Source organism: Agromyces selenitireducens (assembly GCF_052748465.2).
In genome coordinates, this window is record NZ_CM188259.1 from 3,051,730 (window position 1) to 3,108,073 (window position 56,344).

Annotated in this window: 53 protein-coding genes and 1 pseudogene (2 of these 54 running past the window's edge); 27 read left to right on the forward strand and 27 right to left on the reverse strand. The window is 72.4% G+C overall.

Features of this window, described 5'->3' with window-relative positions; translation table 11 throughout:
* The 3 genes in view from modA to ACULK4_RS14370 are tightly spaced (at most 14 nt apart) and all read left to right on the forward strand, a layout consistent with a single transcriptional unit that may run on beyond the window.
* Window positions 1-645: the 3' portion of a molybdate ABC transporter substrate-binding protein gene (gene modA, locus ACULK4_RS14360; protein ID WP_445966248.1), read on the forward strand. 192 nt of this gene lie to the left of the window's left edge; 645 of the gene's 837 nt are visible here — the last part of the coding sequence; the start codon falls outside the window, past its left edge; its stop codon occupies window positions 643-645.
* A 1-nt stretch (window position 646) separates the two neighbouring features.
* Window positions 647-1,321: a molybdate ABC transporter permease subunit gene (gene modB, locus ACULK4_RS14365; protein ID WP_445966249.1), complete on the forward strand. Its 675-nt coding sequence runs from the start codon at window positions 647-649 to the stop codon at window positions 1,319-1,321.
* Between the two features lie 14 nt (window positions 1,322-1,335).
* On the forward strand, window positions 1,336-2,499 hold the full coding sequence (locus ACULK4_RS14370; RefSeq protein ID WP_445966250.1) for an ABC transporter ATP-binding protein: 1,164 nt from the start codon (window positions 1,336-1,338) through the stop codon (window positions 2,497-2,499).
* On the opposite strand, the gene ACULK4_RS14375 is transcribed toward ACULK4_RS14370, so the two are convergent.
* Window positions 2,433-3,392: an AraC family transcriptional regulator gene (locus ACULK4_RS14375; RefSeq protein WP_445966251.1), complete on the reverse strand. Its 960-nt coding sequence runs from the start codon at window positions 3,390-3,392 to the stop codon at window positions 2,433-2,435. The genes ACULK4_RS14370 and ACULK4_RS14375 overlap by 67 nt on opposite strands.
* Window positions 3,393-3,661: 269 nt before the next feature.
* On the opposite strand from ACULK4_RS14375, the gene ACULK4_RS14380 reads away from it, so the two are divergent.
* A complete protein-coding gene (locus ACULK4_RS14380; RefSeq protein ID WP_445966252.1) occupies window positions 3,662-4,651 on the forward strand; it encodes a LacI family DNA-binding transcriptional regulator in 990 nt (329 codons plus the stop codon).
* Between the two features lie 60 nt (window positions 4,652-4,711).
* On the opposite strand, the gene ACULK4_RS14385 is transcribed toward ACULK4_RS14380, so the two are convergent.
* Window positions 4,712-5,755 carry a zinc-dependent alcohol dehydrogenase family protein gene (locus ACULK4_RS14385; protein WP_445966253.1) on the reverse strand — a complete coding sequence of 348 codons (1,044 nt, stop codon included), beginning with the start codon at window positions 5,753-5,755 and terminating at the stop codon, window positions 4,712-4,714.
* 205 nt (window positions 5,756-5,960) lie between these two features.
* Between ACULK4_RS14385 and ACULK4_RS14390 the strand changes: the two genes are divergently transcribed.
* The 3 genes from ACULK4_RS14390 (at window position 5,961) to ACULK4_RS14400 (ending at window position 9,209) form a co-directional block, all read left to right on the forward strand.
* The gene (locus ACULK4_RS14390) at window positions 5,961-7,400 is read left to right on the forward strand and encodes an MFS transporter (RefSeq protein ID WP_445966254.1); all 1,440 of its coding nucleotides are present in this window, start codon (window positions 5,961-5,963) and stop codon (window positions 7,398-7,400) included.
* Between the two features lie 120 nt (window positions 7,401-7,520).
* A complete protein-coding gene (locus tag ACULK4_RS14395; RefSeq protein ID WP_445966255.1) occupies window positions 7,521-8,501 on the forward strand; it encodes a DMT family transporter in 981 nt (326 codons plus the stop codon).
* 9 nt (window positions 8,502-8,510) lie between these two features.
* Window positions 8,511-9,209 carry an alpha/beta fold hydrolase gene (locus ACULK4_RS14400; protein WP_445966256.1) on the forward strand — a complete coding sequence of 233 codons (699 nt, stop codon included), beginning with the start codon at window positions 8,511-8,513 and terminating at the stop codon, window positions 9,207-9,209.
* 20 nt (window positions 9,210-9,229) lie between these two features.
* On the opposite strand, the gene ACULK4_RS14405 is transcribed toward ACULK4_RS14400, so the two are convergent.
* The 3 genes and pseudogenes from ACULK4_RS14405 to pip form a co-directional block, all read right to left on the reverse strand.
* The gene (locus ACULK4_RS14405) at window positions 9,230-9,979 is read right to left on the reverse strand and encodes an alpha/beta hydrolase (protein ID WP_445966257.1); all 750 of its coding nucleotides are present in this window, start codon (window positions 9,977-9,979) and stop codon (window positions 9,230-9,232) included.
* Window positions 9,979-10,860: a KPN_02809 family neutral zinc metallopeptidase gene (gene ypfJ, locus ACULK4_RS14410; RefSeq protein ID WP_445966258.1), complete on the reverse strand. Its 882-nt coding sequence runs from the start codon at window positions 10,858-10,860 to the stop codon at window positions 9,979-9,981. Before ypfJ ends, ACULK4_RS14405 begins: the two co-directional genes overlap by 1 nt.
* Window positions 10,861-11,307: 447 nt before the next feature.
* A pseudogene (gene pip, locus ACULK4_RS14415) lies at window positions 11,308-12,255 on the reverse strand (prolyl aminopeptidase); the annotation flags it as partial.
* Window positions 12,256-12,379: 124 nt separating this feature from the next.
* On the opposite strand from pip, the gene ACULK4_RS14420 reads away from it, so the two are divergent.
* From ACULK4_RS14420 to ACULK4_RS14430, 3 genes are read left to right on the forward strand one after another with little or no spacing between them, the layout of a single operon-like run.
* On the forward strand, window positions 12,380-12,874 hold the full coding sequence (locus ACULK4_RS14420; protein ID WP_445966259.1) for a DUF427 domain-containing protein: 495 nt from the start codon (window positions 12,380-12,382) through the stop codon (window positions 12,872-12,874).
* 47 nt (window positions 12,875-12,921) lie between these two features.
* Entirely contained in the window at window positions 12,922-13,935 is a 1,014-nt protein-coding gene (locus ACULK4_RS14425) for a malate dehydrogenase (protein WP_445966260.1), read from the forward strand.
* Window positions 13,936-13,974: 39 nt separating this feature from the next.
* Complete coding sequence (locus ACULK4_RS14430; protein ID WP_445966261.1) at window positions 13,975-14,172, forward strand: HPP family protein; 198 nt, start codon at window positions 13,975-13,977, stop codon at window positions 14,170-14,172.
* A gap of 56 nt (window positions 14,173-14,228) precedes the next feature.
* Here the strand turns inward: ACULK4_RS14430 and ACULK4_RS14435 are convergent, their stop codons facing one another.
* The 4 genes from ACULK4_RS14435 to recQ form a co-directional block, all read right to left on the reverse strand.
* On the reverse strand, window positions 14,229-16,349 hold the full coding sequence (locus ACULK4_RS14435) for an acyl-CoA dehydrogenase family protein (protein ID WP_445966262.1): 2,121 nt from the start codon (window positions 16,347-16,349) through the stop codon (window positions 14,229-14,231).
* A 191-nt stretch (window positions 16,350-16,540) separates the two neighbouring features.
* Window positions 16,541-16,969: a hypothetical protein gene (locus ACULK4_RS14440; protein ID WP_445966263.1), complete on the reverse strand. Its 429-nt coding sequence runs from the start codon at window positions 16,967-16,969 to the stop codon at window positions 16,541-16,543.
* A gap of 92 nt (window positions 16,970-17,061) precedes the next feature.
* The gene (locus ACULK4_RS14445) at window positions 17,062-17,466 is read right to left on the reverse strand and encodes a hypothetical protein (protein ID WP_445966264.1); all 405 of its coding nucleotides are present in this window, start codon (window positions 17,464-17,466) and stop codon (window positions 17,062-17,064) included.
* Window positions 17,467-17,614: 148 nt separating this feature from the next.
* Complete coding sequence (gene recQ, locus ACULK4_RS14450) at window positions 17,615-19,660, reverse strand: DNA helicase RecQ (protein ID WP_445966265.1); 2,046 nt, start codon at window positions 19,658-19,660, stop codon at window positions 17,615-17,617.
* A gap of 157 nt (window positions 19,661-19,817) precedes the next feature.
* Here recQ and ACULK4_RS14455 point away from each other — a divergent pair, with 157 nt between their 5' ends.
* Window positions 19,818-20,519 carry an SDR family NAD(P)-dependent oxidoreductase gene (locus tag ACULK4_RS14455; protein ID WP_445966266.1) on the forward strand — a complete coding sequence of 234 codons (702 nt, stop codon included), beginning with the start codon at window positions 19,818-19,820 and terminating at the stop codon, window positions 20,517-20,519.
* A 33-nt stretch (window positions 20,520-20,552) separates the two neighbouring features.
* Here ACULK4_RS14455 and ACULK4_RS14460 read toward each other — a convergent pair whose 3' ends face one another.
* From ACULK4_RS14460 to ACULK4_RS14475, 4 genes are all read right to left on the reverse strand, one after another.
* Window positions 20,553-21,242 carry a copper resistance CopC family protein gene (locus tag ACULK4_RS14460; RefSeq protein ID WP_445966267.1) on the reverse strand — a complete coding sequence of 230 codons (690 nt, stop codon included), beginning with the start codon at window positions 21,240-21,242 and terminating at the stop codon, window positions 20,553-20,555.
* A gap of 2 nt (window positions 21,243-21,244) precedes the next feature.
* Window positions 21,245-21,952 carry a YcnI family copper-binding membrane protein gene (locus tag ACULK4_RS14465; RefSeq protein ID WP_445966268.1) on the reverse strand — a complete coding sequence of 236 codons (708 nt, stop codon included), beginning with the start codon at window positions 21,950-21,952 and terminating at the stop codon, window positions 21,245-21,247.
* Window positions 21,953-22,048: 96 nt separating this feature from the next.
* Window positions 22,049-22,678, reverse strand: coding sequence for a hypothetical protein (locus tag ACULK4_RS14470; RefSeq protein WP_445966269.1), 630 nt, complete (start codon window positions 22,676-22,678; stop codon window positions 22,049-22,051).
* Window positions 22,679-22,753: 75 nt separating this feature from the next.
* Window positions 22,754-24,757: a bifunctional metallophosphatase/5'-nucleotidase gene (locus ACULK4_RS14475; protein ID WP_445966270.1), complete on the reverse strand. Its 2,004-nt coding sequence runs from the start codon at window positions 24,755-24,757 to the stop codon at window positions 22,754-22,756.
* A 241-nt stretch (window positions 24,758-24,998) separates the two neighbouring features.
* Between ACULK4_RS14475 and ACULK4_RS14480 the strand changes: the two genes are divergently transcribed.
* The gene (locus ACULK4_RS14480; RefSeq protein WP_445966271.1) at window positions 24,999-25,961 is read left to right on the forward strand and encodes an EamA family transporter; all 963 of its coding nucleotides are present in this window, start codon (window positions 24,999-25,001) and stop codon (window positions 25,959-25,961) included.
* A 49-nt stretch (window positions 25,962-26,010) separates the two neighbouring features.
* Here ACULK4_RS14480 and ACULK4_RS14485 read toward each other — a convergent pair whose 3' ends face one another.
* The 4 genes from ACULK4_RS14485 to ACULK4_RS14500 all read right to left on the reverse strand — a co-directional run bounded on the left by ACULK4_RS14485 (window position 26,011) and on the right by ACULK4_RS14500 (window position 31,640).
* On the reverse strand, window positions 26,011-28,668 hold the full coding sequence (locus ACULK4_RS14485) for a DEAD/DEAH box helicase (RefSeq protein ID WP_445966272.1): 2,658 nt from the start codon (window positions 28,666-28,668) through the stop codon (window positions 26,011-26,013).
* Between the two features lie 255 nt (window positions 28,669-28,923).
* Complete coding sequence (locus ACULK4_RS14490; protein WP_445966273.1) at window positions 28,924-29,673, reverse strand: DUF1353 domain-containing protein; 750 nt, start codon at window positions 29,671-29,673, stop codon at window positions 28,924-28,926.
* Window positions 29,674-29,716: 43 nt separating this feature from the next.
* Complete coding sequence (locus tag ACULK4_RS14495) at window positions 29,717-30,637, reverse strand: AEC family transporter (protein WP_445966274.1); 921 nt, start codon at window positions 30,635-30,637, stop codon at window positions 29,717-29,719.
* Between the two features lie 13 nt (window positions 30,638-30,650).
* The gene (locus ACULK4_RS14500) at window positions 30,651-31,640 is read right to left on the reverse strand and encodes an aldo/keto reductase (protein WP_445966275.1); all 990 of its coding nucleotides are present in this window, start codon (window positions 31,638-31,640) and stop codon (window positions 30,651-30,653) included.
* Window positions 31,641-31,702: 62 nt separating this feature from the next.
* On the opposite strand from ACULK4_RS14500, the gene ACULK4_RS14505 reads away from it, so the two are divergent.
* The gene (locus tag ACULK4_RS14505; protein ID WP_445966276.1) at window positions 31,703-33,676 is read left to right on the forward strand and encodes a BCCT family transporter; all 1,974 of its coding nucleotides are present in this window, start codon (window positions 31,703-31,705) and stop codon (window positions 33,674-33,676) included.
* Between the two features lie 37 nt (window positions 33,677-33,713).
* On the opposite strand, the gene ACULK4_RS14510 is transcribed toward ACULK4_RS14505, so the two are convergent.
* Genes ACULK4_RS14510 through ACULK4_RS14530 form a run of 5 tightly spaced genes read right to left on the reverse strand, consistent with a single transcriptional unit; the run spans window position 33,714 to window position 36,465 of the window.
* Window positions 33,714-34,571: a PhzF family phenazine biosynthesis protein gene (locus tag ACULK4_RS14510; protein ID WP_445966277.1), complete on the reverse strand. Its 858-nt coding sequence runs from the start codon at window positions 34,569-34,571 to the stop codon at window positions 33,714-33,716.
* A gap of 50 nt (window positions 34,572-34,621) precedes the next feature.
* Window positions 34,622-35,158 (reverse strand): metallophosphoesterase family protein, encoded by a 537-nt coding sequence (locus ACULK4_RS14515; RefSeq protein WP_445966278.1) that lies wholly within the window; start codon window positions 35,156-35,158, stop codon window positions 34,622-34,624.
* 50 nt (window positions 35,159-35,208) lie between these two features.
* Entirely contained in the window at window positions 35,209-35,664 is a 456-nt protein-coding gene (locus ACULK4_RS14520) for a VOC family protein (protein WP_445966279.1), read from the reverse strand.
* A gap of 1 nt (window position 35,665) precedes the next feature.
* Window positions 35,666-36,157 carry an SRPBCC family protein gene (locus ACULK4_RS14525; protein WP_445966280.1) on the reverse strand — a complete coding sequence of 164 codons (492 nt, stop codon included), beginning with the start codon at window positions 36,155-36,157 and terminating at the stop codon, window positions 35,666-35,668.
* Window positions 36,154-36,465 (reverse strand): ArsR/SmtB family transcription factor, encoded by a 312-nt coding sequence (locus ACULK4_RS14530; RefSeq protein WP_445966281.1) that lies wholly within the window; start codon window positions 36,463-36,465, stop codon window positions 36,154-36,156. Before ACULK4_RS14530 ends, ACULK4_RS14525 begins: the two co-directional genes overlap by 4 nt.
* A gap of 224 nt (window positions 36,466-36,689) precedes the next feature.
* On the opposite strand from ACULK4_RS14530, the gene ACULK4_RS14535 reads away from it, so the two are divergent.
* Window positions 36,690-37,166 carry a VOC family protein gene (locus tag ACULK4_RS14535; RefSeq protein WP_445966282.1) on the forward strand — a complete coding sequence of 159 codons (477 nt, stop codon included), beginning with the start codon at window positions 36,690-36,692 and terminating at the stop codon, window positions 37,164-37,166.
* Between the two features lie 132 nt (window positions 37,167-37,298).
* Entirely contained in the window at window positions 37,299-37,622 is a 324-nt protein-coding gene (locus tag ACULK4_RS14540) for a DUF7882 family protein (RefSeq protein WP_445966283.1), read from the forward strand.
* An 84-nt stretch (window positions 37,623-37,706) separates the two neighbouring features.
* Here the strand turns inward: ACULK4_RS14540 and ACULK4_RS14545 are convergent, their stop codons facing one another.
* Both ACULK4_RS14545 and cspE read right to left on the reverse strand, forming a co-directional pair.
* Window positions 37,707-38,075, reverse strand: a complete 369-nt coding sequence (locus tag ACULK4_RS14545; protein WP_445966284.1) for a TFIIB-type zinc ribbon-containing protein — start codon at window positions 38,073-38,075, stop codon at window positions 37,707-37,709.
* 169 nt (window positions 38,076-38,244) lie between these two features.
* A complete protein-coding gene (gene cspE / locus ACULK4_RS14550) occupies window positions 38,245-38,448 on the reverse strand; it encodes a transcription antiterminator/RNA stability regulator CspE (protein ID WP_067944966.1) in 204 nt (67 codons plus the stop codon).
* Between the two features lie 323 nt (window positions 38,449-38,771).
* On the opposite strand from cspE, the gene ACULK4_RS14555 reads away from it, so the two are divergent.
* The gene (locus ACULK4_RS14555) at window positions 38,772-39,590 is read left to right on the forward strand and encodes a sulfite exporter TauE/SafE family protein (protein WP_445966285.1); all 819 of its coding nucleotides are present in this window, start codon (window positions 38,772-38,774) and stop codon (window positions 39,588-39,590) included.
* Entirely contained in the window at window positions 39,587-39,913 is a 327-nt protein-coding gene (locus ACULK4_RS14560) for a DUF2510 domain-containing protein (RefSeq protein ID WP_445966286.1), read from the forward strand. The genes ACULK4_RS14555 and ACULK4_RS14560 overlap by 4 nt, the downstream gene beginning before the upstream one ends.
* Window positions 39,914-39,934: 21 nt before the next feature.
* On the opposite strand, the gene ACULK4_RS14565 is transcribed toward ACULK4_RS14560, so the two are convergent.
* The 3 genes from ACULK4_RS14565 to ACULK4_RS14575 are packed head-to-tail and all read right to left on the reverse strand — an operon-like array spanning window position 39,935 to window position 43,212.
* Window positions 39,935-41,338: a hypothetical protein gene (locus tag ACULK4_RS14565; protein ID WP_445966287.1), complete on the reverse strand. Its 1,404-nt coding sequence runs from the start codon at window positions 41,336-41,338 to the stop codon at window positions 39,935-39,937.
* A 7-nt stretch (window positions 41,339-41,345) separates the two neighbouring features.
* Window positions 41,346-42,155 carry a TIGR03943 family putative permease subunit gene (locus ACULK4_RS14570; protein ID WP_445966288.1) on the reverse strand — a complete coding sequence of 270 codons (810 nt, stop codon included), beginning with the start codon at window positions 42,153-42,155 and terminating at the stop codon, window positions 41,346-41,348.
* A gap of 4 nt (window positions 42,156-42,159) precedes the next feature.
* Entirely contained in the window at window positions 42,160-43,212 is a 1,053-nt protein-coding gene (locus tag ACULK4_RS14575) for a permease (protein WP_445966289.1), read from the reverse strand.
* 77 nt (window positions 43,213-43,289) lie between these two features.
* On the opposite strand from ACULK4_RS14575, the gene ACULK4_RS14580 reads away from it, so the two are divergent.
* From ACULK4_RS14580 to ACULK4_RS14625, 10 genes are all read left to right on the forward strand, one after another.
* Window positions 43,290-43,820: a GNAT family N-acetyltransferase gene (locus ACULK4_RS14580; protein WP_445966290.1), complete on the forward strand. Its 531-nt coding sequence runs from the start codon at window positions 43,290-43,292 to the stop codon at window positions 43,818-43,820.
* 249 nt (window positions 43,821-44,069) lie between these two features.
* Window positions 44,070-45,092 carry a TerC family protein gene (locus ACULK4_RS14585; protein ID WP_445966291.1) on the forward strand — a complete coding sequence of 341 codons (1,023 nt, stop codon included), beginning with the start codon at window positions 44,070-44,072 and terminating at the stop codon, window positions 45,090-45,092.
* 72 nt (window positions 45,093-45,164) lie between these two features.
* Entirely contained in the window at window positions 45,165-45,950 is a 786-nt protein-coding gene (locus ACULK4_RS14590; protein ID WP_445966292.1) for a lysophospholipid acyltransferase family protein, read from the forward strand.
* Window positions 45,951-45,966: 16 nt separating this feature from the next.
* On the forward strand, window positions 45,967-46,788 hold the full coding sequence (locus ACULK4_RS14595) for a DUF429 domain-containing protein (RefSeq protein ID WP_445966293.1): 822 nt from the start codon (window positions 45,967-45,969) through the stop codon (window positions 46,786-46,788).
* Window positions 46,789-46,915: 127 nt separating this feature from the next.
* Window positions 46,916-47,089, forward strand: coding sequence for a CsbD family protein (locus ACULK4_RS14600; protein WP_445966294.1), 174 nt, complete (start codon window positions 46,916-46,918; stop codon window positions 47,087-47,089).
* A 160-nt stretch (window positions 47,090-47,249) separates the two neighbouring features.
* Entirely contained in the window at window positions 47,250-48,983 is a 1,734-nt protein-coding gene (locus ACULK4_RS14605) for an ABC transporter ATP-binding protein (protein ID WP_445966313.1), read from the forward strand.
* Window positions 48,980-51,076 (forward strand): ABC transporter ATP-binding protein, encoded by a 2,097-nt coding sequence (locus ACULK4_RS14610; protein ID WP_445966295.1) that lies wholly within the window; start codon window positions 48,980-48,982, stop codon window positions 51,074-51,076. Before ACULK4_RS14605 ends, ACULK4_RS14610 begins: the two co-directional genes overlap by 4 nt.
* A gap of 134 nt (window positions 51,077-51,210) precedes the next feature.
* Window positions 51,211-54,354, forward strand: coding sequence for a M14 family metallopeptidase (locus ACULK4_RS14615; protein ID WP_445966296.1), 3,144 nt, complete (start codon window positions 51,211-51,213; stop codon window positions 54,352-54,354).
* An 82-nt stretch (window positions 54,355-54,436) separates the two neighbouring features.
* Window positions 54,437-55,789, forward strand: coding sequence for an MFS transporter (locus ACULK4_RS14620; RefSeq protein WP_445966297.1), 1,353 nt, complete (start codon window positions 54,437-54,439; stop codon window positions 55,787-55,789).
* A 110-nt stretch (window positions 55,790-55,899) separates the two neighbouring features.
* Window positions 55,900-56,344, forward strand: the 5' end (the start) of a protein-coding gene (locus ACULK4_RS14625) for a maltokinase N-terminal cap-like domain-containing protein (protein ID WP_445966298.1). It continues 950 nt past the right edge of the window; the window shows 445 of its 1,395 coding nt (coding positions 1-445); it begins with the start codon at window positions 55,900-55,902; its stop codon lies beyond the right edge, outside the window.

Genomic DNA, 56,344 nt, shown 5'->3' on the forward strand with positions numbered 1-56,344 from the left:
GTGACGACCAGCTACGGCTCCTCTGGGACGTTCCTCACGCAGATCGCCAACGGAGCGCCGTTCGACCTGTTCCTCTCCGCCGACCTCGAGTATCCGCGGCGGCTGGTCGACGCGGGCCTCGCCGCCGAGCGGGACCTGTTCCCGTACGCCGTGGGCCGCCTGGTGCTCTGGGCGGGCGACGACTCCGCGTTCGACCCGGCCGGCGGACTCGTCGCGCTCGCCTCCCCCGCGGTGCGGCACGTCGCCATCGCGAATCCGGAGCACGCGCCGTACGGCGTCGCCGCCGTCGAGGCGCTCCGCAGCGCGGGCGTCCACGACGCCGTCCGGTCCAGGCTCGTGTTCGGCGAGAACGTCGCCCAGGCGGCCGAGTTCGTGCAGTCGGGCAACGCCGATGCCGGCCTCGTCGCGCTCTCTCTCGTCCGTTCCGATCCGCTGCGCGACGTCGGGAGCTGGGTCGAGCTCCCGCTCGACGCGTACCCGCGCCTCGACCAGGGCGGCGTCATCCTCGGGTCCGCCCGTGATCCCGAGGCGGCGCGGACGGTCCGCGACGCGATGCTCGGCCCGGACGGCACGCGGATCCTCGCCCGGTACGGCTTCTCCCTCCCCGATGGCGAGCCGGACGATGACGGGTCGGACGAGGGCTGAGATGGACTGGGAGGCCGTCGGCGTCAGCGCACGACTCGCGTTCGCGACCACCGCGATCCTGATGGTGATCGCGGTGCCGCTGGCGGCGTGGCTCGCGTTCACCCGGCGGCGCTGGGCGGTCGTGGTCGAGGCGGTCGTGGCGCTCCCGCTCGTCCTGCCGCCGACCGTGCTCGGCTACTACGTCCTCGTCGCGCTCGGCACAGGGTCGGCGTTCGGCCGCTGGTGGCTGGAGACGACCGGCACGACGCTGGCGTTCTCGTTCGGCGGGCTGCTCGTGGCATCCGTGCTCTACAGCCTGCCCTTCGCCGTGCAGCCGATGCTCGCCGCGTTCGCCGGCATCGATCGCCGCCTGCTCGAGGCGTCGGCGGTGCTCGGCCGCCATCGCGTCGACACGCTGCTCCGCGTCGTGCTGCCGCTCTCGCGCGCGGGCCTGGCGACGGCCGCGGTGCTGACGTTCGCCCACACCGTGGGCGAGTTCGGCGTCGTGCTCATGGTCGGCGGCAACATCCCCGGTGAGACGCGCACGGTGTCGGTCGCGGTGTACGACGCCGTGCAGGCATTCGACTACGAGACCGCGGGCCTCACGAGCCTCGTGCTGCTCGGCTTCTCGCTCGTGGTGCTCACCCTGACCTACGCGATCCAGCGCCACGGCTCCGGGCTCCTGGTGCGGCGATGAACGCGGGTGGGCGGATGCCGCGCGAGGGCGGCGTCCTCCACGCGGATCTCCTCCTCCGGCGCGTCCGCTTCGCGTTCGAGCTCGGCCCGGACGACGCGGGCGTGACCGTCCTGTTCGGACCGTCGGGCGCGGGCAAGACCACGGTCGTCCGCGCGCTCGCCGGCCTCGAGCGCATCGAGTCCGGGGAGATCCGTGCGGGCGGCGAGCTCTGGGACGACGGCGGCCGCGGCTTCCTCCCCGCACGACGGCGCCGGGTCGGCTACCTCTTCCAGGACCAGGCGCTCTTCCCGCACCTCGACGTCGCGGCCAACGTCGCGTACGGGCTGCGCGGGATGCCGCGGGCCGAGCGGGCGCGGCGCGTCGCCGAGGCCCTCGGGGCCTGCGCGGTCGCGGGGTACGAGCGTCGCGCGGTGCGGGAGCTCTCCGGGGGCGAGGCGCAGCGCGTGGCCCTCGCCCGCGCCCTCGCGCCCAGGCCGCGGCTGCTGCTGCTCGACGAGCCGTTCACCGGCCTCGACGACCCGACGCGGCTGCGGCTCCGTTCGGAACTGCACGGGCTCGTGCGGGGGACGGGCGTTCCGGCGATCGTCGTCACCCACGACCGCGACGAGGCGATCGCGCTCGGCGACCGGCTGGTCGTGCTCATCGACGGCCGCATCCACCAGGTCGGCGATCCCGCCGACGTGTTCGACCGGCCGGCCGACACTCGCGTCGCCGAGGCGGTCGGGATGGACGCGATCGCCGCGGGCCGGCTGGCCGAGCGCGAACCGGGAGTCGTGCAGGTCGGGGCGACCCGGCTGACCTCCGCCGCCCCGGCGACAGGACTGCCCCGGGACGTTGCCGTCTGCCTTCGCGCGGGCGACCTCGGCCTCGTCGAGTCGGGCGTGCGCCCCGCGGATCCCGACACCAACATCGTCCCGGCGCGCGTCGTCGCCGTCGAGGAGGGAGCCGAGCTGCTCCGTGTCCGGCTCGATGCGAGCTTCCCGCTCGTCTGCGTCCTCACCCGCCACGACGCCTCGCACCTGCCGCTCGCACCGGGCAGCGCACTCGACGCGGTCATCCCGGCTGCGGCCGTGCACCTCACCCCGCTCGCCGAGGCCGGCATGGCCGGTGGTCAGGCGATCGAGCGCCGACGACGATTCCGGGTCGCCGACGGCAGCTCGCCGAACGCGCGCGCGTAGGCTTCGGCGAACCGCGGCAGGTGGACGAACCCCCAGCGGCGCGCGATCGCGGCGATCGAGTCCCCGGGCTCGGCGAACCGGAGCTCGTCGCGCACCGCCTCGAGCCGGACGGCGCGCAGGTGCGCGGACGGCGACCGGCCGGTCTCCGCGACGAACGCGGCGTGAAGGCCGCGCGGCGAGATGTGGACGGCCTCCGCGACGTGCTGCACCGTGATCGGCGTGGCCGCATTGGCGTGCAGGTACTCGAGCGCCGCGCGGACGACGGAGGACCGCGCACCGACGGCGACGTGCCGGCCGTCGGGCCGCTCCCACGCGGGGTGGAAGACGTTGAGGTAGGTGATGGCGAGCCGGTGGAACGCGGCCTCGGCGACGAGTGGCTCGTCGAACGCCTCGGGTGCGACGGCGATCGCCTTCGTCACCCGGCCGACGACGTCGTCCCAGTGGTCCCCGAGCGCCCTGGTACGTGCCGCGAGCTCGACCGGTTCGAGGAGGCGGCCGGATTCCTCCGAGGCCAGGCGGGCCACCTCCTGTAACCGGATCCGGTCGAGCATCACCGTGCGCGCGGCGAACGCGTCCCAGGTCGCCGTCACGCCCTCGGTCACGTTGACGTACGGCCGCGAGGTGTCGATCGCCCTGCCTCCGTGGCGAACCTCGAGCCCGCGCCCTCGTGCGTTGACCACGAGCACGTCGTCGGCGCCCGCGTCCACCGCGGTCGGCGCGGCGAAGGAGTAGTTGAAGAGGGAGAAGCCCGCCGCCGACTCCGAACGGATCCGCATGCGGAAGGCGTCCGGGTCGACGCGCCCGAACTGCAGGCGGGGTACGAGCGGGGTGAAGGCCTCTCGCGCCGCCTCGGGATCGGCGGTCGCGAACGAGGACCGGTCGAGTCCGGGCACGTGCTGTTCCTATCGTCGGCGCGCCCTCCGCGCCGAATCCGGAAATCATACGTGTCGGAGGCTGAATATCCGCCTTCGGCACGATTCCCGGCCGACACGTGTCCCGCGCCGCCGACCGGCGTACCTTGGATGTTGCGGCCGGGTCCGCGCCGGACGGGGGAACACCGGCGCCGACCCGCCCCGCACTCCTCGCTCCGCCGCGCGGTCCCGCACGCGCGCTGCCGGTCCCGCGATGCGAATAGGGTGCAGACGAGGGGTCTGGAGGTCGCGTGACCAAGGTGACGAGTGCCGATGTGGCGCGTGCGAGCGGGGTGTCGCGCACGACGGTGAGCTACGTGCTGAACTCGACGCCGGGTGCCTCCGTGTCGGATGCCACCCGGCGACGCGTGCTCGACGCCGCCGCACGGCTCGGCTACGCACCCTCGGCGGCGGCGCGCACCCTGCGGCGCGGGCGGAGCGATCTCGTGCTGTGCGTGCTCCCCGACTGGCCGGTCGGCCCCGCGGTCGAGGCGATGATCGACCGTCTCGCCGACGAGCTCGCCGAACGCGGCATGTCGGTGCTCGTCCACCACGTCCGCGGCGAGCGCCCGCTCACCGACCTGCTCCGGGCGGTCACGCCGCACACGGTCGTCGGGCTGGCGCCGTTCGATCCGGCCGACGTCCGCGCGATGCGCCAGGCCGGCATCGGCGTCGTGAGCACGTTCGACGAGGTCGCCGATGCGGGTGAGCCGACGGATGCCGCGGCGGACGACCCGCAGCGACGGATCGGCCTCGTGCAGGCCGAACGGCTCGCGGCGCGCGGCTGCCGCCGGCTCGGGTACGCGGCGACCCCCGACCCGCGCGTGGCCGCGTTCGTGGAGGGCCGGCTCGCCGGCGTGCGCGAGGCGTGCGCCGCGCTCGGCCTGGCCGCGCCGCTCGTCGTCGACGTCGGCCTCGACGGCTCCTCGGGTGCCGACGCGGTGCGCACGTGGCGGTCGGCGGGCGTCGACGGGGTCGCCGCGTACAACGACGAGGTCGCGCTCGCGGTCCTCGCGGGCACCCGTGCGGCGAGCGTGACGGTGCCCGACGCGCTCGCGGTCGTCGGGGTCGACGACATCCCGGTCGCCTCGCTCGCCTCGCCGCCGCTCACGACGGTCTGGCAGTCGCTCGACCGGCAGGCCGCCTACCTCGCGGAGTGCGTGACCGCCTCGCTCGACGGACTGCCGCAGCCGCCGAGGCCCCGGCAGGAGGTCGAGCTGGTCCCGCGCGCGTCGGCGTAGGCTCCGCGCCGCGGCATCCGTCTGCCGCGCCCCCTCGGCGCGTGCGCCGAGCGGATGCCGCTAGAGCTCGACCACGGTCATGCCCGAGCCCGCGCCGCCTGCCCGGCCCATCGCGGCGAGCGCATCGGGCACCTCGTCGAGCGTGATCGTGCGACCGACGAGCTCGATCGGCCGGAAGGCCTCCGAGGCGACGGCGCCGAGCATGTCGGGGTACTCGTGCGCGGCCATGCCGTGGCTGCCGAGGATCTCGAGCTCGCCCGCGATCACCGCGTCCATGGGCATGGCGGCGGTCGCGTCGTCGGCGAGCATGAGGCCGATCTGCACGTGCCGCCCGCGCTTCCTGAGGCTTCGGACCGAGGCGAAGGAGGTCTCCGGACTGCCGAACGCGTCGACCGACAGGTCCACTCCCCCGCCGCTGGCCTCGCGGATGCGCTCGGCCGCGCCCTCGCCGCCCCGGATCGGGATCGCGCCGAGGTCGGCCGCGGCGGCGAGGGCCGCCTCGGAGACGTCGACGCCGTAGACCCTCACGCCCGCGGCGACGGCGATCATGATCGCCGACAGGCCGACGCCGCCGCATCCGTGCACGGCGACCTGCTCGCCCGGGTGCAGCCGGCCGCGGGCGATGATCGCGCGGTAGGCGGTCGCGAAACGGCAGCCGAGGGAGGCGGCCTCGACGAACCCGAGCGAGTCGGGCAGCCGGATGAGGTTGAGCTCGGCCTCGTCGACGACGACGTACTCCGCGAACGAGCCCCAGTGCGTGAAGCCGGGCTGCTGCTGGTCGTCGCACACCTGCTCGTTGCCCGAACGGCACTCGTCGCATCGGCCGCACGCGCAGATGAAGGGCGCCGTCACCCGGTCGCCCACGCGCCATCCGCTCGCCTCGTCGATCTCGGCGCCGAGCTCGGCGATCTCGCCGGCGAACTCGTGGCCGGGCACGTGCGGGAGCGCGACGGCGTCGTCGTGGCCCATCCAGCCGTGCCAGTCGCTCCGGCACAGGCCCGTCGCGCGCACGCGGACGACGGCGCCGCGGGGCGGGCAGGCGGGCGGTTCGACGTCGACGAGCTCGGGCTCCTCGCCGAAGCCGCGGTACATGACGGCGCGCACAGGTCCTCCTCGGGGTGGTGGCCGGCCGCCGACCCGATGGCACACCGTGCGCCGGGTCGCGCGCCCCCTCGGCGATGACGTGACGGATGCCGCGGCGAGGCGACCTCCGGAATCCTATCGGGCCGTGCGGGAATAGGCCGCGGTTGGGTATGGTTCTGACTTCTACATACCCCTAGGGGGTATTGGTATCTGAATGGAGGACCCCGTGTCGAATCCCACGCGCCCCGCGCCCCGCCGGTGGCTCGGGCTGGCGCTCATCGCCACCGCGCAGTTCATCGTGATCATGGACACGTCGATCATCGGCGTGGCCCTGCCCGACATCCAGGCCGAGCTGGGCTTCACGCCCGAGTCGCTCTCCTGGGTGTTCAACGCCTACGTCATCGCCTTCGGCGGCCTGCTCCTGCTCGGCGGCCGGCTCTCCGACGTCTTCGGCGCCCGTCGCATGTTCGCCACCGGCTGGGCGACGCTCCTCGTGGGCTCGATCATGGCCGGCGCCGCCGACGGCGTCGCGATGGAGATCGCCGGACGCGTCGTCCAGGGGGCCGGCTCCGCGCTCATCGCGCCCGCCGCGCTCACCCTGCTGATGACCCTCTTCGGCGGCACCGCCGAACTGCCCAAGGCCTTCGCGGTCTACGGCGCCGCGGCCCCCATCGGCGGCACCGCCGGCGTGTTCCTCGGCGGCGTCCTCACCGAGTACGCCAGCTGGCCGTGGGTGTTCTACGTGACCGTTCCGATCGCCGCGCTCGTGCTCGTGCTCACCCCGTTCGCGCTGCCGCGCGTCGCCGGCGGCCGCGGACACGTGGACCTCGGAGGGGCAGCCACCGCCACCCTGGGACTCGCCGCCGTCGTCTACGGCGTCGTGCGCGCGCCCGAGGCCGGCTGGGGTTCGCCCGAGGTACTCGTCGCGCTCGGTGCCGGTGCGGTGCTCCTCATCGCGTTCTTCGCGATCCAGGCCCGCCGCCGCACGCCGCTGCTGCGCCTCGGGATCCTGCGCGAGCCGCAGCTCGGCGCCGCGAACCTCGCGCAGCTGCTGCTCGGTGCGGCGTGGGTTCCCATGTGGTTCTTCCTGAACCTCTACCTCCAGCAGGTGCTCGGCGCAGGAGCGTTCGCTGCCGGAGCCGCACTGCTGCCCATGACCGTGCTCATCGTGGTCGGCATGATCTTCCTGGCACCACGGCTCCAGGCGCGCTTCGGCACCCGGGCCATGGTCGTCACGGGCTTCGCGCTCCTCGCGGCCGGGCTCGGCTGGCTCGCGCTCATCCGCCCCGACGGCACCTACGCCGTCGATGTCCTCGGCGCGTCGCTCGTGGCCGCGCTCGGCATGGCGCTCGCGTTCGTGCCCTCGCTCGGCACCGCGATCGGCGCCGCGCCGATGGCCGAGACGGGCGTGGCATCCGGCCTGGTGAACACCAGCTACCAGATCGGGTCGGCGGTCGGGCTCGCTGCGCTCACCGCGGTGTCGGCGGCCGTGACCGCCGGCGCGACCGACGTCGTGTCGCTCACGGACGGCTACAGCGCCGCGTTCGTCGGCGCGGGCATCATCGCCGTCGCCGGCCTCCTCGCGGCGGCGGGCATGCTCGCCGGACGCCGCGCGGCCGGCGCGAGCGCGCCGGCGACCGCCGACACGGACGCGGTCGCCGTCTAGGCCCTGCGCCGCCCAGCCGGGCGGGGTCCGGCGCACCACCTCACCTGCGCCGGGCCCCGCCCTTCGTCATGCCCCGCAACGCCCGGGATCGAGACCACGTGATTGTGCAACAATGCCCCCATGCGCTCCGTCCTCCTGGTGCTCGCTGCGGCCGTGTGCTTCGGCACGACGGGCACGGCGCAGGCGCTCGGCCCCGAGGCCGACCCGCTCTCGCTGGGAGCGGCGCGCATCTTCATCGGCGGAGGCGCGCTCGCCGCGATCGCCCTCGCCGTGCACGTCGCCGGACGCCGGGACGACGCGACCGGGACATCCGTCGCCCCGACGTCCGGCGGCAATCCGCCCTCGCGCGTCCGGCGCCGGGCCGTCGTCCCGTTCGGCGCCTGGGTCACGGTCGCCGTCGGCGCGCTCGGCGTGCTCGCCTACCAGCCGGCGTTCTTCGCCGGCACCGCAGCCAACGGCGTCGCGGTCGGCACGGTCGTCGCGCTCGGCTCCGCGCCCGTGCTCACGGGCGCGCTCGACTGGGCGCTCCGGCGCCGCTTCCCCGGACGCGTGTGGATCGCCGCGACCGTGCTCGCGACCGCGGGTGTGGCGATCCTCGCCGCCGCCACGGGCACGGGTCCGTCCGCCGTGGACCCGCTCGGCGTCGCGGCATCCGTCGGCGCCGGGGCGTCGTACGCCGTCTACACGCTCGCGGGCAAGGCGCTGCTCGACCGCGGCTGGAGCCCATCCGGGAGCATGGGGGCCCTGTTCGGCGTCGCCGCCGTGATCAGCCTGCCCGTGCTGCTCTCATCGGACGCCGCGTGGGTCACGACGCCCGAGGGGCTCGCGATGGCGCTCTGGCTGGGCCTCGTCACCACGACCGCCGCGTACCTGCTCTTCGGTGCCGGGCTGAAGCGCCTGACGCCCGCCACGGTCTCGACGCTGACCCTCGCCGAGCCGCTGACCGCGACGCTGCTCGGGGTGCTGCTGCTGCAGGAGCAGCTGCCCGGCACGGCCGCCGCCGGCCTGCTCGTGCTCGCGTCGGGCATCGTGCTCCTCGCGATCGCCAGCAGTCGACGGATGCCACGGCGCGTGCCCGCCGATGTCGGCGGCAGCGCCTAGCCTCGCGTCATGGACGTCATCCTCATCCCCGGCTTCTGGCTCGACGCGAGCTCGTGGAACGAGGTGACCCCCGCGCTCGAGGCCGCCGGCCATCGCGTGCATCCCGTGACGCTTCCGGGGCTCGAGTCGGCCGAGGCGCCGCGGGCCGGCATCGGCCTCGCCGATCACATCGAGGCCGTCGTGCGACTCGTCGACGGGCTCGACGGCCCAGTCGCGCTCGTCGGGCATTCGGGAGGCGGCGCCGTCGCGCAGGGTGTCGCCGACCGGCGGCCCGACCGCATCGCGCGGGTCGTCTACGTCGATGCGGCGCCCATCGGCGAGGGCGACTGCATCAACGACGAACTTCACGCGAGCGGGCACGACATCCCGTTCCCCGACTGGTCCGTCTTCGAAGAGGCCGACCTCGCCGACCTCGACGACGGGCTGCGCCGGCGATTCCGCGAGCGGGCGGTGCCCCACCCGGCCGCGGCGGCGAGCGACCCCATGCGGCTCGGCGACGAGCGCCGGCTCGACGTGCCGACGACGATCGTGTGCTGCGAGTTCTCGAGCGAGACGGTCGCGGAGTGGATCGCGGCGGGCGTGCCGTTCGTGCGCGAGGTCGCCGCGCACCGCGATGTCGACTACGTCGACCTCCCGACCGGGCACTGGCCGCAGTTCACGCGGCCGGCCGAGCTCGGCCGGGTCCTCGTCGACGCCCTCCCGCGCTGACCCGCGGTCCGCCGGCAGCGTCAGGCGGAGGACTCGAGTCCGCCGAGGAACTGCGCCACCGCGTCGGCGAGCGAGGCGCGCGCCTCCTGGCGATCGATGGTGGCCGCACCGTCGCCGGGCTGCGGGCCGTAGTCTCCGAATGCCGCGTGGTTCGCGCCCTCGATGACGACCGTGACTGCGTCGTCCGGCAGGTTGCCCGACCGCGAGGCGACGTCCTCGGGCGTGCTGAGCCCGTCGTTCTCCGCGACGATCGACAACACGGCCAGGTCGGAGTCGGAGAGGTCGTCGACGCAGTAACTGCCGAACAGGATCAGCCCCACGACCTGCGGCTCGGCATCGGCCCCTGCGAGCTGGCAGGCGCGGACCCCGCCGAGCGAGTGGCCACCGACGAACCAGCGGTCGACGTCCGGCGCATCGGCGGTGAAGTCGGAGAGCGGCCGCGTGTCGAAGAACGCGAGGTTGAGCGTGGGCTCGGTGATCACGACCGTCATTCCCGTGGCCTCGGCGATGCCGGCCATCTTGTACAGGTAGGCCGAGGGCTGCACCTTCGCGCCCGGGATGAAGACCAGGCCGGAGTCGGTCGCACCGGTCGTCGGCTCGATCACGAAGGATCTCCCGGTGCCCGTGATCTCGACCCCGTTCGACCGCCACGCGTCGAGCGACGCCTCGCGATCGCCCTCGAACACGAGGCTCGCGTACACGAGGAAGCCGACGACGACGAGCACCAGGACGCCGATCACCGCGAGCACCGCGGTCCCGGCGCGTCGCATCAGAGCTGGTCCCCGCTGACGTCGAACGTGTTGCAGGCTCCGACGCCCTGCTCGAAGCCGGCCGCGAACCAGCGCACCCGCTGCTCGCTCGTGCCGTGCGAGAAGGTGTGCGGCGTCACCTGACCCTGCGTGGCCTCCTGGATGCGGTCGTCGCCGACCGCGGCCGCGGCACCGATCGCCTGTTCGTACTCGTCCGGCGAGATGGGCTGCAGGAACGGCTGACCCTCCGGGTCCTCGGTGGTCGACGCCGCGGCCGTCCACGCGCCCGCGAAGCAGTCCGCCTGCAGCTCGACTCGCACCGCGTTGGAGGTCGGACCGGTCTGGCCGTCGCGCGTCGCGTCGAGCACTCCGGCGATGTTCTGCACGTGGTGGCCCCACTCGTGCGCGACCACGTACATCTCGGCCAGCGGGCCGCCCTCGGCACCGAACCGCTGCTCGAGCTGGTCGTAGAAGCTCGTGTCGATGTAGATGGTCTGGTCCGGCGGACAGTAGAACGGTCCCGTCGCCGATGAGGCGTTGCCGCAGCCGGTCGCGACGGCCTGGTCGAACAGCACGAAGTCCTGCGGCGGCGTGTAGTCCAGCCCGATGGTCGGGCCGGCGTCCTGCCAGTAGTCCTCGAGCGACGCCGACGCGCCCTTCATCCGGCAGTCGATGCGCTCGTTCGCGTCCGCACCGGTCTGGCACTCCTCGAGCGCCGAGTCGCTCGGGGCGGGACCCGGGGCGCCGCCGCCACCGAGGACGCCCGAGAGGTCGACTCCCAGGAACTGGGCGACGAGGAAGAGCGCCAGTGCGCCGAGTCCTCCGCCGACCGCGATACCGGTGTTCCGCCCGCGTTTCGAGGCCTTGCCTCCGCTGATGTCGGAGTCCGGGTTGAACGTCATGCGACGACGTTACTCCGCGGCGCTGCGAGCAGCATCCGGCTTCCGGTCGACCGCCGGATCGGCTATGACGTCGCCGTTGCCGCTGTCGTCGTCCTCGCCGGCATCCTGTTCGTCGTCACCGTCGCCGTCGTCCTCGTCCTCGTCGTCGTCCTCGCCGGCATCCTGTTCGTCGTCACCGTCGCCGTCGTCCTCGTCCTCGTCGTCGTCCTCGTCTTTGTCGTCGTCGTCGTCATCATCGTCATCGTCATCGTCATCGTCATCGTCGTCATCGTCATCGGAGACGTCGGCGTCATCCTCGCCCTCGAGGTCGACCCGCTCCTCCTCCTCGAGGTCCTCGTCGTCGTCCTCTTCCGAGACGTCCGAGGTTCCCGACGCCTCCGGGTCCTCCGAGTCCTCCTCGGGGAAGCCTCGGAAGCCCTCCCCTGCGCCGTCGCGATCCTCCTCGACGAACCGGTCGGTCGCCGCGATGAGTGCGTCGAGGATGCCGGGCTCGTCGAAGGCATGGCCGGCGTCGTCGATGATGCGCAGCTCCGCCTCCGGCCACGCGCGGTGGAGGTCCCACGCCGTCATCATCGGGGTGCACATGTCGTACCGGCCCTGGACGATGACCGCAGGGATCGCACGGAGCCGCACGACGTCGCGGATGAGCTGCCCCTCGTCCCACCATCCGCCGTGCCGGAAGTAGTGGTTCTCGATCCGCGCGAACGCGGTGGCGTACTCGGGCGAGGTGAAGCGCGCGATCGTCTCGGCCTGCGGGAGCAGCGTGATCGTCGAGGATTCCCACCGCGACCAGGCGATCGCGGCGCGCTGGTGCACCGCCGGGTCGGGGTCGGAGAGCAGTCGCCCGTACGCCTCCATCAGGTGGGCCCGGTCGGCGAGCGGCACCGGCGCGAGGAAGTCCTCCCACAGGTCGGGGAAGATCGCCGAGGCGCCGCCCTCGTAGAACCAGTCGAGCTCCTGCCGTCGCAGTGTGAAGATGCCGCGCAGCACGAGTTCGGTGACGCGTTCGGGGTGCGTCTGGGCGTACGCGAGGGCGAGTGCGCTGCCCCACGAGCCGCCGAAGACCTGCCAGCGGTCGATGCCGAGGTGCGCCCGCAGGCGCTCCATGTCGGCGATGAGATGCCAGGTCGTGTTCGCCGACAGGTCCGCGCCGGGCTCCGACGCGTGCGGGATCGAGAAGCCGCATCCGCGCTGGTCGAACAGCACGATCCGGTACTTCGCCGGATCGAACAGCCGGCGGTGCGTCGGCGTGGTGCCGCCGCCGGGACCGCCGTGCAGGAACACCACCGGCTTGCCCTCGCGGTTGCCCGACACCTCCCAGTAGATGTGCTGGCCGTCGCCCACGTCGAGCATGCCCGTCTCGAGCGGCTCGATCTCCGGATACAGGTCCCTCATGCGTCCCCCCTGCCGCTCACGCTATCGACCGGCGGTTGCCGCGTCCGGTCGGCGCGCCGCGACGGATGCCGCGGCGGCATCCGTCATGGGCGCCCTCCCAGTATCGCGGCATACGGTGACGCCCATGAGACCGGTTCCGGAACCCGTGCGCCCCGGGCAGGAGTCCGTGTGGGACTACCCGCGCCCACCGCGAGTCGAGACCGTCGACGCACGCGTCACCATCGACCTCGGCGGCGAGCGCATCGTCGACACCCGCGACGTCGTGCGCGTGCTCGAGACGAGCCATCCGCCGGTGTACTACCTGCCGATCGCCGCGTTCGCCGAGGGCGCGCTGACGCCCGCGGCAGGTTCGTCGTTCTGCGAGTTCAAGGGCGCAGCGCGCTACCTGAGCGTGCACGGCGGCGGGCGGACGGCTGATCGCGCCGCGTGGAACTACCCGACCCCGTCGCCTGGGTTCGAGGTGCTGCGCGACCGCGTCGCCGTCTACGCCGGCCCGATGGACGCCTGCACCGTCGACGGCGAGCGCGTGACCCCGCAGCCCGGCTCGTTCTACGGCGGGTGGGTCACCTCGAACCTCACGGGCCCGTTCAAGGGCGTTCCCGGAAGCATGGGCTGGTGAGGCGCCGAGCGGATGCCGCGGCCCTGACCCCGGCGTAGGCTCCCCGTATGAGCCGCACACCGGTCACGATCACGCTCACCGGCGCGGGCGGGCAGATCGGGTACGCGCTGCTGTTCCGCATCGCATCGGGCGCGATGCTCGGACCCGACACCCCCGTCCGCCTCCGCCTGCTCGAGATCCCGCACGGGCTCCGCGCGGCCGAGGGCGCCGCGCTCGAGTTGCAGGACTCGGCGTTCCCGCTCCTCGCGAACGTCGAGGTGACCGACGATCCCGCGGTCGCATTCGACGGTGCGAACGTCGCGCTGCTCGTGGGCGCTCGCCCGCGGACCGCCGGCATGGAGCGCGGCGACCTCCTGCAGTCCAACGGCGGAATCTTCGGACCGCAGGGCCGGGCGATCAACGAGCACGCCGACGACGACGTGCGCGTCGTCGTGGTCGGCAACCCGGCGAACACGAACGCCCTCATCGCCGCGGCCAACGCGCCCGATGTGCCGAGAGACCGCTTCACGGCGCTCATGCGCCTCGACCACAACCGTGCGCTCGGTCAGCTGTCGGCGGCCGTCGACGCCCCGGTGGGCGGCATCCGCGGCGTCACGATCTGGGGGAACCACTCGGCGACCCAGTTCCCGGATGTCGCGCACGCGACCGCCGACGGCGACCCGGTACCCGCGCTGCTCGCCGCACGGATGGGCGGCGACGCGGCCGCGCGCACCTGGCTCGTGGACGAGTTCATCCCACGCGTGGCCCGGCGCGGCGCGGAGATCATCGAGGTGCGCGGCTCGTCGTCGGTCGCGTCGGCTGCCTCGGCGACGATCGACCACGTACGCGACTGGGTCCTCGGCACCGGCGAGCGGGGATGGACGAGCGCCGCCGTCTGGTCCAACGGCGAGTACGGCGTCGCCGAGGGCGTGATCTCGTCGTTCCCCGTCACCTCGGACGGCGGCGCATGGGAGGTCGTGGAGGGGCTCGACGTCGATGCGTTCGCGCGCGAGCGCATCGACGCGTCGGTCGCCGAACTCGTCGACGAGCGCGAGGCGGTCCGTTCGCTCGGCCTCGTCTGACCACGACGGGTGTCGCCGCGCGACGCCTACGCTGGTCGCATGGCCGAACGTGAACCCATGTCCCCCGCCCGACGACGCCAGCTCATCGTCGGGATCGTCGTGGGCCTGCTCGTCGGCCTGGGCGTCAGCGTCTGGACGGGCTTCTGGCTCTGGCTCGCCACGGGTGCCGCGGTCGGCCTCGCGGCCGGGGCGATCATGAAGCCGCCGGGCGAGGACGACGCCCCGCCGCGCCGCTGACCTGTCGCACGACGACGGGCCGGGCGCACTCGCGCCCGGCCCGTCTGCGGCATCCGCTACTTCTTGACCGTCTTCTCGGGAACCGGCAGGGTGCCCGCCTCGCGCTGGGCTGCGTAGTACGCGCGCGCCTCCTCCTGACGCTCCTGCTCGGCGCCCGACGCGATCGCAGCACGCAGGTGCGCCTGCTCGTAGCCGAACGCGTCGACCAGGTCGAGCGCGTACGGACGCAGGCGCTCGATCAGCCGGTCGATGTACGCGGTGACCGCCTGGGCGCGCTGCGACGACAGCCGGCCGTTGATGAGGTACCACGCGAGGTGCTGCTCGACGAGGCCGAGGCCGAACAGGTCGCGGACCCACGTGAGCACCTGGCGCGTGCCCTCGTCGTCGGTGCGGTGCAGGGCGCGCGTGAACGCCTCCCACTGCAGCAGCTCCGCGTGGGCGCGGGCGGCCTCGATGAGCTCGTTCTGGTTGCGGTTGAACGCCGCGGCCGCCTCGGCCTTCGACAGCTTGCGGGCGTCGCGCAGGCGACCGGCGATCTCGGCGATCATCGCCTCGACGCGGTCGGTGAGCAGCTCGCGCTGGGTCTCCTCGTCGCGCAGGTCGACCACGGAGCGCGCCGTCGACCCGAAGTCGGCGACGGTCTGCGCCAGGCGGCGGAGGCCCACGCCGTGCATGGCGCGATCGGCCGCCTGCGCCGCGACGTAGCGGGCCATGACGCCGACCCCGGCCTTGCGGAACTGCGCGGAGTAGTCGGTCAGCAGGCGCTTGGCCACGAGCTGGAGCAGCACGTTGTTGTCGCCCTCGAAGGTGACGTAGATGTCGAGGTCCTGGCGGAGCCCCACGAGGCGGTTCTCGGCGAGGAAGCCCGCGCCACCGCACGCCTCGCGCGCCTCCTGCAGCGTCTCGAGCGCGTGCCACGTCGACAGCGGCTTCAGGGCCGCGGCCATGGTCTCGAGGTCCTGCCGGTCGTCGTCGGTGTCCTCGCGGCCCGAGAACACCGCGTCGAACTTCACGAGGAACTCGTCGTGCGCGAAGATCTGCGCGTAGGTCGTCGCGAGCTTCGGGAGCAGGCGGCGCTGGTGGCGCTGGTAGTCGAGCAGCACCTCCTCGTCGGTGTCGCTGCCCGCGTTGAACTGGCGGCGCTGGGTGCCGTAGGTGATGGCGATGTCGAGGGCCATGGCGGATGCCGCGGTCGCGGCCCCGTCGAGCGAGACACGGCCCTGCACGAGCGTGCCGAGCATCGTGAAGAAGCGCCGGCCGGGGCTCGCGATGGGGCTCGAGTACGAGCCGTCGGCCGCGACGTCGCCGTAGCGGTTCAGGAGGTTCTCGCGCGGGACCCGGACGTTCGTGAAGTGCAGCCGGCCGTTGTCGATGCCGTTGAGGCCGCCCTTGAGACCGTCGTCCTCGCCGCCGATCCCGGGGAGGAAGTCGCCGTTGCCGTCGCGGAGCGGCACGTAGAACGCGTGCACGCCGTGGTTGACGCCCTTCGTGACGAGCTGGGCGAACACGACGGCGGCGATGCCGTGAAGGGCGGCGTTGCCGAGGTAGTCCTTCCATGCGCCGCGGAACGGCGTGTGGAGCACGAACTCCTCGGTCTCGGGGTCGTACGTCGCGGTCGTGCCGATGGAGGCCACGTCGGAGCCGTGCCCGGTCTCGGTCATCGCGAACGCGCCGGGAACCTCGAGCGACATGATGCCGGGCAGGTACTTCTCGTGGTGCGGCCTCGTGCCGAGGTGCAGGACCGCGGCGCCGAACAGGCCCCACTGCACGCCGGACTTGATCTGCAGGCTCGGGTCGGCGAGCACGAGCTCCTCGAACGCGGCGATGTTTCCGCCATGGTCGTCCGCGCCGCCGAGCTCCTTCGGGAACGCCTTCTGGATGGCACCGGACTCGACGAGCAGCTTGAGCTGACCGAGCACGCGCTCGCGGTGCTCGGCCATGGACTGGCCCTCGATGCGCTGGTACTCGGGCTGCGCTGCGCGAGCGCGCGCCTCGAGGCGGACGTCGGCCCATGTGCCCAGCAGCTGCCGGCCGAGGGCCGCGACGTCGACCACCGGCGCTGCCTGCGCGTCGATCGTGGTGTTGGCGGGCGTGGCCTCGGACGCGCGCTCCGGGGATGCCGGGCGCTCGACCTTCGGGGCGGGGGTGGTGTCGGATCGTGATGCCGTGTCGACCATCGTCGGTTCGTCCTTCGTACGTGGGTTCTGGGCCTCATCCCACGGTATGGCGGGCGCCACGAGTGCCGAAGAAGTGCGTGAGGGCCCTACAAAGCGCGTGCTGGGGCACCCGACCGTGGACTGTGGAACTATACAAAGACTCGTCGTCGAGCCCTTGGAGGATCCACAAGATGGACGCGGGACTGCGCCGGTCAGTCCGGCTGCGTCGTCGCGAGCCCGCGGAAGAACCGTGTCGCCTCCGACGACCACAGCATGAGGACGATCGCGAGCGCGATGAGTGCGCCGACGATCTCGTTCACCGCAGCCGCCGGATTGATGAATGCGGCGGAGACGGACGCCGCGATCGAGACGATCTCCACCGCCGTGACGATGGTGCGCGCGACGGGATTGCCTCGCATGAGTCCGAAGGCCAGCGCGGCCGCGATCACCGCGAGGAGGATCGAGACGGTGCCCATGACGGCGAAGGTCGTCGTGGTGGCGGGATCATCCCCGCCCGCGAGCGCCAGGACGATGAAGAACACGCCGGCGGCCAGGTCGAGCGCGGCGTTCACCCAGACGAGTGCCGCAACCACGGTGACCGACGCCGGACGGCGTACTCCGACGGGTTCCTCGTTCGACACGCTGCCTCCTCGATCGCCCCGGTGCGGCCAAGGTAGCACCCGGCATGCGCCCGGACGCGGCGGCGCGCTCGGGGCGCTCGGCGAGCGCTCCGTCAGTCCCGGAAGAAGGCGCTGGCCTTGGGCGTCCAGAGGAGGATCACGACGACGGCGGAGACGGCGAGGCCGAGCCACTCGCCGACGGGGATCCCGAGGTAGGCGACGGCCATGAACAGCGAGCCGATGATCGACAGCACCTGCAGCACCGTCACGATGAGGCGCGCGATGCCGCTGCCCTTCAGCAGTCCTCCGGCGAGCACGGCCGTGATGAGGCCGACCACGATCGAACCGACGGCTGCGGCGATCAGTCCGCCGGAGCCGCCGAAACCGGCCACGACCTCCTCGTTCGGCAGGAGGAAGAACAGGAGCACGCCGGTGACCAGGTCGATCAACCCGGCGATGAACGCGAGGACCCCGATGATCGTGATCGTCACCGGCCGGCTCCCCTGGACTGTCGACATGGCGGCTCCCCTCGGTCCGGACGGATTCACCCGCCTGTGGGGACGCTAGCAAGGCGTCCGGCGCCCCGGGGGCCGAAGGTCCCATCGGTCATGCCGCTCGTGCGGGCACCACGAATGGCGAGTTCGTGCCCGCGGCGATCCGGGCGGGTCAGCCGGCGTGCTCGCCGACGACGCGGACGAGGGCGTCGCCGTAGGCCTCGAGCTTCTTCGCACCGATGCCGGGGATGCCGTCGAGCTCGCCGACCCCGGACGGCTTCGCGACCGCGACGGCGCGGAGCGTGGCGTCGCCGAACACGATGTAGGCCGGCACGCCCTGCTCGCGCGCCTCGCCGGCGCGCCAGGCACGGAGCGCTTCGAACAGCTCCGCGTCGGCGGGCTCGAGGTCGGCGGCCGCCGGCGCGGCCGCGCGCCCCGACCGCGAGGCACGGGCGGCCCGCTCGGGCTCGACGCGGAACGCGACCGACCGGTCGCCCGCGAGGACGGCCGCCGAGGCATCCGTCAGCGTCAGCACGCCGTACTCGCCCACCGTCTGCAGGAGGCCCTGGGCGAGGAGCTGCCGGACCACGCCGCGCCACCGCTGCTCCGACACGTCGTCGCCGATCGCCCACGTCGTGAGGCGGTCGTGGCCGTACTGCTCGACGCGCGCCGTGCGCTTGCCGCGCAGGATGTCGATGAGATGCCCGGCGCCGAAGCGCTGGTTGCGCTCGCGCTGCAGGCGCACGATCGTCGACATCAGCTTCTGGGACGCCACCGTGCCGTCCCACGACTCCGGGGGCTCGAGGCACGTGTCGCAGTTGCCGCACGGTGCGCTGGCCTCACCGAAGTAGCCGAGCAGGTTCTGCCGGCGGCACTGCACGGTCTCGCACAGCGCGAGCATCGCGTCGAGGTGGGCCGACAGCCGTCGCCGGTGCGCGAGGTCGCCGGGGCTCTCGTCGATCATGCGACGCTGCTGCACGACGTCTTGCAGGCCGTAGGCGAGCCACGCCGTCGCCGGGAGGCCGTCGCGACCGGCCCGACCGGTCTCCTGGTAGTAGCCCTCGACGGACTTCGGCAGGTCGACATGCGCCACGAATCGCACGTCGGGCTTGTCGATGCCCATGCCGAACGCGATCGTCGCGACCACCACCACGCCGTCCTCCCGCAGGAAGCGCTCCTGCGTGCGGCGCCGCAGCGCCGCGTCGAGACCGGCGTGGTACGGCATCGCGTCGATCCCGTTCGCCGCGAGGAAGGATGCGAATTTCTCGGTGCTCGCGCGCGACAGCGCGTAGACGATGCCGGACACCGGGTGCCCGTCGGCGTCGCGCCCCTCGGTGCGCACGAAGTCGAGCAGCTGCCGGCGCACGTCGAGCTTCGGCGCGATGCGGTACTGGATGTTCGGCCGGTCGAAGCTCGACACGAAGTGACGCGCATCGCCCAGCGAGAGCCGATCGGTGATCTCGCGGTGCGTGGCCTCGGTGGCGGTCGCCGTGAGCGCGATGCGCGGGACGTCGGGCCAGCGCTCCGCGAGCTCGGCGAGCGCGAGGTAGTCGGGCCGGAAGTCGTGGCCCCACTGCGCCACGCAGTGCGCCTCGTCGATTGCGAACAGGGCGATCGTGCCACGCTCGAGGAACCGCTTGGTCTGCTCGGAACCGAGCCGCTCGGGTGCGACGTAGAGCAGGTCGAGCTCGCCGCCCAGGTAGGCGCGCTCGACCTCAGCCCGCTCGCCGGGCGTCTGCGACGAGTTGAGGTAGCCGGCCCGCACACCGTTCCGGACGAGCGCGTCGACCTGGTCGTGCATGAGCGCGATGAGCGGCGACACGACCACGCCGGTGCCCTCGCGCAGCAGCGAGGGGACCTGGTAGCAGAGGCTCTTGCCGCCGCCGGTCGGCATGAGCACGACCGCGTCGCCGCCCGCCGCGACGTGATCGATGATCGCGGCCTGCTCGCCGCGGAACGCGTCGTAGCCGTACACCGTGCGCAGCGCCTCGAGCGGGGAGCCGAAGCGTGCAGGGGTGGCGGCGGGCGGGGCGGACGCCCGCGGCGTCCGCTCGCCCGGACCCGGCGCGGTCGCCGGCGACGAACCGGCCCACGGCGCCCCCTCGGACGGCGGCGGCGGCGCCCACTCGTCGTCGGGCGGAACGAGCTCGTCGGGGTTCCACGCCTCATCGCCCCACGCGGGGGCGAACGCCGGCTCGGGCTCGTCGTTCCAGGTCACCCGTCGACCCTACCCGGCGCTGATGACAGCCCCTCCGGGCCCCCGACAGTGCCCGTGGGCGCCCGGGGAACGCCCGATGTGGAGGAACGGTGGGCGAGCGGTGCGAGAGTGCTGTGAACGCCCGCGCCGCGCCATCCGCTCGACCTACGCTCGCTGCATGACGCAGATCGACGGCAGCCGCGCACTCGTCATCGGCGCGACCGGCGTGCTCGGCACGCTCGTCGCAGAACGGCTCTCGTCGGGCGGCGCCCGGCTCGCGCTCACGGGGCGCGATGCCGCCCGACTCGCCGAGCGGGCCGGGCACGGCGCCGGCATCGCGGTCGACCTCACCGACGAGAACGCACCCGAGACGATCGTCCGTCGCGCGACCGAGCAGCTCGGAGGCATCGACGTGATCGTGCTCGCCGCCGGCGTGGTCGGCTTCGACTCCGTGGCGGCGACCGCCGAGCAGGACCTCGAGACCCTGTTCACGGTGAACGCGCTCGCGCCCATGCGCATCGTGTCGTCGGCCGTTCCCGCGCTGCGCGCATCGGCGGAGGCCGGACGGGAGCCGGTCGTCCTCGCGCTCACGGGGGTCGTCGCGGAGTTCCCGACCGCGGGGCTCGCCAGCTACTCGGCGTCGAAGGCGGCGCTCGCGGCGTACCTCGCCGCCGCGGGTCGCGAACTGCGACGCAGCGGCATCCGCCTGCTCGACGCTCGGCCCGGCCACACCGAGACCGGGCTCGCGGGCCGGCCGCTGTTCGGGACCGCACCGAAGTTCCCTGCCGGCCACGACCCGGCGGCGGTCGCCGACCGGCTCGTGCGCGCGATCGCCGAGGGCGAGGCCGCCCTGCCGCCGGACGCGTTCTCGGGGACGTGATCCCCCGGTCGCGCATCCGGCGCGGCCGTAGCCTCAGCGATGGCCGCGTTGGTCGAGATCGGATGCCGCGTCGGCGTCGGGCTCCGCTTCCGTGACGACGGCGCCCCCGGGACGGGGTCGTCGACGCGTGAGGACGAACGCCGCGACTCCGGCGCCGATCACCACGACGGCCGCGATCGCGATCCACGCGACATCCGCACTGGCACCGGATGCCGCGGCATCCGTACGCTCGTCGACACCGCCGACCGCGTCATCGGGTCCGGCTGCGGCGTCACCGGAGCCCGTGGCGCACACCGCGTCGGCCGAGCCCTCCGCGAGGGCCGCGCCATCGCCCGGCTCCCACAGGAACGTGTGGTCGCCCGTGATCGGGTGCCCGTCCGCCGAGACGACCCGGTACGCCACCGTGTACTCGCCGGCCGGGCCCAGTTCGGCGGCGACGCTCGCGATCGCGCCGTCGACGGTCGGGCACGCCGTCGCATAGTGCCGGCCGTCGGGGCCGACGACATCCATCGCCGTCGCACCCTCGATGTCGAGCAGCACGTCGTTGGTCTCGATCCAGACCTCGACCGGCGGCTCGGCGATCGTCGACTCCGCCGCCGGCCCTTCGTCGATCACCGTGTTGTGCGCGAAGGCGGGCGCGGCGGGGCCTGCCACCGGGAGGGCGGCCAGCGAGATCGCGAACGCCGCTCCTGCGACCGCGCGGCGCATCGTGGCGGGCGCCACCGTCAGGCCTTCCGGCCGCGACGAGCGGCGAGCGCGATGACGACGCCGACGACGCCGATCGCGAGGCCGGCGATGCCCACCACCCGGGCGAGCACGTCGACCGAGGCATCCGCGGATGAAGTCGTCTCGACGCCTGCGGTGTCGGCGGCGTCGTCGCCGTGCGCGTCGGACGCGGCCGCGCCGACCTCGATCGCGGGAGCCGGGTACTCGGGTTCGGCACCGTCCGCGGCCGACTCGCTCCAGTCGTTCTCGCCCTCGACGCAGGTCTGCAGGACCGGGAACTCGAGACGCTCGCCCTCCGTCTCCTCGGGGAGAAGCACCTGGACCTGGAACGAGTCGCGGTACCCGTCCTCGATGGGCGTGCCCGGCGTGTAGATGACCTGGCCCACGCGCTCGGTGACAGTCGCGCCGTGCGCCCCCTCGGCGGGCTCGTCCAGCTCGACCATGACCTTCTCGACCGTCCACCCCTCCTTCAGCGTGGGTGTGACCGACAGGACCGGCTCGGGGATGCCGACCGTGAAAGAGGTTGTGGGCGAGCCGTCGCAGCCGTGGCCCGAGGCGAACTCGAGCACGGCGTACGAGCCTGCGGCAGCCTCGCCGGGAGTCACGACGACGTGCGCGTGCGCGGCTACGGGACCGGCGAGCGCGAGCAGGGCGCCGGCGCCGAGGGCGGTCGCGGCGACGGTGGCGGAACGGGTGATGGAACGCATGGTCTTCTCTCGTGATGGTGCGTGCGCACGGCCGTGCTCGGCTGCAGGTGATTCGGTGCGCGCGCGGATGCGGATGCGGGGTCGTCGCGTGGCCGCTCAGGCGGCGAGGGACGATGCCGGCGGCCCGCGATGCCGCAGCGACGAGAGGAGGACGAGCGCGAGGTCCGGGGGCCCGTGCCGACGTGCGGCCGGGACGACGTGGCGCACGGCCGTCGCCACGGGCGACGCTCCGATCGCGCCCGCGAGCAGACGCAGGCCGCGCACCGCCGTGCCGAACGCGACCGCGACGGCTGCGGCGGCGTTGCCGACGACGGCCAGCATGGCGACCGTGAGCGCCGCCGCGGCGACATGGGCGACCGGCATCGTCACTGCGTGGCCGTGGTCGATGACGGCGGCCAGTCCGATCGCGTCGATCCGGATCGGCGCGGTCGTGCCGTGGGAGGCGTGCCCGGCGACGGATGCCGCGGGGCCGGGGCTCGGCGTTCCGAGCGCGTAGAGCAGGTGCAGGGCGGCCTGCGCGAAGAGGGCCGCGGCCGAGGCGCGCACGAGCGACATCCGTTCACCGGACAGCGCCATGGCGAGCGGCACGGAGAACGCCAGCGAGAGGGCGATCGCCAGCACGCCCGGCGGCGTGCCGCCGCCGACGGAGTGGGCGAGGGACGCCACGAGCGTCGCGAAGACGGCGATCGCCGCTCCGCGGATCGCACGCGCGCCCCGGGAAGTCACGTCCTCCAGCCTAGCCGCGGCGGGCACCGGAGAGGCCCCGGGCAGGGTGCCCGGGGCCTCTCGTGGTGGTTCGGCTCAGCCGACGTTCAGCGTGAACGAGCTGGTCGTGCCGGTGGAGGGCACGAACACGTCGAACGTGGTCGCACCGCTCGCCCCGGCGGGGACCGTGAACGTGACGCTCGCCTGGCCGACTTCGTCGGTCGTCGGCGTGTACGACGTGTCGATCGGCGCGCTGCCGAGCACGGTGGCGTCACCCGCGAGCGTGACCTGCGCCACGTCGGCATCGGTCTCGTCGCGCGTGAAGTCGAGCGACGACAGGTTCACCGTCACCTGGGCGCCCGCCGCGACGGACGTGCCGCCGGGCAGGTGCACGCCGACCGCGCGCTGCATCAGGTCGGGGGTCGCCGTGCCGAACGTGTCGAACCAGTCGACCATCGACTCGAGGTCGATCTTGCCGCTGTCGGACTTGTTCGCGCCGTCGTCCAGGGTGAAGAAGTTGTCTCCACCCGAGGCGAGGAACGAGTTGACGCCGACCGAGTACGTCGCCGCGGGGTCGATGAGCTCGCCGTTCAGGCGCATCTCCGTGATGTGCGATCCCGCAGCCGCCGTCGGGTCGTACGTGTAGGTGAACTCGGAGTTGACGCCGAGCTTGAGGAACGGACGCGAGGCCGAGGCGGGCTGCCACTGCTCCTCGAGCACCGACTTGATCTGGGCACCCGTGAGGTCCATCGACACCAGCGTGTTCGCGAACGGCTGCACGGCCGCGGCTTCGGCGTAGGTCACCACGCCCGAGGCCAGGTCGGCACGCAGACCGCCCGGGTTCATGAACGTGATGTCCACCTCACGCGTGCCGTCCACGTTGAGCGCCCAGAGCTGCACGTCGGCGACGAAGTTGCCGAGCGTGGACTCGCCGCCGCGGTTCTCGGGGAACGACGTGCTCGTCGCCGGGTCGGCGCGCACCGCGCGACCGAAGTTCGCGGCCGCATCTCCCAGCTCGACGCTGCCGAGCTCGGCGGCGACCTCCACGGCGTCCTCGACGATCACCGAGGTCTTCTGGTCGTCCTTGTAGGCGTATCCGACGACGTCGCCCTCCGCGTCGCGCACGGCGAGGTCGTAGATCGTGTTGTGCATCGACACGATCTCGTCGCCGCGGGTGTCGTACCGGATCACCATGTTGCTGAAGCGCTCGCCGTACTGGCCGCTCGAGATGACCGGCCGACCGTCGATCACGTGGTTGTACGCGAGGTGCGTGTGGCCCGAGACGATCGCATCGATGTTCTCGTTGGCGCCGTTCACGATCTCGCCGAACGGAGTGGTCGGGTCGATCGCGGACTCGATCGCGGTCGTCGCGGCGCCCTCGTGCACGAGCATGATGACGATGTCGGCCTCGCCGTTCGCGGCGTCACCGTCGCTGAGCTGGTCCGCGACCCGGTTCGCCGCGTCGACGGGAGCGCCGACGTCGATCTGCTCGATGCCCGCGGGGCTGACGAGCGACGGCAGCTCCTCGGTCACCGCGCCGACGAAGCCGATGCTGACGTCCTTGAACTCCTGCACCCAGTACTCCGGGAGCGCGGGGTCGTCGGTGCCTGCATCGTAGACGTTCGCACCGAGGTACTCCCATTCGGCGAGCGGCATGACCCGGTCGGTGAGGTCGGCGAAGCCCTTGTCGAACTCGTGGTTGCCGACCGCGCTGACGTCGAGGCCCGCCTCGTTGAGCGCCTCGATGGTCGGAACATCCTGCTGGATGAAGGACGTGAAGGTGGACGCGCCGATCATGTCGCCGGCCGCCGCGAAGACGGTGTCGGCGCTGCCGCGACGGATCTCGTCCACGGCCCGTGCGAGGGCGGCGATACCGCCGGCGGCGCCGGACTGCTCGAGGCGCCCGTGGAAGTCGTTGACCGTGACGAGGTTGATCTCGGCGATCTTCTCCTTGCCCACCGGCGGTGCGGCCTGGGCGGATGCGACGCCGCCGAGGGTGAGCGCGGCGGCAGTCGCCGTCGCGAGCGCGCCGGCGGCCAAGCGGCCGCGGGAGCGGGTCGTGGCGCGGGTGTCGCCCGCGCCGGGGGAACGATGCTGCATTGCGTGATCTCCTCTGCAAGACGGAAGCCGAGGGGAAGCAGTGCGCTCCCCGGCGTCGCAGGCGTCCGTCCTGAGGAACTCGGGTCGGACACTGATCGGCAGCCTAGGGTTCGGTTCGAGTCCGGGGAAGGGTCTTGACCCACTCGTCATCCACGGTTCAACGAATCGGCCGATTTTGCTCATATGAGCAGCCCCGTTCGCTCAGATGCGCAGCGCGGGCGGGCACGCCTAGGCTGGGCCGGTGCTCACCGCGGTCCTCTCCCTCAGCGGCGCGATCGTCTACGGCGCCGCGGATTTCCTCGGTGGCCTCGCCGCGCGCCGCCTCGGCGCGGTGCTCGCGACCGCGATCGCTGCGGTCTCGGGCCTCGTCGTCCTCGGCGCCGCACTGCCGTTCCTCGGCGGGGAGTGGTCGCCCGAGGCCGTCACGTGGGGCGCCCTGTCCGGCGTGACCGGGGCGTTGGCGATCTCGCTGCTCTACGCCAGCCTCGCGATCGGCCCGATGAGCATCCTCTCCCCGCTCACCGCACTGGTGTCGGCGATCACGCCGATGGCGTGGGGCACGATCGTCGGCGGCGAGCGCTTCGGCCCTGTGGCCGCGTGGGCGCTGGGCCTCGCGCTCATCGCGGTCGTACTGGTCGGGTTCGTGCCCGAGCGCGGCGCGGTGCGGCCGAGCACTCGCGGCCTGGCGTTCGCCACCGGCTCGGGACTCGCGATCGGCGCCTTCTACATCATCATCTCGCAGACCCCCGACGACTCCGGGGTCGTGCCGCTCGTACTGAACCGCGTGGTCAACGCGGGTCTCATGTTCGCCGTGTTCGGGGTCCTCGTGCTGCTGGCGCGGCGTTCGTCCCGCGCCCCGGCACTCGCCGCCGTGCGCGAGACCACCCCGAGAACGGATGCCGCCGCCCTGGCCGCCACCGCCGCGGCCGCGACGCCCCCGAGCCCCGCTTCGACCCCGCGCGACCGGCTGGTAGCGGGATTCGCGATCGCGATCGGGTGCGGACTCCTCGACGCGATCGCCAACGTGCTCATCCTGCTGGGCATCCGCGCCGGCGACCTCGCCGTGGCCGCCGTGCTCGCGGCGATGTACCCCGCCGGCACCATCCTGCTCGCGGCGATCGTGCTGAGGGAGCGCATCGCGCCCGTCCAGTGGGCCGGGCTCGCCCTCGCGCTCGTCTCGGCGGGCATGCTCGCGCTCGCGTAGGGCGGTCTCGAGACGCCGGGTCGGCTCCTCGACCCGCACGGCGCACACGTCAGAGCCGCACGACCTCGGCGATCCGGACGACCGCGAAGCCCTCGTCCGCCGACGCGACGAGGTCGACCTCGCCGCGGATGCGCCAGTCGTGGTCGCCGGCCGGGTCGTCGATGGTCTGCTCGACGCGCCAGACCCCGGCTGCGGCATCCGTCTCGTCGATCGCCACGAGCCGCGGCGACCGGGCCGGACCGCCCGCGAGGATCTCGTCGTGGTCGGCGTAGTACGCGTCGAGCACAGCGGGCCAGTCGACGTCGGGATCGAGTTCGGAGAGCTCCTCGTCGCGCTGCAGCGCCGCGAGCTGCACGCGACGGAACAGCTCGTTGCGCACGAGCACCGTGAACGCGCGGCGGTTCGTGACGACCGACGGCGGTGCGGGCGGCACGACGGGCGCCTCGTCCTCGGGCAGGTGCGAGCTCGGGTCGATGAGCTCGGACCATTCGTCGACGAGGCTCGAGTCGACCTGCCGTACGAGTTCGCCGAGCCACTCGATGAGGTCGAGCAGCTCCTCGTCCTTGGCCTCGTCGGGCACCGTCTGCCGGATCGCGCGGAACGCGTCGGACAGGTAGCGCAGCACGAGCCCCTCGCTGCGCTGCAGCTGGTAGAACGACACGTACTCGCCGAACGACATCGACCGCTCGAACATGTCGCGCACGACCGACTTCGGGCTGAGCTCGAAGTCGCGCACCCACGGCTGGCTCGACGCGAACGTCTCGAACGCATGCGCGAGCAGCTCGTCGAGCGGCTTCGGCCAGGTGACCTCCTCGAGCAGCGCCATCCGCTCGTCGTACTCGATGCCGTCGCGCTTCATCGCCGCGACCGCCTCGCCGCGTGCCTTGTACTGCTGCTGCGACAGGATCGGCCGCGGGTCGTCGAGCGTCGACTCGATGATCGAGACGACGTCGAGCGAGTAGTGCCCGGTCCCCTGTTCGCTCGTCGCGGGGTCGAGCAGCTCGATCGCGGCGAGCGCGAACGGCGACAGCGGTTGGTTGAGCGCGAAGTTCGGCTGCAGGTCGACCGTGAGCCGCAGCTCGACCCCGAGCGCTCCGCCGTCGACCGGCGACGAGTGATGCAGCTCGCGTCGGGTGATGCCGCTGCCGCGGTATCCCTCGGCGGCACCGGTATCACTCGGCGAAGTGCGGGACGGGGCGGCGGCGGGGACGAGCTCGACGACGCCCGCGTCGCGCAGCGTGCGGAGGATGCCGAGGGCGCGACGCGCGAGCTCGTACTGCCGGGTGCGCGGCTCGTGGTTGTCGAAGACCAGCGAACGGATGCCGCCGGCCACGTCGCCGCCGCGGCCGATCACGTTGATCAGCATGGCCGCGGTCAGCTTCAGCTGGGGCTGCAGCGGCTCCGGCTCGGCCGCGACGAGCCGCTCGAAGGAGCCCTCGCCCCACGTCACGAACCCGGCGGGCGCCTTCTTGCGCACGACCTTCTTGAGCTTCTTCGGGTCGTCGCCGGCCTTGCGGATCGCGGTCTCGTTCTCGATCTCGTGGTCGGGCGCGAGCACGACGACCGTGCCGGCCGTGTCGTATCCGGCGCGGCCCGCGCGGCCCGCGATCTGGTGGAACTCGCGCGCGCTCAGCTGCCGCATCCGTTGCCCGTCGTACTTCGACAGCGCCGTGATGAGCACCGACCGGATGGGCACGTTGATGCCGACGCCGAGCGTGTCGGTGCCGCAGATGACCCGCAGCAGGCCGCGCTGCGCGAGCGTCTCGACGAGGCGCCGGTAGCGGGGCAGCATGCCCGCGTGGTGCACGCCGATGCCGGCCCGGACGAGCCGCGACAGGGTCTTGCCGAACCCGGTCGTGAAGCGGAATCCGCCGATGGCCTCGGCGATCTCGTCACGCCCCTCGCGCGAGACGACGCGGATCGACGACAGCGCCTGCGCCCGTTCCATCGCGGCGGCCTGCGAGAAGTGGACGATGTAGACCGGCGCCTGCCGCGTCTCGAGGAGCTCCTCGACGGTCTCCTGGACCGCCGTCTTCGCGTACGAGAAGTGCAGCGGCACGGGGCGTTCGATGCCCGTGACCCGCGCCGTCTCCCTGCCCGTGCGGCGCGCGAGGTCGTCGGCGATCGCCGTGACGTCGCCGAGCGTGGCCGACATGAGCACGAACTGCGCGTGCGGCAGCGTGATCAGGGGGACCTGCCACGCCCACCCGCGGTCGGGGTCGCCGTAGTAGTGGAACTCGTCCATCACGACCTGATCGACCGCGGCATCCGCCCCCTGCCGGAGTGCGAGGTTCGCGAGGATCTCGGCCGTGCAGCAGATGATCGGGGCATCGGCGTTGACCGAGCTGTCGCCCGTGACCATGCCCACGTTCTGCGCCCCGAAGATGTCGACGAGCTGGAAGAACTTCTCGCTCACGAGCGCCTTGATGGGCGCCGTGTAGTACGTGCGCCCCCACGGACGGCCCGCGTCGCGGTCGGCGGCGGTGCGGGCGACGGATGCCGCGTGCGCGGCGACCGCGACGAGGGACTTGCCCGTGCCGGTCGGCGTCGACAGGATCACGTTCGCCCCCGAGACGAGCTCGATGACCGCCTCGTCCTGCGCCGGATACAGCGCGAACCCGCGGCCGTCGGCCCACTCGACGAACGCGTCGTACATCGCGTCGGCGTCGTACGGGCGCGGGGCGGCGTCGAGCAGGGTGGCGGTCATCCGTCCGAGTCTGCCCCATGCAGTCCTGCGCGGCGAACGGGCGCCCGGAGCCGGGCGGCGGGTGCCTCCCCCAAGGCGCCCGCCGCTCACGGCCGGGAAGGGGGGAGCCGGCCGGCGCTGCCGGTTCGGGTCGGCGTCGCGCTGGCCGGCTCTCCGGTCGGGCCCACGGTGACAGTTCCCCCTGCAGTCCGTGGTGCGCGACCGAGATCCACGGTACGGATGGTCCGGTCCGGTTGCCTCAGGGACAACCCTGAATCATCGGCGTTCCTCGGAGGGACGCGCCACGGTGGGCCGGACCACCGACCCCGGGTCGCCTCCGGCGAACACCTCCACGATCGCCTCGACGATGCGGAACGGGACCAGCGAGACGAAGTGCACGAGCAGCAGCGGTCCGAACGCCGCGAGCGGATAGGTGAGCGTCACGATGAGCGGCGCGAGCCCGCGCCACGGCAGCGCGGCCGCAGCCGGCACGATCGCGAGCGCCAGCCACCACGGCCCCGCGATCACCGCCAGCACCACGGATGCCGCGACGACGAGCACGCCGAGCCCGACCTGGCCGAGCAGCAGCCACCCGGTCGCACCGGCGTACACGCGCTCGCGGTCGGCCGAGACCCAGGCCCACATCAGCCACGCGCGCATGCGCGGAACGCCCTGCTCGAGCAGCGCGCGCCGGAAGACGAGGTCGTCGTCGCGCCGCTGCAGGAGCGCGCGCCGCCGATCGCCGAGCGCCTCGGCGGCACGCGACTGCGCGTCGTGCAGCACCGCGGGCGCCGACTGCCGGCCGTAGCTCGCGATGAATCCCCACAGCGGGCTCGGCACCGACGCGAGGTCGGTCACGCCGGCCGGGGGCGGTCCCTCCCCGGCGGCAGGCGCGCGGTACCGTCGGCCGCTGGCCGGATCGACGTACACGATCGCGTCGCGCACCTCGAACCGGTATCCGTCGGCGGGACGCTGGGCGAGCAGCAGTTCGTCGAGCGGGGCGCCGTCGTCGCGCAGGAAGGGCATGCGGCCTCCTTCGGGTCACGGCCCATCCTGCCGTGCGCCGCTCTCAGCCGAGCAGCAGCGACACGACGAACAGCACCGGGACCGACCCGACCGTGGTGAGGAACACGGTGTCGCGCGCCATGATCTCGGCCGTCTCGTAGCGCTGCGCGAAGACGAACACGTTCTGCGCGGTGGGGAGCGCCGCGAGCACGGTGACGGCGTAGAGCTCACGCCCCTCCAGCCCGAAGGCGAACGCTCCGACCGACCAGGCGACGGCGGGCATCGCGAACAGCTTGAGTGCCGACGCGAACACGACCTCACGAAGGCCCGTGCCCGGCTCGAACATGCGCTGCCCGTGCAGCGACAGCCCGTACGCGATGAGCATGAGCGGCACGGCGGCCTGGCCGATGAGCTGCACCGGATCCATGACGATCGCCGGCAGCTCGATGCCGGACACCGACACGAGCACGCCGAGGAGCGAGCCCACGATGATCGGGTTCGTGACGGTCGACCAGAGGATGCCGCGCACGGAGGTGCGCCCCTCGACGGTTGCGCCCAGCACGGCGAGCGCGATCGGGGCGAACAGCAGCAGCTGCAGCAGCACGACCGGCGCCGAGTACGCCGCGTCGCCCAGCAGGTAGAGCGCGATGGGGATGCCGATGTTGTTGCCGTTCACGTACCCGGCCCCGAGCGCGCCGATCGTCGTGCGGGCGACCCCTCGGCGCAGCACCGCGAGCGAGACGACCGAGAACACGACCATCATCGCGACGGCGGCGATCGCCGAGACGGGCAGCAGCGAGGAGAACAGCCGTCGCACGTCGGCGGTCGCGAGCACGGAGAACAGCAGGAACGGGGCGAGGACGCTGAAGTTCAGGCGCGCGAGGATGGGCCGCGCCTCGGGCCCCAGGACGCCGGTCCGTGCCGCGACCCAGCCGACCGCGACGGCGAGCGCGATGACCGCGAATCCGGTGAGGATGTCGATCACGGCCGGCCGGCCGTCACCAGCGGTGGTGCACCGACGCGCGGATCTCCCGGTCGTACAGGGCGCGCACGGCCTCGTCGAAGGCGTCCGGGAGCTCGAGGGAGCCGGCGGCGGCGTTCGCGCGCGCCTGCTCGGGGTTGCGCGCGCCTGGGATCACGGTCGAGACGCCCGACTGTCGCGCGACCCACGCGAGCGCGACCTGCGCGGGCGTGGCATCCGGCGCCGCCTCGCGGGCGAGCCTCGCGAACTCGGTCGCGGCGCGCACGCCGGTCGCGTAGTCGACCCCGGAGAACGTCTCGCCGACGTCGAACGACTCGCCGTGCCGGTTGTAGCTCCGGTGGTCGTTCGCGGCGAACTCGGTGTCGAGCGTGTACCTGCCGGACAGCAGCCCGCTCGCGAGCGGCACGCGCGCGATGATCCCCACGCCGTACTGCTCGGCGACGGGCAGCACCTCGTCGACCGGCTTCAGGCGGAACGCGTTGAGGATGATCTGCACGGTCGCGACGTTGGGCCTGGCGATCGCGGCGAGCGCCTCGTCGACCTTCTCGACGCTCACGCCGTACGCCGCGACGGCACCCTCGGCCACGAGGGTGTCGAGCGCGTCGTAGACCGCGTCGTCGACGTACACCGAGGTGGGCGGGCAGTGCAGCTGCACGAGGTCGAGCGTGTCGACGCCCAGGTTGCGCCGCGACCGGTCGGTCCAGGCGCGGAAGTTCGGAAGCACGTAGTTGTCGTGCTCCTGCGGCATCCGTCGGCCCATCTTGGTCGCCACCGTGACGCCCGAGCCCGGGTTCGCGGCCAGCCACCGGCCGATGAGCGACTCGGACCGGCCGTCGCCGTACACGTCGGCAGTGTCGAACACGGTGACGCCCGCCTGGTGCGACGCATCGAGCACGGCGAGCGCGTCGGCCTCGTCGACCTCGCCCCAGTCGGCGCCGAGCTGCCAGGTGCCGAGTCCGATGGCCGAGACGGTGCGGCCCGTGCGGCCGAGGGTTCGGGTCTGCATGGATGTCTCCTCCTCGACGGATTCCTCGTCCGAGCCTAGTGCGGCGCGTATCGTGGGACGGCATGGACGGGGACTCCACGACCATGCCCGCAGGCGAGACGGCGCGACGCCGGTTCCGATTGCCGAAGACGAGCATCGAGCGATGGGTGTTCTGGCCCGCGGCCGTCCTCGTCATCTCGTTCAGCGGGTTCGCACTGCTCGCCCCGCGCGCCGCGGAAGCCGCGTTCGGCGCCGTGCAGGCCTCGATCGTGAACGCCTTCAACTGGTACTACGTGCTCATCGCCGCGTTCTTCGTCGCGTTCAGCCTGTTCGTCGGCTTCAGCCGGTTCGGCGACATCCGGCTCGGCGCCGACGACGACCGCCCGGAGTTCTCGCTCGGCGCCTGGTTCTCGCTGCTCTTCGCTGCGGGCATGGGCATCGGCCTCGTCTTCTACGGCGCGAGCGAACCGCTCAGCCACTTCGTCTCCCCGCGGCCGGGTGTGTCGGGCACGCCCGAGCAGCTCGCGCAGGCCGCGCTCAGCCAGACGTACCTGCACTGGGGCGTGCACGCCTGGTCGATCTACGTGGTCGTCGGGCTGGCGCTGGCGTACGCCATCCACCGGCGCAAGCGGCCGATCTCGATCCGCTGGACGCTCGAGCCCCTCCTCGGACGCCGCGTCCGCGGGGCCTGGGGCAACGTGATCGACGTGGTCGCGCTCGCCGGGACGCTGTTCGGCGTCGCCACGTCGCTCGGCCTCGGCGTGCTGCAGATCGGCGCCGGGCTCGAGTCGATCGGCCTCGTGGAGCCCACCGCCGCCTCGCAGGTGCTCATCATCGCCGTGATCACCGTGTTCGTGCTCGCGTCGGTGCTCTCGGGCGTGACGCGGGGCATGAAGTGGCTGTCGTCGACGAACCTGGTGCTCGCCGGCCTGCTCGTGCTCTACCTGCTCGTGTTCGGGCGGACCGAGTTCCTGCTCCGCGAGTTCGTCCAGTCGATCGGCACGTACATCCAGACCTTCGTCGGCCTCTCGTTCAACGTGAGCGCGTTCCAGGGTGCCGCCGGCGAGACCTGGCAGGCGTCGTGGACGTCGTTCTACTGGGGCTGGTGGATCTCCTGGGCGCCCTTCGTCGGCATCTTCATCGCGCGGATCTCGCGCGGACGCACCGTCCGGCAGTTCGTCGCGGGCGTGATCCTCGTGCCGACGCTGATCGGGATCCTCTGGTTCAGCGTGCTCGGCGGGTCGGCGCTCTTCCTCGAGCTGACGCAGCCCGGCAGCCTCGTCGGTGCGGGGGGCGAGGTCGACGTCGAGGGCACGCTGTTCGCGCTGCTCGACTTCTTCCCCGGGTCGGCCGTGCTCACCGTGGGCGTCCTCCTGCTCATCACGATCTTCTTCGTGACCTCGTCGGACTCGGGCGCGCTCGTCATGGGCATGATCGCCACGGGCGGCCAGATCAACCCGCGCAAGTGGGTGCGCACGTTCTTCACGCTCATCACCGCGCTGCTCGCGATCTCGCTCCTGCTCGCCGGCGGGCTCCGGGCGCTCCAGACCGCGGCGATCATCATCGCGCTGCCGTTCAGCGTCGTCATGCTCATGATCTGCTGGTCGACGATCATCGCCTTCAGCCGTGAGCGTCGCGCGTACGAGCTCGCCAGGCGCGCGCAGTTCGTCGACCAGATCGGCGAGTACTACGGACTCGAGGTCGAGGCGCCGCTCGAGCAGGGTGCGGTCGCCCGCGGGCCCCGATGGGTGCGGCAGCTCGGCCTCGCCTTCCGCCCCAGGCCGACGCCCGAAGCGCCGCCCGCAGCGCCGCCCGCGATCGAGCCGACGGATGCCGCCCAGCCGGTGCCGCTCCGGCCGGTGCTCACGCACATCGACGGCGAGCTGCCCCTGCGGCATCCGTCGCGACGCGCGAAGGACACGTTGAACGCCGAAGCGGGCGGCGTGCCGACCGACGACGTCGACGACATCGTGGAGCACGACCCGCGCGCCCGGGGCGACGTCGCCGAGGTCCCGGACCGCACGACGGACGACGACGGGCGCGATCCGCTGCACTGAGGGCCGTTGGGGACGCCGAAGCGCCGGAGCCGGACCGTCAGCCGATCGGCACGGCGGCGCCGCTCACGACGATGCCGCCCGTCTCGGGGATGTCGACGACGAGCTCGCTCGGCCGGCCGACGTGACGGCCCTGGACGATGACGACGCGGGCCGGCGGCGTCACCGCCCCGAGCGCTCGCAGGTAGCCGCCCACGGCGGCGGCCGCGGCGCCCGTCGCCGGATCCTCCGAGATCGCGCCGACCGGGAAGATGTTGCGCGCCTCGAAGCGCAGCCCGCCGTCGGCGTCGGGCTGCCGGTGCAGCACCGTGATCGTCGCGGGCCACTCCCGCGCGTCCATGAGCGCGCGGGCGGCGGCGGGGTCGAAGGTGAACGCGTCGAACGCCGCACGGTCGGCGACGACGACGACCGGGTGGCGGTTGCCCGCGAACGAGATGCGGGGCGGATGGCGCTCGTCGAGCACCGACGCGTAGAGGCCCAGGAGCGCGAGGATCTCATCGAGCACCGACTCGGGCATCGGCTCGACGAACGGCTCGACGCTCGTGAACGCCGCTCGGAGCTCTCCGTCGACCTCCGCGGTCTCGATGCCGACCTCGCCGACCGGCGTCGCGAAGCGCACCCGGCCGGGCCCCTCGCGCTCGGCGATCGCGATCGCGGTGGCGACGGTCGCGTGCCCGCAGAACGGCACCTCGGCGACCGGCGAGAAGTAGCGGATGCCGCGGGCGTCGCCCTCCGCTCCGGTGACGAACGCGGTCTCGGCGTAGCCGACCTCGCCGGCGATGCGGAGCATGTCGGCCTCGTCGAGCCCGGCCGCATCGAGGACGATGCCGGCGGGGTTGCCGCCGGCCGGGTCGGACGTGAATGCGGCGTAGCGGAGGATCCGGGGTGCGGGGGCCATGGAACCATCGTCGCCCGTCGGCCCCGGGCGCGTCGCGGGCCAGTCCCGGATCAGTGGCCTTCGTCGTGCCGCGACGGCTCCCGCCACGACGGGTCGACGGGCACGAGCCGCACCTCCTCGAGCCGACGTCCGCGTGCGGTGGCGGTCATGAAGGTCGCCACGGGCTGACGGCGCCGGTCGGTCGGCGAACCGGGGTTCAGCAGGCGCAGGCCGCTCGGCGCGGTGGTGTCCCACGGGATGTGGCTGTGCCCGAACACGAGCACGTCGACGTCGGGGAAGGCGGCCGCCATGCGCGCCTCGCGTCCGGACGCGGCGCCCGTCTCGTGCACGACGGCGATCCGCACGCCGGCGACCTCGACGCGGGCGACCTCGGGCAATCGCCCGCGGAGCGCAGCCCCGTCGTTGTTGCCGTGCACGCCGACCAGCCGTCGGGCGCGGGCCTCGAGCGCGTCGAGCGTCGCGACGTCGACCCAGTCGCCGGCGTGGATGACGAGGTCGGCGGCGTCCACGGCGGCCCACGCCTCGGGCGGGAGGTCGCGTGCCCGGGCGGGCACGTGCGTGTCGGCGAGGAGGACGAGCGAGGTCACCCGTCCATCCTCGCCGCGCACGCGGCATCCGTCATCTGGGCTCCCGTACCTCAGCCGGCCGCGTCCTGGGCGTCGAGCTCGGCGCCGAAGCGCTGCCGCGCCTCGACGGGGATCAGCGGTCGCTCGCCGCGCGCCCGGATCTGCTGCACCGCCCAGGTGTTGCCATCCGGGTCGCTGAAGCCGAAGAACGTGCCGCCGTCGCGCGGGTCGATCACCTGGATCGGACTCGCGTCGACGCCGCGCGCGACGAGTTCGGCGCGCGCGGCCTCGGCGTCGGCGACGACGAGTTGCACGCCCTTCAGAGATCCGGGCGTCATCTCGGCCTGCGCGGGCAGCGTGCCCATCACGATCGAGCAGCCCGAGCCCCTCGGCGTGAGCTGCACGAACCGGTGCTCGCCGGCGTGCGTGTCGTGATCGAGCTCGAAGCCGACCCGGTCGCGGTAGAACTCGATCGCGCGGTCGAGGTCGCTCACGGGAACGATCACGACCTCCAGCGTCCAGTCCATGTCACGCCTTCCCTTCGAGGAGGGCGTCGAGACGCTCGAAGCCCTCGGTGAGGCCTCGCTCCATGCCCGACTGCACCATGCCGTCGCGCGCCTCGAGGCTCGGGTAGACGGAGTGCCCGCGCAGGCGCGTGCGGCCGTCCCCGAGGTCCTCGAACGTCATCGACTCGACGGCGACGACGTCGGGCACGCCCTCGAACTCGAAGGTCTGCACGGCGAACTCGTTCTCGCGGACCGTGTGGAACGTGCCGTTGAACCCCCAGGCGTTGCCGTCGGGATCGGTGTGCACGTAGCGGTAGCCGCCCTGCGTGCGGAAGTCCCACCGCTCGATCGTCATCTCGTAGCCGTTCGGCCCGAGCCACTGCTTCACGAGCTCGGGGTCGCGGTGCGCCGCGAAGACGGCGGAGACGGGCGCATCGAACACGCGCTCGATGTCGATGTAGGGCAGGCCGTCGGGGGCGGTGATGGTGACGGGGTTGCGGGTCTCGGTGGTCATGACGGTGACTCCTTCGGGTCGGTGCCGGCGACGAGCAGTGCGTCGAGCCGGCGGTACTGCTGCTCGTGGATGAGGCGGTACCGGTCGATCCACTCGGTGAGCGTCTCGAGCGCGGCCGCGTCGAGGTGCACGGGGCGACGCTGGGCGTCGCGGCTCCGGGTGACGAGTCCGGCGGACTCGAGCACCCGGATGTGCTTCGACACCCCCTGGACGGTGATGTCGAACGGTTCGGCGAGTTCGTTGACCGTGGCGGGTCCGCGGCTGAGCCGGGCGACGATGCGTCGGCGTACGGGGTCGGCCAGTGCCATGAAGGCACGGTCGAGCCGTTCGTCGGCATCTTCGGGTCCCATATTCAACCAATCGCTTGATCAACCTATCGGTTGTTAACATACGCCGGTCGTGTCGAGCGGTCAAGAGGGGCGGATGCCGCGGCATCCGCCCCTCGCGCCCGCACCGCGCGGCGGGGCAGAATCGCACCACGCGTTCCACGTCGGCGATGCGCCGAGACCGAACCAATGACCCAGGAGGCCCCATGCCCGTGCTGCTCACCCCGTACCTCAGCTTCCGCGACGAGGCGCGTGCGGCGATGGAGTTCTACCAGTCGATCTTCGGCGGCGAGCTCAGGCTCGACACCTTCGGCGACTTCGACGCGAGCGAGGACCCCGCCGAGGCCGAGAAGATCATGCACGGCCACCTCGTCGCCGGCGACCTCAACCTCATGGGCGCCGACACGCCGAACGAGATGCCGTTCGAGGCGGGCACCAACTTCGCCGTGTCGCTGAGCGGCGAACCCGAGGACGAGGCACGACTCCGCGAGTACTGGGACCGTCTCATCGAGGACGGCGCGGCCACGGTCGAGCTCGAGACCTCGCCGTGGGGCGACGCGTTCGGCATGCTCGTCGACCGCTACGGGATCCAGTGGATGGTCGCCATCGGCCGCCCCTCGCCGGCCGCCCCGACCGAACGAGCGCACGAGCCCTCCGCGCCGGAACGACCGGCGGAAGGCTGACGGCATCGGCGGAGCATCCGATATCGGAACTGGTACGGCCGATTTTCGCTAGACGTTCTAGTAAAACGATAGGCTCGCGTCACCGAACAGCAAGACGGACCGAACGAGGTCCGCGACGATCGAGGGGACACGATGGGACAGCTCGCGTACGGGTTCGACGGCCACCACTACGTCATCGACGATCGCACGCTGCGCCACCTGCGCGCCGCCATGTTCGCCAAGCTCCGCCGACGGGAGCCGTTCGCACTCACGCTCCGCGGCGACGCCACGGCCGGCAGCGCGGCCGAGACGCTGTGGATCGAGCCGGCCATCCCGCTCCGGTTCGTGTTCGACGCCGAGGAGTCGGGCCCGCTCGACCGCGAGTGGCTCGAGCGGCTCGTCGCCGCCGCGAACTCCGCAGGCGGCATGCACGTCGAGACCGAGGCGACCGAGCCGCCGCTCGCGCTCGTCGGCTGACGACGCCGATCCCGCGTCACGCGAAACGGGCCCCGGCGCCGCCATCGGCGGTGCGGGGCCCGTTCGCGTCAAGGACGTCGCAGGTCAGTCGAAGAGCTCCGAGAGCCAGTTGTCCTTCTTCGGCTTGCGCGAGTACCCCTGGTCGTAGCCGCGCTGGTCGTAGCCGCGCTGGTCGTCGCGGCGGTCGTCGTAGCCCCCGCCGGCCCGGCGGAGCACGTCCATCGGGTTCGCCGGATAGCCCTGCTGCTGCGGCGCGGGCTGCTGCGGGGCCGCCTGCGGCGCGACCGCCGGCGCCGCCGGAGCGGACTGCCCGAACTCGCGCGCCGCGCGCTCGATGATCTTGTCGAGCTCGCCGCGGTCGAGCCACACGCCTCGGCAGGCGGGGCAGTAGTCGATCTCGATGCCGCTGCGCTCGCTCATCACGAGGACCGCGCCGTCGGTGGGGCACTGCATGGGACTCCTCCATCGGGTCTGGGTGTGGCACGAGCCTAGGGCGCGACGCTCGGAGGATGCTCGGACGGCGTCCCGGTCCGCCGATCGCGGGGCCCGGAGACGGCGAACGCCGGGGCGGACGTGAGTCCGGCCCGGCGTTCGGGTGCGACGCGCGATGCGCGTCGTGCGCTCAGATCGCGCGGATGTTCTCGGCCTGCGGGCCCTTCTGACCCTGGACGACCTCGAACTCCACGTTCTGGCCCTCGTCGAGCGAGCGGTAGCCGCTGCCCGTGATGGCGCTGAAGTGCGCGAAGACGTCGGCGCTGCCGTCGGAGGGGGCGATGAAGCCGAAGCCCTTCTCGGCGTTGAACCACTTGACGGTTCCGGTTGCCATGCTGTGTATTCCCTTGCTTCGAACCGGGCCGAACTCTTCGGCCCGTCACGTTCGGCCGTGCGGCCGTCCGCAGTCCGTCGACGGATGTCGTCGGACGATGTTCGAGGGTGCGACGCCGTGACGGCGGCGATCCCTCGCTCTCGGGTCATGCCTGCGGATCGTGCCGCCTCCGGGCAATCAGTCGTGACACGGGCGGGCGCCCGCAAGTTGGAGGAATCTTCAGGCTATCCCATCCTCCCTGTGCGTCCGCAATACGTTTCCGTAACGTCTTACGGGAAGTCCTGCCCATGGCCGGGGTCCTCCGCGTCGATACAGTGGGACGGATGTCCGACCAGCCAGCCGACGCCGACGCTCCCGGGCCGCGGTCGGCCTCGCCGATCCGGCTCGCGATCGTGGGCGTGCTCGGCGGCCTGCTCTCCGGCGCGTTCGGCGTGGGCGGCGGCATCCTGATGGTCCCCCTGCTCATCGTCCTCGCCGGAATGGACCAGCGGCGGGCGGCCGCGACCTCGCTCGCGGCCATCGTGCCGACCGCGGTCGTCGGCTCGATCGCCTACTTCGCGAACGGCGAGGTCGACCTCGCCGCCGCAGCGCTCGTCGCCGCCGGGGGCATCGCCGGGTCGTGGATCGGCTCCCACCTGCTGCGGAGGCTGCCACTCGGCTGGCTGCGCTGGGGCTTCATCGCGCTGCTCGTGCTCGTCGCGGTGCGCCTCGTGGTCGCGCCGCCCGAGCGGATGTCGACCCCTGCGGAACTCGACCTCGGGGTCGGCGCCGCGTACGTCGGGCTCGGCTTCGTCGTCGGCATCGCCGCGGGCCTGTTCGGCATCGGCGGCGGCCTCATCATGGTGCCCGCCTTCATCGCCGTGTTCGGCATGGGCGACCTCCTCGCGAAGGGGACCTCGCTCGCCGCCATGATCCCCACGTCGATCTCGGGCACGATCGCGAACCTCCGGGGCCGCATGCTCTCCGCGCGCGAAGGCCTCATCGTGGGCATCGCCGCGACGCTCGCCGCACTCCCCGGCGTCGCGCTCGCGTTCCTGCTGCCGCCGACGATCGCCGCGTGGCTGTTCGCCGCGCTCCTCGTCGCCGCGGCCGTGCAGCTGACGATCCGTGCGATCCGCGCCGGCCGGGCGGACCGCACGTGACCTCGCCGACGCGAGTCCCGGGGTGGCATCCCGACGAGACGGATGCCGCGCTCCTGCGCTACTGGGACGGTTCGGGATGGACGCCGCACACCGCTGCGCGCACCGGCACATCCGCAGAGGCCGCGCCGCATCGCACGGTGCGCCTGGCCGAGCCCGGGGCCGCGTCGGCGTCCGACCACACGACCGTGCCCACGCCCCCGGCGGCCGGAGGGGACCGCATCGCGGTGGCACGAACCGGCGCGCTCCCGGCCGGCGGCACGGTGACGGCGGCGGCGGCGATCGTCGTGGCGACGGCGGCGCTCGCGGTCGCGCTCCTCAGGTGAGCCGGGGCGACCCGGCGGGCGTCAACGGCACCAGTCGGTGAGTCCGCCCGCGAGGCTCAGCACGACCCGCCTCGTGTCGACCTCGACGAGCGTCGTGATCGTGTCGGCGGCCCAGGGTTCGTCCTCGTAGCCGTCGTTCCCGGCTCCGGCGGAGCCGGTCTCGACGGCGACGAGCGAGCCACCCGGCGAGAGGCAGTGGTCGAGCACGGCGGAGCCCTCCGGCGGTGCGTACACGATGGCGGTGCCCGCGGCATCCGCTCGCGCGACGAGCGACGCCTGCCCCCCGTCGCCGTCGAACACGAGCACGTTGAGCAGGTGGGCGCCCTCGGCGTCGAGCGAGGTCACGCGTCCCGGATAGGCGCCCTCGGGGAGGTCGGCGGGCGGAAGCTCGAGCGTCGCGGTCTCGCCGGTCGCGAGGTCGATGGTGGCACCGCGGTCGGGGTCGGCGACCACGACCGTGCTCGTGCCGGGCAGCATGCCCCGCAGCTCGGTGTGCGAGCCGAGCGGGGTCGGCGCGCGCAGGCCGGTCGCGTCGACGAGGAACATCGCGCCCTCGCGGTCCCGCACCACCACCGAGGCCGAACCGGGTACGAAGGCGTAGTCGGCCACCTGCATGGGAGATCCGTCGAGCGCGAGCACGGGCTCGGGTGAGGCCGTCGCGCCGTCGGCGACGTCGAGCAGGTTGAGCGTGCCGGCGCCGTCGCCGGTGTCCTGCACGAAGCCGAGGAGCGGTCGCGTGGTCGAGCCCTGGAGGTCGCGCAGGTCGCCGGCCTGCGGCAGCGCGAGCCGCGCGGGCTCGGCCTGACCGGCCGACGCGATCCGGAGCGCGTTCGTGCCGTCGTCGAGCAGCTCGATCGCGGCGATCACGTCGCCCGCGTGCGCGAACGCTTCGATGCGGGGCGCCTGGAGCACGACCTGCGGCTCGCCGCCGCCCGTGTCGGCCCGCACCACGGTGTCGTCGCCCTCGGCCCCGCGCCGCTGCAGCACATGCAGCGCCTCATCGGCCGTGCGGAACCCGTGCCGCAGCGTGGAGCCTGGTCCGCCGCCCGCCGCGCGCACGCCCGCGACCTCGACCACGTAGTCCTGCGAGGGGCGCAGCGGGGCGGCGAACTCGACCCGCACGACGCGGTCGTCGACCGACACCGCGGCATCCGTCGACGGTTCGACCGTCACCGCGGTCGCGTCGAGGCCGGCGACGGGCTGGTTGAGCCGGAACTCGACGGCCGCGCCCGCGAGCCCGGTCGCGTCGTCGACGGCGGCGACCGTGTCGAGCACGCGCGGGCCTCGCAGCGCGTTCGCCGCACCGAGCACGACGACGAGCACCGCCAGCGCCGCGACGATCGCGACGACCAGGCGCGTGAAGCGCGTGGATGCCGGCACGCCGGACTGCGGCTCGGAGGACGCCCGTCGCCCGGACGGGGACACCCGGGGATCAGAAGACATACGGCTGCTCCGGCTGCTCGGTCGGCTCGACCACGTCGGGCAGCAGCACCGGCGACGTGCCGCCCGCGGGGTCGTCGCCGAGCCGGCCGTTCGCGACGACCCAGTCGTCGGCGTCGAAGCGGTCCTGCCAGCCGGGCAGGTGCACGGGCACGCCGACCGGCTGCGCGTCGACCGCGCAGCACGTGACCGTGAACCGGGCGACGTAGAAGACGTCGTCGTCGTCGGGCGACGGCAGCACGAACCCGGTCACCTCGATCGGGTCGGCGAAGTCGCCCGGGTCGGGATCCTGCCGCAGGATCAGCGCCCAGTCCTTGACCGTGAACGACGACGTGTCGCCGCCGACGAGGTCGGGCGCGGCCGAGTCGGGGCCGACGGCCGCGGCGTTGAGCTCGCGGTTCTCGGCGGTCGCGGTCGTGAGCGTCGCGGGCGGCAGCGCGAGCAGCGCGACCGCCGTCCCGGCCACGATCGCGAGCCCCGCCGCGGTCCCGAGGCGTCGGCGAGCGGATGCCGCGGGGCCGGTGCCGGGCGCATCGTGGTCGTGATCGTCGTGCTCGTGCCCGGGCTCGTCGTGCTCCGACCCGTCGTCGAGCGTCGTGCCCGCGGCATCCGTCGCACGTCGCCGCACGAGGGGCACCACCGCGAACGCGGCGACCACGAACACCACCGCGATCACGGCCATCACGACGGTGAAGACGAAGTACCGCGGGTGGATGTAGAACCCCAGTCGATTCGTCGCGGCGAGCCACAGCGTCGCAATGACGCCGATCGCGGCGAGGATCACGCCCTGCCAGCGGCGCACGGACTCACGCAAACGCGTTCACCCCCAGCCCGATCGCGGCCGCCGCGAGCGCCACCACCGCGGTGACCTGCACGAGCGTGCGCGCGGTGAACGTCGTGCGCATGAGCGCGAGCATCTTGATGTCGATCATCGGGCCGAACACGAGGAACGCGATGATCGCGCCCGGCAGGAAGGTCGAACTGAACGCGAGCGCGAAGAACGCGTCGACGTTCGAGCAGATCGAGATCACGAACGCCAGCAGCATGAGCGCGACGACCGACCAGACCGCGTCCTGCCCGACCGTGACGAGCACGTCGCGCGAGACGGCGATCTGGATCGCGCCCGCGATCGCCGAGCCGACCATCAGCGCCGGGAGCATCGCCGAGGTCTCGTCGGCGAACATGCGCACCGCCCGGCGGGCCTTCGCCGGAGCGGCGGCCCGGCCGCCCGCGGCGTGCGCCGCCTGCTCGTCGGCCGCGTGCGCGCACGTCGCCTGGAAGTCGGGAGTGAGCAGCCGCATCGGGTCCGGGTGCCGGCTGAACAGCCAGCCGATGAGGTTCGCGACGAGGAAGCCGCCGATGATGCGCCACGCGAGGATCCCGTCGTCCCAGCCGAACGCCTGGTACGTCACCACGATCGTCACGGGATTCAGGATCGGCGCGGCGAGCAGGAACGTCATCGACTCGCCCACCGACAGCCCGCGCAGCATGAGCCCGCGCGCGAGCGGCACGTTGCCGCATTCGCAGACCGGCAGGAGCACGCCGAACAGCGACACCACCGCGCGTCGGACCCACGGCGTGCGCGGCAGCCGCCGCATCAGGAAGTCGGCCGGCAGGAACAGCTGCACGGCGATCGAGAGCACGATGCCGAGGAACACGAACGGCAGCGACTCGATCACGACGCTGATCGCGAGCGTGATGCCGTCGCGCACTCCGTCGGAGAGCGCCTCGCCCGTCTCGGCAGGCGCGAACAGGCGCACCGAGAGCAGCGCGAGCAGCGCGGCCACGCCCACGGTGAACCCGATCGTGCGACGGGTGGTGGGGGCGGGCCGCGCCGGGGCATGCACGCGGGAGGTCATCGCCTCAAGGGTAGACAGCGAACGCTTGGAGATTGCGGAACGGTGCACGCGTGGCATCCGTGGGCCATGATCGACGCGTGACCGAGCCGACCCGACCGAGCCTTGACGCCCATCCCGCCCACCCCGCGCTGTCCTTCCGTCGCCCGGAGACGGCCGACCACGCGCGCGTCGTCGGCGTCATCCCCTCGTGGTGGGCGCTGCCCGGCACCGCGAGCCTCGGGCTGCTGCTGCCGCGCCTGTTCCTCCAGCACTTCGCCGACACGTCGACGATCGTCGAGGACGCCGACGGCGAGCTCGCCGGATTCCTCGTCGGGTTCCGCTCGTCGTCGCAACCGGGGGTCGCGTACATCCACTTCGTCGGCGTGCGGCCCGACCTGCGAGCGAGCGGGCTCGCGCGCACGCTGTACGAGCGGTTCTTCGACGCGATGCGAGCGAGCGGATGCCGCCGCGTCGATGCGATCACCGGACCGGGCAACGTCGCGTCGCAGCGATTCCACCGCGCGATGGGCTTCGAGCCCTCGGGCGACACCGAGATCGAAGGGGTGCTCGCCTGGCGCGACTACGACGGGCCCGGCGAGCACCGTGTCGCATTCACGCGGCCGCTCTGACGCGGCATCCGCTCGTCGCACCTTCGAGGTCGCTGTGAGGATGCCTCGCGGTCCGCGGTCGGGGATGCGCGTCTCCGGCTCCATGTGTTCACATGGACTCGGAGGGGAGTAGTCCCCGCAGGATGCGTCGTCATTCCGGGCCCGCCATCGGGCCCCGGCGCATCCGGGCCGCCCGCCCGGCATCAGCGGGGCGCGCGACGCTCGGACGAGACCTCCGGTTGCCACACCGACTGACAACTGGAGGAATCCGTGGACGTACCCCTGTACGCCTGGTTCGCGGTGCTCGCCGCGATCGTCGCCATGCTCGCCATCGACCTGTTCGCCCACCGGCGCGCGCACGTGATCGGCGTGCGCGAGGCGCTCGGCTGGTCGATCGTGTGGGTGCTCACGGGCATCACGTTCGGCATCGTCGTCTGGAACGCCTGGGGCGCCGAATACGGCCAGCAGTACTTCGCCGGCTACCTCATCGAGAAGTCGCTCGCGGTCGACAACGTCTTCGTCTGGGCGATCATCTTCGCCTCGTTCGCCGTGCCCCGCGAGTACCAGCACCGGGTGCTGTTCCTCGGCGTGCTCGGCGCGCTCGTGCTGCGCGGCCTGTTCATCGCCGCGGGCGCCGCCCTCATCGAGAACTTCTCGTGGGTGCTGTACGTGTTCGCCGCGTTCCTCATCATCACGGGGATCCGGATGCTGCTCACCCGCAACGAGCACGTGCACCCCGAGCGATCGCGCACGCTGAAGCTGTTCCGCCGCTTCGTGCCGACGACCGACGCCTACTACGGGCAGCGGTTCCTGATCCGCCGCGCCGGCGTGATCGTCGCGACGCCGCTGCTGGCGGTGCTCGTGCTCGTCGAGGTGACCGACGTGATCTTCGCGGTCGACTCGATCCCTGCGATCTTCGCGGTCACGACCGAGCCGTTCCTCGTGTTCACCGCGAACGCGTTCGCGATCCTCGGCCTCCGGGCGATGTACTTCCTGCTCGCCGACCTCATCCACCGCTTCACCTACCTCAAGCTCGGCCTCGCGCTCGTGCTCGTCTGGGTCGGCGTGAAGATGGCCCTGCTCGACGTGTTCTACATCCCGACGCCCGTGTCGCTCGCGGTCGTGGCGACCATCATCACGGTGTCGATCACGGCCTCGCTCATCGCGACGCGCGGGCAGGGACGGCACGAGGTCGCAGCGACGCCCGCAGGCATGTTCCGGATCGCGACCGATGCGGAGCTGGCCGAGGCCGAGCCGGCGTTCGGGCGATCGCGGGAGCTCACGCGGACCTGACCTCCGGGGGACGGGGGTGCCGGGGCGCAGTCGATACGGCTGCGCCCCAGCGCCGGGTCGTACGCTCGGAGCATGAGCACGCGCGAGCCCCTCTACGACACCGCCATCGCGGTCGGACGCGGCCTGTTCGGCGCTCTCCGACTCCGTCGCATCACGAGCGGCACCGAGCACCTGCCGGCCACGGGCGGCGCCGTGATCGCGATGACGCACTTCGGCTACTGGGAGTTCGCGCTGGTCGAGTGGGTCACGTGGCTCGCAGCCCGCCGCCGCATCCGGTTCATGGCCAAGCAGTCGGTGTTCGAGAAGCCCGTGCTCGGCGGGGTCATGCGCGGCATGAAGCACATCGCCGTCGACATGAAGGCCGGCGCGGCCGCCTACGCGGACGCCGTCGCGGCGCTGCGCCGGGGCGAGCTCATCGGCGTGTTCCCCGAGGCGGGCGTGAGCGCCTCGTTCACGGTGCGCGAGTTCAAGACCGGCGCGGTGCGGCTCGCGGCCGAGTCCGGGGTGCCCGTCATTCCCGTGGCCGTCTGGGGCGGGCACCGGCTCATGACCAAGCGGCGTCGCATCCGCTTCACCGAGCGCTTCGGCGTGCCGGTCGCGTTCGAGTTCGGTGCGCCGATCACGGTCGGCACCGACGAGGACCCGCGCACCGCGACCGCGCACCTGCGCACGACCATGCAGGCCATGGTCGACCGGCTGCAGCGCGACTATCCGGTCGACGGCGCGGGGCAGTGGTGGCAGCCGCGCCACCTCGGCGGCACGGCGCCCACGCCCGAGGAGGCCGCCGCGGCCGACGCCGAGCGCGAGGCGGCGCGCGAGGCGAAGCGCGAGGCGAAGCGGTCCGGGTCCGAGCGCTGACGACGGCCGCGACGACGTGCGGACGTGCTTCGGAGTCGACCTCGCGTGGGGCGAGGGCTCCGCTGCCCGAGCGGCGAACGAGACCGGCCTCGTGCAGCTCGCGGCCGACGGGGTCGTGCTCGACGCCGGGTGGGCGCGCGGCGTCGACGCGGTCGCCGCATGGCTCGTCGCGCGGATGGCGCCGGGCGACGTCGTCGCGATCGACGCGCCGCTCGTCGTGACGAACGCGCGAGGCATCCGGGAGTCCGAGCGCGAGGTCGGACAGCGGTACGGGCGGTGGAAGGTCGCCGCGAACCCGACGAACCTCGGCACGAGGTGGCTCGCGGGGGTCGCGGTGCGGCGCAGGCTCGAGGCATCCGTCGCCGGATTCGAGGTCGTGAGCGGCGCCCGGCCCCCCGCCACCGACCGCGTGTCGGCGTTCGAGTGCTACCCGTACACGACGCTCGTCGGCGCCGCCGAACTGGGATACGACGTCGAGCGCCCGCGATACAAGCGACCGAACCTCGCGCTGCCGGCCGCCGAGCGCCGGGTGTTCCGCGCTCGCGAGTGCGACGACCTCATCGAGCGGATGACGCGTCTCACCGCCGCCGATCCGCCCCTCGACCTGCGCTCGCACCCGGTCACGGCCGCGCTCGTCGACGAGCCGTCGCCGCTCGCCGACGCCGCGTACAAGCACCGCGAGGATGTGCTCGACGCCGCGATCTGCGCATGGACGGCCGCGCTGTGGGCCCGCCGCGGCCTCGAGCGGTGCCAGGTGCTCGGCCTCGGCTCGTCGCTCGACGGGGACGGGACCCCGTCGACCATCGTCGCGCCCGCGCGGCCCGAGCAACGCCGCTGAGCCGCGCGGTTAGCAGAGCGGTTCACGGCTGGCAAGGCCCTGCCCCGGTTCGAGCCGGTCGCCTAACGTGGTGGACACGTCGCATCCGGGTGGTGCGTTCGACAAGGGATCGAGAGGGGGGCCACTCATGGGTGGATCCGACAAGATCGAGAACAAGGGCGAGGAGCTCGGTGGCAAGGCCAAGGAGGCCGCCGGCAAGGCGACCGACGACGAGCGCCTCGAGGCCGAGGGTCGCAACGACCAGGCCAAGGCCAACCTGAAGCAGGCCGGCGAGAACGTGAAGGACGCCTTCCGCTCGTAGCGGCACATGGACGGATGGGGCGCGTACCGCGGGGGTGCGCGCCCCATCGCCGTGTCCGGGGCCGGTGCGTCGCGCCCGAGCGCCGGGACGCCCGCCCTCGTTCGCTGAGGGCGCATGCCGATCGCTTGCTGATGTCGGCGGTCGGTGGTTGGCTCAGCAGGTGCTCGGCCGTCTCCTCCTCCGCTACCTCAAGCCCTACCGCTGGCTCATCGCCGGCGTCCTCGTCTTCCAGTTCGCCTCGGTGCTCGCCACGCTGTACCTGCCGAGCCTGAACGCCGACATCATCGACGAAGGCGTCGCCAAGGGCGACACCGCCTACATCTGGTCCACGGGCGGATTCATGCTCGCGATCTCGCTCGGCCAGATCGTCGCGGCCATCGTCGCCACGTACTTCGCCGCCAAGGCCGCGATGCGCGTGGGGCGCGACATCCGCAACGACGTGTTCGACAAGGTCAGTGCGTTCTCCGAGCGCGAGGTCTCGCACTTCGGCCCCGGCTCGTTGATCACGCGCAACACGAACGACGTGCAGCAGGTCCAGATGCTCGCCATGGCGGGCGGCACCATGCTCGTGAGCGCGCCGCTCATGGCGGCGGGCGGCATCATCATGGCCCTGCAGCAGGACGTCGCGCTGAGCTGGCTGATCTGGGTGGCCGTGCTCACCATCCTCGTCGTGGCCGGGCTCGTGATCAGCCGCATGGTGCCCCTGTTCCGGACGTTCCAGGTGCGCCTCGACGCGGTCAACCGGGTGCTGCGCGAGCAGCTCACGGGCATCCGCGTGGTGCGCGCCTTCGTGCGCGAGCCGATCGAGGAGCAGCGCTTCGAGCGCGCCAACCACGACATCATGGACGTGGGCCGACGGGTCGGCACGCTGTTCATCACGCTCTTCCCGCTGTTCATGCTCGTCCTCAACGTGACGGTCGTCGGCGTCATCTGGTTCGGCGCGATCGAGGTCGACGCCGGGCAGGTGCAGGTGGGCACGCTCTTCGCGTTCATCCAGTACGTGGGCATCATCCTCGGCGGCGTGCTCATGGCCGCGTTCACGACGATCATGATCCCGCGAGCGGCGGTGTCGGCCGAGCGGATCGGCGACGTGCTCGCGAGCGAGTCGACGCTCGAGCGGCCCGAGCGGCCCGTCGGCGAGTTCCCCGTCCCCGGCACCGTCGAGTTCCGCGACGTCGCGTTCCAGTACCCCGGCGCCGAGCACGCCGTGCTCGAGGGCGTGACCTTCCGTGCCGAGCCGGGCGAGACCGTGGCGATCGTCGGGTCGACCGGCGCCGGCAAGACCACGCTCGTGTCGCTCATCCCCCGGCTGTTCGACGTCACGGGCGGTGCGGTGCTCGTGAACGGCGTCGACGTTCGCGACGCCGACCTCGACGCGCTCTGGACGACCATCGGACTCGTGCCGCAGCGACCCTTCCTGTTCGCCGGCACCGTGGCGTACAACCTGCGGTTCGGCCGCGAGGAGGCGACCGACGCCGAGCTGTGGCACGCGCTCGAGATCGCCCAGGGGCGCGACTTCGTCGCCGAGATGGAGGGCGGGCTCGACGCGCGGATCTCGCAGGGCGGCACCAACGTCTCCGGCGGGCAGCGGCAGCGGCTCGCGATCGCCCGTGCGATCGTGCACCGGCCCGAGATCCTCGTCTTCGACGACTCGTTCTCGGCGCTCGACCTGACCACCGACGCGAGACTCAGGCAGGCGCTGTGGCGCGAGCTGCCGGGCGTGACCAAGGTGGTCGTCGCGCAGCGCGTGTCGACGATCACCGACGCCGACCGCATCGTGGTGCTCGACGACGGGCGCGTCGTCGGCGTCGGCCGCCACGACGACCTCGTCGAGACCTGCCGGACCTACCGCGAGATCGTCGAATCCCAGCTCGGCGTGGAGGCCCAGGCATGAGCGCCGACGTGAACGGCCGGGAGCTCACCGCCGAAGAACTCGAGGAGCAGCAGCTCGCCGAGCAGGCCCGCGTCACGTCGGGCGACTGGAACGCGATCGCCCCCGGCAAGGCCCAGGACTTCGGCCGCAGCTTCCGCCGCATGATCGGCCTGCTCGCGCCCTGGAAGTGGTCGTTCGCGTTCGTCTCGCTGCTCGGCGCGATCGGCGTCGTGCTCACCGTCATCGCCCCGCGCGTGCTCGGCGAGGCGACGAACGTGATCTTCGAGGGGTTCATCTCGCTGCAGCTGCCCGCCGGGGTGACGCAGGAGCAGGTCGTCGACCAGCTGCGGTCCACCGGCCAGGAGGACCTCGCGAACATCGTCGCCGCGGCGACGCTCACGCCCGGCGAGGGAATCGACTTCGTCCGGCTCAGCCAGCTCGTGATCATCGTGCTGCTGCTCTACGTGGTGGCGTCGGTCCTCTCGTGGATCCAGGGCTACGTCATCAACGTGATCATGGTCCGGGCGATGTACGGGCTGCGTGAGCAGGTCGAGGCGAAGATCCACCGCCTGCCGCTCAGCTACTTCGACCGCACGCAGCGCGGCGAGCTGATCTCGCGTGTCACGAACGACATCGACAACATCACGCAGACCATGCAGCAGTCGCTCTCGAGCGCGCTGACGAGCATCCTCACCGTGATCGGCGTGCTGGTGATGATGTTCTCGATCTCGTGGCAACTCACGCTCGTCGCGCTCGTCGCGCTGCCGCTCATGGCCGTGATCTTCGGCATCATCGGCCCGAAGTCGCAGGCGGCGTTCGGCATCCAGTGGAAGAAGGTCGGGCGCCTGAACGCCCGCGTCGAGGAGTCGTTCTCGGGCCACGCGCTCGTCAAGGTGTTCGGTCGCGAGCGCGACGCGAGCGAGAAGTTCCGCGGCGAGAACGAGGAACTCTACGAGGCCGCGTTCAAGGCGCAGTTCCTGGCCGGCGTCATCATGCCGGGCATGATGTTCATCGGCAACCTGACGTACGTCGGCATCGCCGTGCTCGGCGGCATCATGGTCGCCGGCGGCCAGCTGCGACTCGGCGACGTGCAGGCGTTCATCCAGTACTCGCAGCAGTTCACGCAGCCGCTGTCGCAACTCGGCGGCATGGCCGCGGTCGTGCAGTCGGGCACGGCGTCGGCCGAGCGCGTGTTCGAGCTGCTCGACGCCGACGAGCAGTCGCCGGATGCCGCGGACGCGCCCCTCCCGGTCGATGGGCGCGGCGTGATCGAGTTCGAGCACGTGTCGTTCTCGTACACGCCCGACCGGCCGCTCATCCGCGACCTGTCGTTCCGCGTCGAGCCCGGGCAGACGGTCGCGATCGTCGGCCCGACGGGCGCGGGCAAGACGACGCTCGTGAACCTCGTCATGCGGTTCTACGAACTCGACGGCGGCCGCATCCTCATCGACGGGCAGGACATCTCCGACCTCACCCGCCGCGACGTGCGCGCACGCACGGGCATGGTGCTGCAGGACCCGTGGCTGTTCGGCGGGACCATCCGCGACAACATCCGGTACGGTCGCGAGTCGGCCACCGACGACGAGATCATCGCCGCCGCGAAGGCGACGTACGTCGACCGGTTCGTGCACTCGCTGCCCGACGGGTACGACACCGTGCTCGACGAGGAGGCCTCGAACGTCTCCGCGGGCGAGAAGCAGCTCATCACGATCGCCCGAGCGTTCGTGGCGCAACCGAGCGTCCTCATCCTCGACGAGGCGACGAGCTCGGTCGACACCCGCACCGAGCTGCTCGTGCAGCACGCGATGGCGGCGCTGCGCCAGGGCCGCACGTCCTTCGTGATCGCGCACCGGCTCTCGACGATCCGCGACGCCGACCTCATCCTCGTGATGGAGCACGGCGACATCGTCGAGCAGGGCACGCACGACGAGCTCATCACGGCGAAGGGCGCGTACTACCGCCTCTACAACTCGCAGTTCGAGCAGGCGGCATACGACGTCGATGCGGAGCTCGCGACGGAAGCCGCGGTCGACTCCTCCCCCGGGGGTTCGCGTCTCGAGAACTCGATCGAGGCGGCAGGCGAAGCCGCCGCGTCGCAGGCAGAGGGCCTCTAGCCGATCGTCCGCCGAAGTGCGGCATGGGACGGACGTTCGGCTCCGGCGAGGGCGATTCTGCGATCGCCTCTTGACCTCCCCTCGAACGGGGGTGAATGATGAGCCCCGTTCATGTCTGAGCCAAGGGGGGTTCCATGTTCCGTCGACTCGCGATCGCCACGGCCGCCGCACTCGTCATCACGGGGGTGAGCGTCGCACCCGCAGCCGCGAGTCCACCACCCGATGACGGCACCGACCTGATGTCGGTGTACACGGGCACCGTCGACGCCGACGGCCTGGCCGCGATCATCGACCTCGGCGTCGACCGTCACGACATCGTCGCGACCCCGGTCGACGGAGAATCCGGTGAGGTCGAGGTCGAGGTGATCCTGAGCGGCGAGCAGGCCGAGCAGCTCGCCGCCGCGGGGGCCGAGCTCGAGGCGAAGCCCGCTCCGGAGTCGCGCATGCGCACGTTCGGCGTGCAGCAGACGGTGTTCGACCGCTACCTCGGCGACGGCGGCATCAAGGAGGAGCTGGAGCAGCAGGCGGCCGACAACCCGACCATCGCCGAGCTCGTGGTGATCGGGCAGACCGTGAACGGCACCGACATCTCGGCCGTGCGGGTCACGAAGAACCCGGCGAAGGCCAAGGACGGCCAGCGCCCGACGACGGTGTTCATGGGTGCGCAGCACGCGCGCGAGTGGATCACGCCCGAGATGATCCGGCGCCTGCTCGACGACGTGCTCGCCGGCTACGGCAACGACGACCGCATCACCGAGCTCGTCAACACGACCGAGATGTGGTTCATCCCCGTCGCCAACCCCGACGGCTACGACTTCACCTTCGAGCCCGGCAACCGGCTGTGGCGCAAGAACCTCGCCGACAACAACGGCGACGGTGAGATCACGCCCGGTGACGGCGTCGACCTGAACCGCAACTTCCCGACGCGCTGGGGCTACGACAACGAGGGCTCCTCGCCGAACCCGGCGAGCGAGACCTACCGCGGCACCGGCCCGGCCTCCGAGCCCGAGACGCAGGCGCTCGATGAACTGTTCGCGGCCATCACACCGGAGTTCATCGTGAACTACCACTCGGCGGCCGAGCTGCTGCTGCACGGCATCGGCTGGCAGGTCGCGACACCCTCGCCCGACGACGTCATCTACGAGGCGATGGTCGGCGACGACGAGCACCCCGCCGTGCCGGGATACGACCCCGACATCTCCGCGGAGCTCTACACGACCAACGGCGACACCGACTCGCACATGCAGGAGGCGTACGGCACGCTCGGGTTCACGCCCGAGATGGCGACCTGCCAGTCGGCGTCCGCCTCGGATCCCGACGACCAGTGGGAGCCGTCCGACTGCCAGAGCGTCTTCAACTTCCCGGACGACGAGGAGCTGATCCAGGCCGAGTACCTGAAGAACATCCCGTTCGCCCTCGCGGTGGCCGAGTCGGCGCTCGACCCCGACGACCCCGTCTCGGTCGTGGACCGTGACGCCGCGGACTTCGTCGTCGACAGCTTCGAGGTCTCCTACGGCGACCCGCAGCCCGTCGCCGTGACCGCGAAGCGGGCGCTCAAGGCCAAGAAGCTCTTCTACTCGATCAACGGCGGCGAGCCCGTCGAGGCGCAGATCGCCGAGTGGGAGGGCGGCGAACGGTACGGCTTCGAGAACGTCGACTACTACGCCGAGTATCGAGGGCTCGTCGAGGGCGCGAGCCCGGGCGACTCCGTCGAGGTGTGGTTCACCGGCACCGCGACGGCGAAGGACGTCGGCCCCGGCAACGCCGGCCCCGTCGAGAGCGAGCACTTCACGTACGAGCTCGCCGAGGACTCGGGCAGTCCCGTGCTCGTCGTGGCCAACGAGGACTACACGGGCGTGAACCCGACGTACCCGGCCGGCACGACGGAACCGAAGTACCTCGACGAGCACGTCGCCGCGCTCGAGGCCAACGGGGTCACCCCGGCGACCTGGGACGTCGACGCGCAGGGCGTGCCGCACCACCTCGGCGTGCTCTCGCACTTCGACGCGGCACTCTGGTATCTCGGCGACAACCGGCTCACGCAGGACCCGGAGGACGAGCTGATCCGCTACGGCGGCTCGCAGCTGCCGGACCTCGCGGTCGCCGAGCGCCAGCAGTACCTGACGATCGCCATGCGCGACTACCTCAACGAGGGCGGCAAGCTCGCCTACGCGGGTGAGACGACGGGCTACTACGGCATCGGCGGCGACCTGTTCGGCGGGATCTACTACGGTCTCGACGGGTACCCCGACCAGGAGTGCGCGGTCACCGCGGATCCGTTCGCCGACTGCCTGCTGCTGGCCGACGACTTCACCCAGTACTGGATGGGGGCGTACTCGCGGGCCGACGTGGGCGCGGAGGACGGCACCGAGGGCACGGCACCGCCGCTCGACGGCGTGTCCGTGGACTTCGGCGGCCCCGCCACCACCGACAACCCGATCGATGAAGCCGGCTCGTTCGTCGTGACCAGCAACCAGCTCCCGGTCGACGAATTCCCGCAGTTCGCGAGCGAGGGCGTGGCGGAGTACCCCGACCCGTTCGGCGCGGTCGAGGGCGAGTGGGCGGCAGCCGCCGGTCACGTCGACGACGGCTACCAGCGGCTCGGTCGCACGTTCGACCTGACCGGGTACGCCGCGGGTGACAGCCCGAGGTTCGAGGCGCAGATCGCCTACGACCTCGAGCCGGGCTACGACAGCGTGATCGTCGAGGCCCGCACCGCCGGCTCCGAGCAGTGGACGACACTGGCCGACGCGAACCTGAACACGTCGACCGCGGTGCCGACCGAGTGCGAGGCCGGGTTCCTGCTCGACCTGCACCCGTGGCTGCTCAACTACCTGACGCCCGGCGACCCCTGCTCGCCGACCGGTGACACCGGCGACTGGAACGCCCTGTACGGGTCGTCCGGTGGCTGGATTCCGGTGTCGTTCGACCTGAGCGCCTACGCGGGCCAGGAGGTCGAGGTCGTGGTGAGCTACGTCACGGACCCGGCGTCCGGCGGCCTCGGCGTCATCATCGACGACACGAAGCTCGTGACCACGGCCGGCGAGTCGGAGACCGAGGGCTTCGAGGACGGGCTCGGCGCCTGGGAGGTGCTCGGCGCACCCGAGGGCAGCCCGGCGAACTTCTCCGACTGGGAGCGTTCGGACGGCCTGGCCGAGCTCGCTTCGGTGGTCGCGACGGAGGACACGCTGCTCTTCGGCTTCGGCCTCGAGCAGCTCGCCACCGATGAGGAGCGCGCGGAGGTGGCCGGGCGGATCCTCGCCCACTTCGGCGGCTGACCCGAACCGCCGGGCAACGGATGCCGCGCCGGGACCCCCCGGCGCGGCATCCGCTCGTCTGCGGGGGTAGCCTCGAAGGGCCGTGACGACCCCGACCCCCCTCCCCACAGCCCCTCCGTGGCGCCTGTGGCTGGTGTGGGGCGTCGGGATCGCGGCGTACGTCCTGTCGGTCACGAACCGCACCTCGCTCGCCGCGGTCGGCGTCGACACCGCGATCCGCTTCGACGCCGACGCGTCGACGCTGTCGATGTTCGCCGTGATCCAGCTCGCGGTGTACGGCGGCATGCAGGTCCCCGTCGGGCTGCTGCTCGACCGGTTCGGCGCGCGGCCCATCATCACCGCGGGCATGGCGCTCATGGCGATCGGCCAGCTCGTGCTCGCCTTCGCGCCCGACGTGGGCTGGGCGATCTTCGCGCGCATGCTCCTCGGTGCGGGCGACGCCGCCGTCTTCCCGAGCGTGCTGCGCGTCATCGCGGTGTGGTTCCCCGAGCGGCAGGCGCCGCTCATGGTGCAGCTCACCGGACTCGTCGGCCAGTCCGGCCAGATCATCGCGGTGCTGCCGCTCGCCGCGCTGCTGCACGCGACGAGCTGGAGCGTCGCGTTCGGCTCGCTCGCCGGACTCGGCGCGCTGTTCACGGTGCTCACCTTCGCCGTCATCCGCAACCGCCCGCCGGGTCGCGTCGCGGATGTCTCGGTCGACACGGTCACGGGCGCCGTGCACGTCGTCCGGTCCTCGGCCGACCTTCGGCAGGGCTTCCGCGAGTCGTGGGCGCACCCCGGCACCCGACTGGCGTTCTGGTCGCACTTCACGACGCCCTTCTCGGGCACGGCGTTCGTGCTGCTGTGGGGATTCCCGTTCCTCACGATCGGGCAGGGCCTCACCGCGGGGATGGCGTCGCTGCTGTTCACGGTCTACGTCGTGTTCGGCATCGTGGTCGGCCCGGTGATCGGCGCCCTGTCGAGCCGGCACCCGATGCGGCGGTCGCGGCTGCTCGTGCTGCCGCTCATCGGGATCCAGGTCGTGGCGTGGATGGTCGTCATCCTGTGGCCCGGTACGGCCCCACTGTGGCTGCTGTTCGGACTCGCCTTCGCCATGAGCGCGGGCGGCCCCGCATCGATGATCGGCTTCGACCACGCGCGCACGTTCAACCCGCGCCATCGGCTCAGCACGGCGACGGGCATCACGAACGTGGGCGGCTTCCTCGCGGCGCTCCTGGCGATCCTGCTCATCGGCATCGCGATGGACGCGCAGGGCGCCGGCACGCCCGACCGGTACACGCTCGACGCGTTCCGCTGGGCGTTCCTCACCCAGCTGCCGCTGTGGCTGATCGGCAGCCTGTTCATCGTGATCGAGCGAGGGCGCACGCGAGTGCACCTCGGCCTCGACGAGCCGCGCACGCGCCGACGCGACCGCGGTCGCGACCCCGAGGCGTGATCGCCCGGTCGGCGGATGCCGATGCCGCGGTGCGAGCGGACCACCCATTCCGGGTGTCACACGACGCGTGCCTCCTCGACTCGCGCTGCGCACGGCCATAGGGTTCAGGCATGGACAGCGCCGTGGCCGCGATCGCCGAGTGGATGCCGGCGCAGCGGTGGTTCGGCGGCAAGGGCCACACGCCCCGGCTGCGGGAGATCGGGTCGTGGGAGCTTCCGACGGATGCGGCGGGCGTCCGCGTGCGGTCGCTGCTGCTCATGGACGACGCCCCGGAACCGCCCGTCCTGTACCAGGTGCCCGTCGTGGAGCGCGGCGCGGCCGTGCCGGAGGCATCCGCTCACCTCATCGCGCGGCTCGACGACGGCACGCACGTCTACGACGGACCCCACGACCACGCGTTCACCGACGCGCTGCTCGAGCTGATCGTGCAGGACGGCCGCGCGGTCGCGCACGGCGCCTGGGCGGCGGGGCATTCCTCGGGGGCGACGGATGCCGCGGCACCGGGCGCCCGCACGCACGCGCCCGCGGCGGTACTCGGCGGCGAGCAGTCGAACA

What these genes read in the sequence shown, in the direction of transcription:
- ACULK4_RS14505 (WP_445966276.1), top strand. Translation starts at nt 31,703, where the DNA reads ATGGACGGGGACTCCACGACCATGCCCGCAGGCGAGACGGCGCGACGC.
- ACULK4_RS14590 (WP_445966292.1), top strand. Translation starts at nt 45,165, where the DNA reads ATGAGCACGCGCGAGCCCCTCTACGACACCGCCATCGCGGTCGGACGC.
- ACULK4_RS14500 (WP_445966275.1), bottom strand. Translation starts at nt 31,640, where the DNA reads ATGCAGACCCGAACCCTCGGCCGCACGGGCCGCACCGTCTCGGCCATC.
- ACULK4_RS14555 (WP_445966285.1), top strand. Translation starts at nt 38,772, where the DNA reads ATGTCCGACCAGCCAGCCGACGCCGACGCTCCCGGGCCGCGGTCGGCC.
- cspE (WP_067944966.1), bottom strand. Translation starts at nt 38,448, where the DNA reads ATGGCAACCGGAACCGTCAAGTGGTTCAACGCCGAGAAGGGCTTCGGC.
- ACULK4_RS14455 (WP_445966266.1), top strand. Translation starts at nt 19,818, where the DNA reads ATGACGCAGATCGACGGCAGCCGCGCACTCGTCATCGGCGCGACCGGC.
- ACULK4_RS14490 (WP_445966273.1), bottom strand. Translation starts at nt 29,673, where the DNA reads ATGCCCTTCCTGCGCGACGACGGCGCCCCGCTCGACGAACTGCTGCTC.
- ACULK4_RS14405 (WP_445966257.1), bottom strand. Translation starts at nt 9,979, where the DNA reads ATGCGACGCGCCGGGACCGCGGTGCTCGCGGTGATCGGCGTCCTGGTG.
- modB (WP_445966249.1), top strand. Translation starts at nt 647, where the DNA reads ATGGACTGGGAGGCCGTCGGCGTCAGCGCACGACTCGCGTTCGCGACC.
- ACULK4_RS14545 (WP_445966284.1), bottom strand. Translation starts at nt 38,075, where the DNA reads ATGCAGTGCCCCACCGACGGCGCGGTCCTCGTGATGAGCGAGCGCAGC.
- ACULK4_RS14395 (WP_445966255.1), top strand. Translation starts at nt 7,521, where the DNA reads ATGCGCTCCGTCCTCCTGGTGCTCGCTGCGGCCGTGTGCTTCGGCACG.
- ACULK4_RS14465 (WP_445966268.1), bottom strand. Translation starts at nt 21,952, where the DNA reads ATGCGTTCCATCACCCGTTCCGCCACCGTCGCCGCGACCGCCCTCGGC.
- ACULK4_RS14535 (WP_445966282.1), top strand. Translation starts at nt 36,690, where the DNA reads ATGCCCGTGCTGCTCACCCCGTACCTCAGCTTCCGCGACGAGGCGCGT.
- ACULK4_RS14615 (WP_445966296.1), top strand. Translation starts at nt 51,211, where the DNA reads ATGTTCCGTCGACTCGCGATCGCCACGGCCGCCGCACTCGTCATCACG.
- ACULK4_RS14445 (WP_445966264.1), bottom strand. Translation starts at nt 17,466, where the DNA reads ATGTCGACAGTCCAGGGGAGCCGGCCGGTGACGATCACGATCATCGGG.
- ACULK4_RS14575 (WP_445966289.1), bottom strand. Translation starts at nt 43,212, where the DNA reads ATGACCTCCCGCGTGCATGCCCCGGCGCGGCCCGCCCCCACCACCCGT.
- ACULK4_RS14420 (WP_445966259.1), top strand. Translation starts at nt 12,380, where the DNA reads ATGAGACCGGTTCCGGAACCCGTGCGCCCCGGGCAGGAGTCCGTGTGG.
- ACULK4_RS14540 (WP_445966283.1), top strand. Translation starts at nt 37,299, where the DNA reads ATGGGACAGCTCGCGTACGGGTTCGACGGCCACCACTACGTCATCGAC.
- ACULK4_RS14600 (WP_445966294.1), top strand. Translation starts at nt 46,916, where the DNA reads ATGGGTGGATCCGACAAGATCGAGAACAAGGGCGAGGAGCTCGGTGGC.
- ACULK4_RS14400 (WP_445966256.1), top strand. Translation starts at nt 8,511, where the DNA reads ATGGACGTCATCCTCATCCCCGGCTTCTGGCTCGACGCGAGCTCGTGG.
- ACULK4_RS14610 (WP_445966295.1), top strand. Translation starts at nt 48,980, where the DNA reads ATGAGCGCCGACGTGAACGGCCGGGAGCTCACCGCCGAAGAACTCGAG.
- ACULK4_RS14435 (WP_445966262.1), bottom strand. Translation starts at nt 16,349, where the DNA reads ATGGTCGACACGGCATCACGATCCGACACCACCCCCGCCCCGAAGGTC.
- ypfJ (WP_445966258.1), bottom strand. Translation starts at nt 10,860, where the DNA reads ATGACGTTCAACCCGGACTCCGACATCAGCGGAGGCAAGGCCTCGAAA.
- ACULK4_RS14370 (WP_445966250.1), top strand. Translation starts at nt 1,336, where the DNA reads ATGCCGCGCGAGGGCGGCGTCCTCCACGCGGATCTCCTCCTCCGGCGC.
- ACULK4_RS14485 (WP_445966272.1), bottom strand. Translation starts at nt 28,668, where the DNA reads ATGACCGCCACCCTGCTCGACGCCGCCCCGCGCCCGTACGACGCCGAC.
- ACULK4_RS14425 (WP_445966260.1), top strand. Translation starts at nt 12,922, where the DNA reads ATGAGCCGCACACCGGTCACGATCACGCTCACCGGCGCGGGCGGGCAG.
- ACULK4_RS14530 (WP_445966281.1), bottom strand. Translation starts at nt 36,465, where the DNA reads ATGGCACTGGCCGACCCCGTACGCCGACGCATCGTCGCCCGGCTCAGC.
- ACULK4_RS14510 (WP_445966277.1), bottom strand. Translation starts at nt 34,571, where the DNA reads ATGGCCCCCGCACCCCGGATCCTCCGCTACGCCGCATTCACGTCCGAC.
- ACULK4_RS14430 (WP_445966261.1), top strand. Translation starts at nt 13,975, where the DNA reads ATGGCCGAACGTGAACCCATGTCCCCCGCCCGACGACGCCAGCTCATC.
- ACULK4_RS14475 (WP_445966270.1), bottom strand. Translation starts at nt 24,757, where the DNA reads ATGCAGCATCGTTCCCCCGGCGCGGGCGACACCCGCGCCACGACCCGC.
- ACULK4_RS14525 (WP_445966280.1), bottom strand. Translation starts at nt 36,157, where the DNA reads ATGACCACCGAGACCCGCAACCCCGTCACCATCACCGCCCCCGACGGC.
- ACULK4_RS14520 (WP_445966279.1), bottom strand. Translation starts at nt 35,664, where the DNA reads ATGGACTGGACGCTGGAGGTCGTGATCGTTCCCGTGAGCGACCTCGAC.